Annotated in this window: 38 protein-coding genes; 23 read left to right on the top strand and 15 right to left on the bottom strand. The window is 38.4% G+C overall.

The genetic code is table 11. From position 1 onward, the window contains the following. Window positions 1–293 precede the first annotated feature (293 nt). The 3 genes from ACT8YW_RS08345 (at window position 294) to ACT8YW_RS08355 (ending at window position 3206) form a co-directional block, all read left to right on the top strand. Entirely contained in the window at window positions 294–1466 is a 1173-nt protein-coding gene (locus ACT8YW_RS08345) for a glycosyltransferase (protein WP_005839992.1), read from the top strand. 31 nt (window positions 1467–1497) lie between these two features. Then, window positions 1498–2211, top strand: coding sequence for a WecB/TagA/CpsF family glycosyltransferase (locus tag ACT8YW_RS08350; protein ID WP_032937833.1), 714 nt, complete (start codon window positions 1498–1500; stop codon window positions 2209–2211). Window positions 2212–2396: 185 nt separating this feature from the next. Beyond that, entirely contained in the window at window positions 2397–3206 is an 810-nt protein-coding gene (locus tag ACT8YW_RS08355) for a YjbH domain-containing protein (protein ID WP_182416880.1), read from the top strand. A 106-nt stretch (window positions 3207–3312) separates the two neighbouring features. Here ACT8YW_RS08355 and ACT8YW_RS08360 read toward each other — a convergent pair whose 3' ends face one another. Together ACT8YW_RS08360 and ACT8YW_RS08365 are read right to left on the bottom strand one after the other, a co-directional pair. Then, the gene (locus ACT8YW_RS08360) at window positions 3313–4473 is read right to left on the bottom strand and encodes an acyltransferase (protein ID WP_005839999.1); all 1161 of its coding nucleotides are present in this window, start codon (window positions 4471–4473) and stop codon (window positions 3313–3315) included. A 180-nt stretch (window positions 4474–4653) separates the two neighbouring features. Further along, window positions 4654–6759 (bottom strand): M3 family metallopeptidase, encoded by a 2106-nt coding sequence (locus ACT8YW_RS08365; RefSeq protein ID WP_005840001.1) that lies wholly within the window; start codon window positions 6757–6759, stop codon window positions 4654–4656. A gap of 321 nt (window positions 6760–7080) precedes the next feature. Between ACT8YW_RS08365 and ACT8YW_RS08370 the strand changes: the two genes are divergently transcribed. The 3 genes from ACT8YW_RS08370 to ACT8YW_RS08380 are packed head-to-tail and all read left to right on the top strand — an operon-like array spanning window position 7081 to window position 12431. Beyond that, the gene (locus ACT8YW_RS08370) at window positions 7081–9390 is read left to right on the top strand and encodes an ABC transporter permease (protein ID WP_005840003.1); all 2310 of its coding nucleotides are present in this window, start codon (window positions 7081–7083) and stop codon (window positions 9388–9390) included. 34 nt (window positions 9391–9424) lie between these two features. Beyond that, entirely contained in the window at window positions 9425–10099 is a 675-nt protein-coding gene (locus ACT8YW_RS08375) for an ABC transporter ATP-binding protein (protein WP_005840005.1), read from the top strand. A 19-nt stretch (window positions 10100–10118) separates the two neighbouring features. Further along, on the top strand, window positions 10119–12431 hold the full coding sequence (locus ACT8YW_RS08380) for an ABC transporter permease (RefSeq protein ID WP_005840008.1): 2313 nt from the start codon (window positions 10119–10121) through the stop codon (window positions 12429–12431). Window positions 12432–12491: 60 nt separating this feature from the next. Here ACT8YW_RS08380 and ACT8YW_RS08385 read toward each other — a convergent pair whose 3' ends face one another. From ACT8YW_RS08385 to ACT8YW_RS08395, 3 genes are all read right to left on the bottom strand, one after another. Beyond that, window positions 12492–12929 (bottom strand): hypothetical protein, encoded by a 438-nt coding sequence (locus ACT8YW_RS08385; RefSeq protein WP_005840010.1) that lies wholly within the window; start codon window positions 12927–12929, stop codon window positions 12492–12494. A 276-nt stretch (window positions 12930–13205) separates the two neighbouring features. Next, window positions 13206–15062: a gamma-glutamyl-gamma-aminobutyrate hydrolase family protein gene (locus ACT8YW_RS08390; RefSeq protein WP_005840012.1), complete on the bottom strand. Its 1857-nt coding sequence runs from the start codon at window positions 15060–15062 to the stop codon at window positions 13206–13208. 448 nt (window positions 15063–15510) lie between these two features. Beyond that, window positions 15511–15963, bottom strand: coding sequence for a helix-turn-helix domain-containing protein (locus ACT8YW_RS08395; RefSeq protein ID WP_032595873.1), 453 nt, complete (start codon window positions 15961–15963; stop codon window positions 15511–15513). A gap of 144 nt (window positions 15964–16107) precedes the next feature. On the opposite strand from ACT8YW_RS08395, the gene ACT8YW_RS08400 reads away from it, so the two are divergent. From ACT8YW_RS08400 to ACT8YW_RS08425, 6 genes are all read left to right on the top strand, one after another. After that, complete coding sequence (locus tag ACT8YW_RS08400; protein ID WP_007843190.1) at window positions 16108–16299, top strand: hypothetical protein; 192 nt, start codon at window positions 16108–16110, stop codon at window positions 16297–16299. 19 nt (window positions 16300–16318) lie between these two features. Next, window positions 16319–16633 (top strand): hypothetical protein, encoded by a 315-nt coding sequence (locus ACT8YW_RS08405; RefSeq protein WP_005815676.1) that lies wholly within the window; start codon window positions 16319–16321, stop codon window positions 16631–16633. Window positions 16634–16822: 189 nt separating this feature from the next. Then, window positions 16823–17026 (top strand): hypothetical protein, encoded by a 204-nt coding sequence (locus ACT8YW_RS08410; protein WP_025892289.1) that lies wholly within the window; start codon window positions 16823–16825, stop codon window positions 17024–17026. Beyond that, window positions 17023–20304 (top strand): DNA primase, encoded by a 3282-nt coding sequence (locus ACT8YW_RS08415; protein WP_118935628.1) that lies wholly within the window; start codon window positions 17023–17025, stop codon window positions 20302–20304. The genes ACT8YW_RS08410 and ACT8YW_RS08415 overlap by 4 nt, the downstream gene beginning before the upstream one ends. A 146-nt stretch (window positions 20305–20450) precedes the next feature. Beyond that, window positions 20451–21665 carry an AAA family ATPase gene (locus ACT8YW_RS08420; RefSeq protein WP_118935629.1) on the top strand — a complete coding sequence of 405 codons (1215 nt, stop codon included), beginning with the start codon at window positions 20451–20453 and terminating at the stop codon, window positions 21663–21665. After that, on the top strand, window positions 21662–22294 hold the full coding sequence (locus ACT8YW_RS08425; RefSeq protein ID WP_118935630.1) for an RloB family protein: 633 nt from the start codon (window positions 21662–21664) through the stop codon (window positions 22292–22294). The genes ACT8YW_RS08420 and ACT8YW_RS08425 overlap by 4 nt, the downstream gene beginning before the upstream one ends. Window positions 22295–22413: 119 nt before the next feature. Here the strand turns inward: ACT8YW_RS08425 and ACT8YW_RS08430 are convergent, their stop codons facing one another. Further along, on the bottom strand, window positions 22414–22818 hold the full coding sequence (locus tag ACT8YW_RS08430) for a 3'-5' exonuclease (RefSeq protein ID WP_118935631.1): 405 nt from the start codon (window positions 22816–22818) through the stop codon (window positions 22414–22416). 26 nt (window positions 22819–22844) lie between these two features. Here ACT8YW_RS08430 and ACT8YW_RS08435 point away from each other — a divergent pair, with 26 nt between their 5' ends. The 3 genes from ACT8YW_RS08435 to tnpC all read left to right on the top strand — a co-directional run bounded on the left by ACT8YW_RS08435 (window position 22845) and on the right by tnpC (window position 25220). Next, on the top strand, window positions 22845–23222 hold the full coding sequence (locus ACT8YW_RS08435; RefSeq protein WP_228683641.1) for a hypothetical protein: 378 nt from the start codon (window positions 22845–22847) through the stop codon (window positions 23220–23222). A gap of 7 nt (window positions 23223–23229) precedes the next feature. After that, complete coding sequence (gene tnpB / locus ACT8YW_RS08440) at window positions 23230–23577, top strand: IS66 family insertion sequence element accessory protein TnpB (RefSeq protein WP_444104621.1); 348 nt, start codon at window positions 23230–23232, stop codon at window positions 23575–23577. A gap of 77 nt (window positions 23578–23654) precedes the next feature. Beyond that, window positions 23655–25220 (top strand): IS66 family transposase, encoded by a 1566-nt coding sequence (tnpC, locus tag ACT8YW_RS08445; protein ID WP_118935632.1) that lies wholly within the window; start codon window positions 23655–23657, stop codon window positions 25218–25220. 70 nt (window positions 25221–25290) lie between these two features. On the opposite strand, the gene ACT8YW_RS08450 is transcribed toward tnpC, so the two are convergent. The 3 genes from ACT8YW_RS08450 to ACT8YW_RS08460 all read right to left on the bottom strand — a co-directional run bounded on the left by ACT8YW_RS08450 (window position 25291) and on the right by ACT8YW_RS08460 (window position 33454). After that, window positions 25291–26643 (bottom strand): UvrD-helicase domain-containing protein, encoded by a 1353-nt coding sequence (locus ACT8YW_RS08450; protein WP_217753841.1) that lies wholly within the window; start codon window positions 26641–26643, stop codon window positions 25291–25293. Beyond that, entirely contained in the window at window positions 26628–28670 is a 2043-nt protein-coding gene (locus ACT8YW_RS08455; protein WP_118935635.1) for an ATP-dependent nuclease, read from the bottom strand. Before ACT8YW_RS08455 ends, ACT8YW_RS08450 begins: the two co-directional genes overlap by 16 nt. A 191-nt stretch (window positions 28671–28861) precedes the next feature. Next, window positions 28862–33454: a sacsin N-terminal ATP-binding-like domain-containing protein gene (locus tag ACT8YW_RS08460; protein WP_118935636.1), complete on the bottom strand. Its 4593-nt coding sequence runs from the start codon at window positions 33452–33454 to the stop codon at window positions 28862–28864. Between the two features lie 577 nt (window positions 33455–34031). On the opposite strand from ACT8YW_RS08460, the gene ACT8YW_RS08465 reads away from it, so the two are divergent. Then, on the top strand, window positions 34032–34274 hold the full coding sequence (locus tag ACT8YW_RS08465) for a hypothetical protein (RefSeq protein WP_228683640.1): 243 nt from the start codon (window positions 34032–34034) through the stop codon (window positions 34272–34274). A 20-nt stretch (window positions 34275–34294) separates the two neighbouring features. Here ACT8YW_RS08465 and ACT8YW_RS08470 read toward each other — a convergent pair whose 3' ends face one another. The 4 genes from ACT8YW_RS08470 to ACT8YW_RS08485 form a co-directional block, all read right to left on the bottom strand. Further along, window positions 34295–35188, bottom strand: coding sequence for a helix-turn-helix transcriptional regulator (locus ACT8YW_RS08470; RefSeq protein ID WP_118935638.1), 894 nt, complete (start codon window positions 35186–35188; stop codon window positions 34295–34297). 115 nt (window positions 35189–35303) lie between these two features. After that, window positions 35304–35792, bottom strand: coding sequence for an SLOG family protein (locus tag ACT8YW_RS08475; protein WP_118935639.1), 489 nt, complete (start codon window positions 35790–35792; stop codon window positions 35304–35306). Between the two features lie 4 nt (window positions 35793–35796). Next, the gene (locus ACT8YW_RS08480; RefSeq protein ID WP_118935672.1) at window positions 35797–36357 is read right to left on the bottom strand and encodes a ribonucleotide-diphosphate reductase subunit alpha; all 561 of its coding nucleotides are present in this window, start codon (window positions 36355–36357) and stop codon (window positions 35797–35799) included. 121 nt (window positions 36358–36478) lie between these two features. After that, complete coding sequence (locus tag ACT8YW_RS08485; protein ID WP_444104622.1) at window positions 36479–36709, bottom strand: hypothetical protein; 231 nt, start codon at window positions 36707–36709, stop codon at window positions 36479–36481. A 411-nt stretch (window positions 36710–37120) separates the two neighbouring features. Here ACT8YW_RS08485 and ACT8YW_RS08490 point away from each other — a divergent pair, with 411 nt between their 5' ends. Next, complete coding sequence (locus ACT8YW_RS08490; RefSeq protein WP_005815655.1) at window positions 37121–37342, top strand: helix-turn-helix domain-containing protein; 222 nt, start codon at window positions 37121–37123, stop codon at window positions 37340–37342. On the opposite strand, the gene ACT8YW_RS08495 is transcribed toward ACT8YW_RS08490, so the two are convergent. Together ACT8YW_RS08495 and ACT8YW_RS08500 are read right to left on the bottom strand one after the other, a co-directional pair. Further along, window positions 37339–37722 carry a hypothetical protein gene (locus tag ACT8YW_RS08495; protein WP_118935640.1) on the bottom strand — a complete coding sequence of 128 codons (384 nt, stop codon included), beginning with the start codon at window positions 37720–37722 and terminating at the stop codon, window positions 37339–37341. The two genes, ACT8YW_RS08490 and ACT8YW_RS08495, sit on opposite strands and share 4 nt — an antisense overlap. 90 nt (window positions 37723–37812) lie before the next feature. Further along, window positions 37813–38181 carry a DUF2958 domain-containing protein gene (locus ACT8YW_RS08500; protein WP_118935641.1) on the bottom strand — a complete coding sequence of 123 codons (369 nt, stop codon included), beginning with the start codon at window positions 38179–38181 and terminating at the stop codon, window positions 37813–37815. 1115 nt (window positions 38182–39296) lie between these two features. Between ACT8YW_RS08500 and ACT8YW_RS08505 the strand changes: the two genes are divergently transcribed. The 6 genes from ACT8YW_RS08505 to ACT8YW_RS08530 form a co-directional block, all read left to right on the top strand. Continuing rightward, window positions 39297–39518: a helix-turn-helix transcriptional regulator gene (locus ACT8YW_RS08505; RefSeq protein ID WP_118935643.1), complete on the top strand. Its 222-nt coding sequence runs from the start codon at window positions 39297–39299 to the stop codon at window positions 39516–39518. Window positions 39519–39532: 14 nt separating this feature from the next. Then, window positions 39533–39691 (top strand): hypothetical protein, encoded by a 159-nt coding sequence (locus ACT8YW_RS08510; protein ID WP_182416881.1) that lies wholly within the window; start codon window positions 39533–39535, stop codon window positions 39689–39691. A gap of 2 nt (window positions 39692–39693) precedes the next feature. Then, the gene (locus tag ACT8YW_RS08515) at window positions 39694–40854 is read left to right on the top strand and encodes a DNA cytosine methyltransferase (RefSeq protein WP_118935644.1); all 1161 of its coding nucleotides are present in this window, start codon (window positions 39694–39696) and stop codon (window positions 40852–40854) included. Then, on the top strand, window positions 40847–42043 hold the full coding sequence (locus ACT8YW_RS08520) for a DNA cytosine methyltransferase (RefSeq protein ID WP_118935645.1): 1197 nt from the start codon (window positions 40847–40849) through the stop codon (window positions 42041–42043). The genes ACT8YW_RS08515 and ACT8YW_RS08520 overlap by 8 nt, the downstream gene beginning before the upstream one ends. Further along, the gene (locus ACT8YW_RS08525) at window positions 42024–43751 is read left to right on the top strand and encodes an McrB family protein (RefSeq protein WP_228683638.1); all 1728 of its coding nucleotides are present in this window, start codon (window positions 42024–42026) and stop codon (window positions 43749–43751) included. Before ACT8YW_RS08520 ends, ACT8YW_RS08525 begins: the two co-directional genes overlap by 20 nt. A gap of 12 nt (window positions 43752–43763) precedes the next feature. Beyond that, window positions 43764–44329: DUF2357 domain-containing protein (locus ACT8YW_RS08530; protein WP_444104623.1), on the top strand; the 566-nt coding region annotated here is incomplete at its 3' end.

The following is a 44329-nucleotide window of genomic DNA, read 5'->3' on the forward strand; positions in this document are numbered from 1 at the left end:
TTAGGGCACTGAAAAGTGCCCTTTCGAAGGGGTATGCCCTAAATTGAGTGCTTACCTCCTTTACCGGAATGCTTCAGAAGTTTATTCTGATAGAGTACATGCTTGTATCCCTACTTTGGCATTTGGAAATAAAGCAAGATTGTTTAGCAATAGTCCTAGGATAGCCTTGTTTGAAAATGCGAAAATTCCTGATGTAAGGGAAAGACTTGTCAGCATAGAAGGATTAAAAGAAATGCAGGACAAACAAATTGCATTTCTAGCTTCATTATTACAGTAATAAAGAGAATGGTAATATGAATATATTGTTTTTTTATCGTGTTTATCCTAATTATGGTGGTGTTGAGGTAGTGACAACTGTACTTGCCAATCGTTTTATAAAGGATGGACATGGTGTTATCATAGCTTCAATAGAACAACCGCATATTGAACTAGCTTGTCAATTACTACCAGATGTAAAGCTTGTCAAATTAGACTATCCTGTTTGTTCTATAAAAAATATGAGGAAGTTACATCGATTAATTATAAATGAAAAAATTGATATTATAATTAATCAGTGGGGACTTCCTTTTATGTCAACATTGCTGTGTAGAGTGGCTATAAAAAGAACATCATGTAAATTGATTTCGGTATTACATGGCGCTCCAAATACGTCTAAATTAATTATTAAGGCACGTGATAAATGTGAAACAGTTTATAACCCTTTTTTGAAATACATATATCATGCTATAATGTATCTAAAAGAAGAGTTGGTAAAAGCTAGCATTCGTTATAATTGTAGCCATTGTGAAAAATATGTTCTTCTTTCATCTCATTTTATCAAGCCGTTAAGTGATTATGCACATATAAAGAGAACTGAGAATATTATAGCAATAGGCAATCCTGTTACTATTCCTGTGTATTTTGAAGAATGGGAGTTAAAACAGAAGAAGAAGCAGCTGTTATATGTAGGAAGAATGGATTATGAAAATAAACGAGTAAATAGAATAGTGGAAGCTTGGAAAGTTCTTTATGAAAAATATGTTGATTGGGAACTTGTTTTGGTGGGAGAAGGCCCTTATAAAAGTACATTGGAAGAATATATTAGAAGATATGATATTCAACGTGTTTGTTTCAAAGGCTTTCAAGTATCTCCTCCCATACAACATTATAAGGAAGCTTCTATATTTTTATTGACTTCTGATTTAGAAGGGTTTGGATTAGTAGTTATTGAAAGTATGAGTTATGGAGTGGTCCCAGTTGTGTATGGAAGTTATGAAGCTATATATGACATCATAGACAATGGAAAGTCTGGCTTAATAACTCCGATACCTTATAATAGTCAAAAAACAATTGACTGCATCAGCTTGCTAATCGAGAATGAAAAATTAAGAAAAGAAATGGCAAAGGAAGCCATGTGTAAGGCGAAATGTTTTACAATTGATTCTGTTATTACAAGGTGGTATAATCTGTTTGAAGAAGTATTATAAACTTCCATAAAAATAAATTATCATTTAATTTATGCTCCCTCTATTGCTTAATAAAATCATACAAACAGATAAATTGCTGTTTTTACATTTGGTTACTCAGAAAAACAGAATTTACACCTTTCTCAACCCCGTATCTTATCTCATAGCTTTAGAAAACAAATCTTTATTTGAACAATTCGATGGTATTTTTGCCGATGGCTCTTTACTGGTTTCTGCCATAAGATTAGTATACGGAAAGCGAGTGACCAGACGTAGCTTTGATATGACCTCCCTTGCTCCCGAATTGTTGAATTATCTCATGGAAAGCCGTAAAACGCTCTATATCGTAGCCTCGGGTCAAGAACAAGTGGAGTGTTCTGTGAGGATATTTCAAGAGCAGTATCCGGAGTTACGCATTGCAGGGTTCAGGAACGGATATTTCTCTTCGGATGCTGAAATGAATAAGGAAGCTTCTCATATAGTCGAATTAAATCCGGATTTTCTGATAGTAGGTATGGGGGCCTTGATGCAGGAAAAGTTTCTGCTTAAGGTAAAAAAGATGGGTTACCAAGGCATCGGCTTTACGTGTGGTGGCTTTGTTCACCAAACGGCAATGAATAGGATGCACTATTATCCGAACTGGGTTGATAAGATGAATTTGCGTTTCGTTTATAGAATGTATAAAGAGAAACATACACGTACAAGATATCTGCAAGCTGCATTCTTGTTTCCGGTACGCTTTATCGGGGAAAGAATTTTCGGATGAAAGAGCAGACTTTGCTTATTGCCATGTAAATAATGGAGAATGGCAACAACAGGACGAAGATAGCAGTAGGAATAATTTTTCCGAGTATTTTTAATACATCTGTTTTCATGCTGCAAATATAAATTAAAATTCATAGAATAGTGAAATTAAGAACTCTAATATTTCTGGGGGGACTCTTTGGAGGAATGAATGTTATCAAAGGGCAGGCTTTTTATGGTACTACAGGACTACTTCATGCACCTACTGCCGTTATGCAGAAAGATAAAACCGTTATGCTGGGAGGAAATATGCTGGATGTAAATATACTTTCCCGATATTGGGTGAGAAGTGAATATCATCCCTATACCTATAACTATTATATAAATTGTACTTTGTTTCCTTGGCTGGAAGTAGCATATACTTGTACGTTGGTAAAGGGGATACATGATTCTTCTTATTGGCCTCAGCAAACTTGGGGCAGGTTTACCAATCAGGACAGATCGTTTCATTTCCGGTTGAGGGCATGGAAAGAAGGCTGGTGGAAGGCTTGGACGCCTCAGGTAGTGATTGGTGCGAATGATCCGGGAAGCCATTCTTCAAATGGAGGTGGAGACATAGATTGGGGGGGCGGTGGTAGCGGAAACCACAATTACTTGACACGTTATTATCTGGCGGCAACGAAACATGTTGAATTTAGTGGAATAGGTACAGTGGGGGTTCATGTAGCTTGGGTTATCGGTAAAGCTATGAGTGATGTGCATTATAGCCGTCCTGCTGCAGGGGTAAACTTTCATTTTGGCATGAAGGGCGAAGGTTTCTGGCAGAAAGCTCTGAATGGATTTAATCTGATGGCGGAAGTGTGTCCCGGACATGCGGAAGATCTGCATACAGCAACTTATACTGTGAATGTGGGTGGAACTTATTCAATATGGAAAGACCATATCAATCTTATTGCTGAACTGAATAACGGTAAATTTTTTAGCGGAGGTATATTCTTTAAATTACATCTTAAATAACTGACTTGATTTCTAGTGGATGAAGCATTATAAGAATAGCCGGAATCACTTGGAAAAAGTAGTTCCGGCTATTCTTATATAACGATATTTGTATGTCCTGTTTTTATTATCCTACAATGTATTTAGCATTCTTGCCGCTTATTTTACGAATGAATACCACAAGCAGCCACGATACGCCAAACGCCACGATTGCGGCAGCGGGAATTTGTAAAGGCACGGGAACACCGATATTGCGCATCAGGACTACACCCGGACCTGTGAAAAAATAATGTATCATATAGATGCCAAAACCACATACGGTCAAGTTTGCCAGCATACGCTGGATCAGTTCTGAGCGTACTTTTACTTTCTTGGCTATGAGGAAGAAGGGGATAGTCATCATAATCACATTCAAAGAATTATAGGTGAAGAACAGTTCTAACATTTCATCAGTGCATTGTGGTAATGCGGTCATGTGGCGGAAACCGAAGAATGTGACCATGTAACCTGCCAGAAACATGGGGATACAGACTGACAGTGTCTTACTCCATGACCAGTCGTGGTTGCGCAGATAGTGTCCCAATAGCAAGTACCCGTTGAATCCGGCAAAATAATAGAACATATTGAATGAGTTCCACGCACAGCCTCCCCAAATGTATGGGGATACGAACTGATAATAATAAGGTAACAAACCAGTTATTCCCCATGCGACAAGAAACCATAGTTTGGCTTTCTCCGAGGCCTTTTCTACCCATGCGGAGAAAATAGGAAGGTATAGATATAATCCGATAAGCAGATAGATATACCACATATGTACGTCTAATAAAGAGAAATTGAGAGGCATTTCTGCTATATAACCCAATGATACGTTGAGTGACTGACGGGCGGCTTCTTCACCGCTATAAGGGAAAAAGTCAAGGATTATTTCAGGATTAAGTCCCAACAATCCTGTAAACCAGGGAAATAAATTATAAATGACACTCCAGATAAGGAACGGCCAGAATACACGGCTGATTCTTTTTTTGTAGAAAGCGGATATTTCGCCACGTACGGGGAGCAGCAATGCTCCTGTAATCATGACAAACAGTGGGACACACGGACGGAGAAAGGCTCCGTAGGCGGCTCCCCAGAATTTGATTTCATCAATGTTGGCTGGCGGTTCGCCGGGGTAAAAGTTGAACGGGTCTGCACTATGGCAGCAAACTATGGTGAACATGGCTACCAAACGAACGACATCCAGCCATACCACATGTTTTCTTGTGGTGTTTATAGCAATAGGTTGATTCATAATTTAATTTTTGATTTGACAGGCACAAAGGTACGCTTTCTCTGAGGATTATTTCTTGCTTTGGAACAAAAAATAAAAAGAACTATCCGCAATCATACTACAAAATGAGAATCCTCCCACTGCAAGAGTCACAATCATTTGTCTTTTGCAGGGGGAGGAATTCTATTTAGGGTTAGAGGGTTATTTTAGTCCTCTGTTCTTCAACAAGGGATCAATACCAGGTTCTTTGCCACGGAAATTGACATACATGTCCATTGCATCGTCAATGCAGCCGGGAGTGAGGATATATTTGCGGAACTTTCCTGCTACTTCTTGATTAAAGATATCGCCTGTTTCCTTGTATGCCTCGTATGCGTCACAATCCAGCACTTCTGCCCAAATATAACTATAGTAACCGGCAGTATATCCACCACCCATGGTGTGGTTGAAATAAGTGGTGCGATAGCGTGACGGAATTTGTTTCAGCAATCCGCGCTTACCTAATGTTTCTGCTTCGAACTGCATAACGTCCATATCATCGGGAATTTCTTTTAATACATGATAATCCATATCCAGCAGGGAAGCAGCTAAATATTCAGCCGTAGCGAAGCCTTGTCCGTATTTGCCACTCTTGTCCATTTTTTCAACCAGTCCGGCAGGAATAACTTCATCTGTCTGATAATGTTTGGCATATACATTCAATACCTCCGGTTCAAAAGCCCAATGCTCATCTATCTGTGACGGCAGTTCTACAAAATCACGCGGAACACTAGCCACACCATAATAATGTACATCTTTGAAAAGATTATGTAAAGCGTGTCCGAATTCGTGGAACAAGGTATTCGCTTCGTCTGCACTGAGCAAAGCGGGTTGTCCGGCTGCCGGTTTGGTAAAGTTGCATACCACGGTTACTACAGGAGCCACTTTCTTGCCGTCCTTGTAGGTCTGTGAACGATAGCTTCCGCACCATGCGCCACCTTTCTTGCTGGCACGCGGAAAGAAGTCCATATAGAGTACACCTAGATGAGAACCGTCTTTGTCCTTACATTCGAATGCCTGTGCATCGGGATGAGGGAGGGGAAGATTGTCCAGCTGGGTGAAAGTGATACCGTACAGTTTGTTGGCAACATAGAACACACCGTCACGTACGTTTTCCAGTTTCAGATAAGGACGTACCTGATTTTCATCCAAGTCGAATTTGGCTTTCTTGGCTCGGTCTGCATAATAACGCCAGTCCCAACCTTCAGCTGTGAAGGTTTTTCCGTCTTTCTTTATTTCGGCATTGATATCTGCCAGTTCTTCTTTGGCTTTGGACAGAGTAGGTGTCCAAATCTGATCTAATAATTTATATACGGCATCCGGTGTTTTTGCCATACGTTCTTCCAGTGCAAAGGAAGCATAGTTTTCATATCCCATCAGCTTGGCTTTTTCCAGACGGGCCTTGAGCAGTTTGCGCACCACTTCCTTGTTGTCGTATTCATTTCCGTTATTTCCTCTGTTAATGTATCCTTTGAATATCTTTTCGCGCAGGTCTCGGTTATCGGCATATTGCAGAAAAGGCATGACGCTGGGATTATGCAGGGTGAAAATCCATTTGCCTTCCATGCCTGCTTCTTTAGCTGTTTCGGCAGCACTGGCAATCAGGTTTTGGGGTAATCCGGCTAAGTCTTCTTCTTTGTCCACGATCAATTGGAAAGCATTGGTTTCCTTCTGCATATTTTGGCCGAAGGTGAGCTGTAACATGGAAATCTCACTATTTAATTCACGCAGTTTTTTTTGACTTTCGGCATCCAGGTTGGCACCTCCACGTACAAAATCTTTATAGGTTTCTTCCAACAACTTCTTTTGCTCTTTGTCCAAATCGCCGGGATTTTCATAGACAGCTTTGATGCGTGCAAAAAGTTTTTCATTTAAGGCGATGTCATCACTGTGTTTTGATTGTAGTGGAGAGAGTTCACGGCTCAGTGCGTCCATTTCATCATTGGTATTGGCGCTTTTCAGTCCGTAGAATACGGTGCTGACTTTACGAAGTAACGCTCCGCTTTGATCCAGTGCTGCAATGGTATTCTGGAAAGTGGCGGGTTCGGGGTTGTTCACTATAGCGTCAATCTCTTTCTGTTGTTCTTCCATGCCCTGCAAAAAGGCGGGTTTGTAATGTTCCATCTTGATTTGGTCGAAAGGAGGAACCTGGAAGGGAGTTGTGTACTCTGAAAGGAATGGATTTTCGGTAGGGGCTGCCTGTTTCCCTTGCGAACCGCAACCGCTTAATATGGCAACCGCACAGGCTGCCAAAAGAATGTGTTTCATAATAATTTGTTTTATATAGGTGATAATGCAAAGATAGTAAAATAAGGCAAATTCCAATAAGTTTGAAGCGTAGAACTATTTGTTTGTTTTCATAGTCTGTCTAATTATCATACATCATTGTCTAATAATTAGACAGACTGTTTCTTTTTGTTATTTTGCAATGTGTTGTTAATCAGTTGTTTGTTTGCGTGGCACGGTTTTGGCATTTATATTATAGAGAACGAATTATAGAAACTTTAGTTTCTTATACACTTTATGGGAAGTAACGTTGTGAAACGGGACTTCTCTCTTTTAAAATAATAATAATTAAAAACACGAAATATGAAACAGATTTATTATGTCATTCAGGCTTTGATACATGGATGTGGAGCTAATATTATAAAAGTCGTTTCGTTAGGCTTGGGCCTGACTATGAGTATTCTGCTTTTCTCAAGAGTTGTGTATGAGCAGAGTTTTGATACTTGTTTTAAGGATCATGATAAATTATACCAATTGTGGAATATATGGACAGTAAATGGAGAGCCTTTTCCTCCGAGTGAGTTCATTATCGGTGCAGCTGCCGGAGGCATACTGGATGCAATGCCGGAAATTGTGGAATCGGCGGCAAGTACAGGCTCGTGGCCGGTTTCGGCACCTATTTATAACGGGAGTGTCCGCTTTGATGATTTTAAAGTTGCTGCTGATTCATTGTTTTTTCAGACAATGGGTATTGAGGTCTTGAGTGGTGATCCGGTACGTGAATTGCAGCAAAAAGATGTAATTTTCCTGAGTAAAGATTTGGCGGATAAAATGTTTGGCGGTGAGAACCCGATTGGTAAAATAATTAGTTTCAATAAGGAAATTGAGTTGACAGTCAAAGGAACGTATGCTGCTTTACCTGAGAATTGTACTATGCGACCGAAGGCTGTCATTTCCTTGCCTTCTATCTGGAGCCGCCGGATAGGAAATTATTCATGGAACGGTGGGGACAGCTGGAAAGAATATATCCGGTTGAAGCAGGATATTGATTTGGATGAATTGAACAAGCGTATTGATATGGTAGTACAGCAACATATTCCCAGAAGTGATAAGTTGGGAATCACTGTCATGGCAAAACCTGTTCGGGATACGTACCGTGGATATGATGAAGTGAAAAGAATGCGTAATATTATGCTTATTTTAGGTATATCTATTTTGTTTATCACGACATTGAATTATGTGTTGATTTCTATTTCTTCATTGAGCCGGCGTGCCAAAAGTATTGGTGTTCATAAATGCAGCGGAGCGGGAACGGGTACTGTTTTTGGTATGTTTATGTGGGAAACCGGTATTATTATTTTGCTTTCATTGTTTTTGATGGTTTTTTTAATGTTTAATTTCCGGGAATTTGTGGAAGATACTACAGCTGCTAAACTGGAGTCTCTTTTTGCGGTGGAACGTATTTGGGTGCCTTTTGGAGTGACTGCTGTCTTATTCCTCATTGGTGGTGTGCTGCCGGGACGAATTTTTTCAAAGATACCGGTCACACAGGTTTTCCGGCGTTATACAGAGGGTAAGAAAGGATGGAAACGTCCGTTATTGTTTATCCAATTTGCAGGAGTGGCTTTTATATGTGGATTGATGTGTGTAGTGATGCTCCAGTATCATTATGTTATTAATAAAGATCCGGGTTATAATCCTGAGCGGGTAGTGATTGGCGTTAATAATGCACCGGATGCTAAAGCCCGGCTTGCTGCCCGTCACTTTTATGAGGGGCTTCCATACGTGGAAGCATTGACTTCGGCAACTAGCTATCCGTCTAATGGATATAGCGGGCAGATGATACCGGATGAGAAAGGAACGAGTCTTTTTTCCAGCCGTTATGATTTTACTCAGGAGAATTATGTAGCTTTTATGGGAATGGTCATACAGCAAGGGCGTGTGCCTCGTGAATCCGGTGAGGTGGCAGTGAATGAGGAATTTGTACGGAGAATGCATTGGGGAAAAGATGTTTTAGGTAAGAGTATACAGACAGAAGAAGGCCGTGTCAAAATAGTAGGTGTGATTAAAGATTTTAATATTGGCGGATTCTACTCAGAGCTGAAACCGTTTGTCTTGCATCATCATCCCAAAGATTTGGCTGATCTTGTTTATCTCCGTCTGAAGGAACCCTTTGGTGAGAATCTTCAGAAACTGAAGCGTGATGCTGCCGAAGCTTTTCCTAATCAAACAGTCGGCTTTGAAAGCTTGGAACAAAAAATGGCGGATAGTTATAATTCCGTTCGTGTATTTCGTAATGCGACTTTATTGGCGGCAATTGCCATTTTGTTTATTACTTTGATGGGACTGATAGGCTATATTAATGATGAATTACAGCGACGTTCGAAAGAAATTGCTATTCGTAAAGTGAATGGAGCTGAGTCATTTGCGATATTGGAAATGTTGGTGCAAGATGTTCTTTGGATTTCTTTCCCGGCTGTAGTCGCAGGTACACTAGGGGCATGGTATGTAGGTGGTTTATGGATGGAACAGTTTGCTGTGACTGTAGGTTCGCTTGTTCCTTATTATGTATGTGTAGCTATCGTGGTCTTGATATTGATTGTCAGTTGTGTCATTTCCAAAACATGGCGCATTGCCAATGAGAATCCAGTAAAGAGTATTAAATCAGAATAAAGATCAATAGAACAAACAATTAAAATTTATTATTATGATACAGATTGAAAATTTAAGTAAGGTATTTCGTACTTCAGAAGTAGAAACAATTGCGTTGAATCATGTAAACATAGAGGTGAAAGAAGGAGAGTTTGTAGCTATTATGGGACCATCAGGTTGTGGAAAATCCACCTTATTGAATATCCTTGGTCTGCTGGACAATCCTACTGAAGGCAGTTACAAGTTGCTGGGCAACGAAGTAGCCAATCTGAAAGAAAAAGAACGCACCCGCCTGCGTAAAGGTGTAATAGGTTTTGTATTTCAAAGTTTTAATCTGATAGACGAACTGAATGTTTTTGAAAATGTGGAATTACCGTTGACTTATCTTGGAATCAAGGCCAGTGAACGTAAGGAGCGTGTTCTGGAAATTTTAAAGCGAATGAACTTGAGTCATCGTGCCAAGCATTTCCCGCAACAGCTTTCCGGCGGTCAACAACAGCGTGTGGCTATTGCCCGTGCTGTGGTTACTAACCCTAAATTGATCCTCGCCGATGAGCCTACCGGTAATTTGGACTCAAAGAACGGTGCTGAAGTAATGAATCTATTGACCGAACTTAACAAGGAGGGGACTAGTATTGTCATGGTAACTCACTCTCAGCATGATGCCGGATTTGCTCATCGTGTCATTCATTTGTTTGACGGTAGTGTAGTGGCGAACATTAAAGAATAATAATGAAAGGGTGGTTGTAATGAAACAAATCTATTATGCAATACAATCGACATTACACGGCCGTGGAAGCAATGTGACAAAAGTCATATCGCTTTCATTAGGCTTGACTATTGGTGTTCTGCTTTTTTCACAAATAGCATTTGAACTCAATTATGAAAAATGTTACCCTGATGCCGACCGATTGGTGTTGGTACGTGGAGGAGGAGAGAATGTAAAGACTGGAGAGAAAGGAGAAGGATATGATGATAGCTTGTTTGCTCCGATGGCAGAAGCATTCCGCAGTGATTTGTCACAATGGATTGAAAATGCTACAGTCATTTTCAATTTTGAGACATTAAATGTATTCAAGGATGGTCATAAGCTGAAAGACGTAAACTACGCTTATGTAGATACTTGCTATTTCCGTACTTTCGGCATCAAAGTATTGAAAGGGAATCCTGAGGAATTGCAAAGGGCAGGGAGCATATTCGTTTCTGAAACTTTTGTTCGTGATGTCTTTGGTGGACAGGATCCTGTGGGACAAAAATTATCTTTGGATAAACAGCATGAACTGACAGTCCGTGGTGTTTATCAGGATACTCCGGAAAATACGGCCTATCATTTTGATTTTGTAGCTCCCATTTATGCCGGAGGTGGTTATATAGGGGGTGGAACATGGGGGCGTAATGACATTTATTATACTATTCTCCGTTTGCGCGATGGGGTGGACAGGGAAGAAATCAATCGTCAGATATACAAGGCTATGCAAAAATATTATCCTGATTCTGCTGATGATGAATGGAGAAATTTTTATGATGCACAGCCATTGCCCGAAATTCATCTGGATGACTCAAATACCCGCACTCGCCTTTACATTTATGGTTTTTTGGGCTTTGCCATATTTTTTGTGGCAATCATGAACTATGTATTAGTAGCTATTGCTACCATGAGCCGCAGGGCAAAAAGTATAGGTGTGCATAAGTGTAGTGGTGCCAGTGCAATCAATATTTTCAGTATGTTCCTTTTTGAGACGGGGATTGTGGTATTGATGTCCGTTATAGTGGCCCTCTTTATTATTTTCAATACCAAAGATCTGATAGAAGATTTACTTTCGGTGCAGTTATCCTCACTCTTTACATTGGAAACTTTATGGGTTCCGATGCTCATTGTTTTTGTACTGTTCATAGTAGCCGGAGTGCTGCCGGGAAGATTGTTTTCACGCATTCCTGTCACTCAAGTTTTTCGTCGTTACACAGATGGGAAAAAGGGGTGGAAGCGTTCTCTTTTATTTGTACAATTTATGGGGGTATCTTTTGTGATGGGGATTTTGTTAGTATCTTTGATGCAGTATCATCATCTGATTAATAGTGATATGGGTATCCGTACTCCAGGATTGGTGGAGGCGGAAACATGGATGTCACCCGAAGAAGCAGAGAATATGGTTAACGATCTTCGTCGTCAACCCATGGTGGAAAATGCCACCCGTTCTATGCATGGTGTTCTGGGAGAATATTGGACTCGTGGGCTGATTGATAATAGTGGCAAGCGAATAGAAACCTTGATGTATAATCCTTGTGATAAGAATTATGCTGAAACCATGGGGATTACTATTATTGAAGGGAAAGATATGCAGAATGAGGGAGATGTATTGGTCAACGAAGAAGTAGTGCGGCTGATGAAATGGACAGATGGGGCAGTAGGCAAACGGTTGAATGATTTTGATAAAGCCGGAACCATTGTTGGTGTATTCCGTAATGTGCGCAATACGTCTTTTCTTTATAAGCAGTTTCCCGTGGCTTTGGTTTATAGTCATAATACCAGTCACACTTTTGATGTACGTTTAAAACAGCCATACGATGAGAGTTTGAAAAAGCTGAACGAATACATGGAGCAGGTGCATTCCACTAAGGCATTGGAATTTATTCCGATAGATACCATGCTGAAGGAAATCTATCGCAATGTATATCGTTTTCGTAATTCTGTATGGATTACTTCTACTTTTATTTTGCTTATTGTTGTTATGGGGTTGATAGGTTACGTGAATGATGAAACACAACGTCGCAGTAAGGAAATAGCTATCCGTAAGGTGAATGGTGCTGAAGCTTCGACTATTCTTCGGTTGCTGTCCCGTGATATATTATATGTTGCTGTCCCATCGGTCTTGATGGGAATTGTAGTATCGTACTTTACAGGAAAGGCTTGGTTGGATCAATTTGCCGAAACGATAGATATGAATGCGTTGTATTTTGTCGGAACAGCATTGGTGATTATCGCTCTGATAGTGGTGTGTGTCGTTGTTAGAGCTTGGCGTATTGCTAATGAGAATCCGGTAAAGAGTATTAAAGTTGAGTAGTGTATTTGGAAAAAGGAGAGCGGGATGATATGTGTTGGGTATCATCCCGCTTTTTTCTTTTTACCTGATTCCTGTGAAATTTACATTGACACCATCCAATGTGCCTTTTAAGAAGTTTCCGGCCAACCATATATTTTCAAAATATGAAATGTCACTGGGACCGTAAACCATACGGATACATGTCTGTGCGCTGTTATCCCATCTCCATTCAAAATTGTATCTGTCTTCGGTTACATAGCCGTTTCGATGTTCTATTTGTATGATGTCTGTGCCTGTTCTATTTTCGTAAAAGTCTAGTCGTTGTGTGTAGTATTCACCGTCTTGTTCCCAAGTTTCCTGCCAGGTCCGGCTGCATAGTTCCCGAGTGGTTCTGTAATATATTTCGCTGTAATCATCATCATCGTACCAACTTTCTATGGATACTTCACAGGAGGTTAGGTTAACCATTATTATCAGTACAACTACCATTCCGAAGTATTTCAGTATTTTTGTTCTCATATCCGTTAATTTTAAAATTTGTTTTTCTTATGTCACAAAGATAAGTGGAGGGAATGATACAATAAACGGAATATTCCTATTTGTAAAGGAGAGTTTCCCTATTTGTAATAGGAAAATTCCTATGGTGAGGAGAGGGGAATAAGGTCTGTCTTATTTCTTTTACTATTAAACTGTAAGTTACAAAAAGAGGCTGTCCATTGGTGAGACAGCCCTGATAATTTCCGAAAAATGATAATAGGATATTTCTATATATTTTTAATTATCCTTGTTTGGGTATTATCTGCGTTTTTTTGAAGAAAGAAGTGGTGCTTCCTGTACTTGCTTCATTACTCTCAAGAGATTACCTCCCCAAATCTTCCTTAAGTCTTCTTCTGTATATCCTTTTTCAATCATTTTTATGGTCAGATTAATTAAGTCATTATCTCCTTTACATCCTTGCAGACCACCACCGCCATCAAAGTCTGTACCTATTCCTACATGGTCTATGCCGGCTACTTTAATCATGTGGTCCAAATGTTCGGCAGCATCACAAACGGATGCGGCTTTTGGGTTTTTATTGATATAGGCATCAAGGAGACATAACTGTGCCACTCCGCCATTTTTCGCTAAGGCACGGAGTTGTTCGTCTGTCAGATTACGGTCATGGTCGCATAAAGCCTTTGACGAGGAATGAGAGGCGATGATAGGTTGTGTACTATATTTTATCACATCCCAGAAAGTACCTTCACTGGCATGTGATATGTCTATCATAATACCTAACCGGTTCATTTCCTTCACTACCTCACGACCAAACTGTGTCAATCCTTGAGTCGCATCTTCCGTATGAGTGGACGAATGGCAAATATCGTTATCATAAGAATGGCAGAGAGTTATATAATTAACTCCCATCTGTTTGTATTTTTTTATATTCTTTAGGTCCTTGCCGATGGCGTAACCATTCTCGATCCCTATAAAGAAAGCTTTCTTGCCTTCATTCTTTAAACGTACCAAATCCTCTTCCGTAAGGGCGATGCCGCAAAAATCTTTGTATTTTGCTACTTCGTCATAAATGGATTGAATCAATAGGGTGGTGCTTTCTACGGCTTTTTGTGAAGATACGTCATCTCGTTTCCCCTGCCATATAAATGCGGCTAGGAACTGTGCGTCCAATTTGCCTTCCTCCATTTTGGGGATGCTGACCATGTTGTCTTTTCTCAAGCCTACGCTGTAACCGTTTTTAAACCAAAGAGGAGTATCTGTATGAGTGTCAATGGATAGAATGCGGCTGTGAATTTTTTTAGCTAGGTTGAATGTATCAGCCTTGTTCACCAGGAATTTAAATAATTTATGCATGGTGGTATCTCCGGCAGCTGTAAATATTTCCGGATGAAATTGCACACCTATCATTTGCCGTATGGGATAAGCTTCTATAGCTTCCGCTATGCTGTCGGGTGCCCAAGCCGTGATTTTGAATCCCGGTGCCAATTCCCGGATAGCCTGATGATGGAATGTATTGACTTGCAGCACTTCTTGTCCTGTAATTTCTGCCAACTTGCTTTCCTTTATGATGGATATCGGATGGGTGGGGGTAGTGCCGGATTCTTTTTGGCGATGGTTGACACTTGAAGGATGTTGCGTGGGCAGATCTTGATATAAAGTTCCACCGAAAGCTACATTCATTAATTGTAGCCCCCTGCAAATTCCTAATATGGGAATATTCCGATCTGCGGCCATTTTCAGCACCATCAAGTCGAAGGTATCCCGGGCGGGGCTTACTTCTTCCAGTTTTTCATAAAGAAGGTCGCCATAATACATTGGTTGGATGTCTTCTCCACCTGTAAAGACAATTCCGTCCAGTCGGGATACAATTTGACGCAGTATTTCTACATTATCCGTTACAGGTATCATGTAAGGAATTCCTCCAGAGAGAATGACTGACTGTACATATGCCGTGTTTACGGCTGTCCGTTTCGGACTTATATCTGTGGAAATTCCAATCAAGGGAAACCTTTTTATTCCGGGAATCAATTCGGAATCCACTTTTTGATTCAACCGGACGAGTGCTTCGGACAAAGGATCCTTTTGACTTTTTTGTGCTTGTACATGGCAACATCCCAAAGCTAACAGTAATACTAAGAGGCATTTGTTTTTCATATGAATATAGATTTTGTCTTGCAGGCAAATGTATAAACTATGTTTTTATTGAAAAAATAAAATGCCATAAAAATAGAGTAGGAGGTACTTATTCCAAGCACCTCCCACCTTTATATTCAGAAAATATTCAATTTACTTCATATCTTCCACAGCAGCCTGCGCCACTTTCATATACGATTATTCTCCAATAGGTTACATTGTCGGTGTATGTGAAGTGTATGCGCTTTGGTATGACTTTTTTCTAAAGCTGCTACTTTCTTAGCATTATTATTCTATCGCAGCTTGCGCCTCTCCAATACATATCTGTATTTCAATAAGATGCAATATTTGTGTATGTAATCTGTATGCATCTTGATACAATGATTGGAATAGTTGCAATATATATTAAGGATGAATGATTTGACCTCTCTGTAACGAGATGACGCATTCATTTAAATTTCAGTATTGTTTATTTCCTATCTTTCAATAGCTCAATAATCACGTCCTTATCCTTCAGGTTTGAATCAAGTCGTAAAATCTGTGAGTTCAGACTCTCTATCTGCTCTTTCAGAAGCTTGATTGTTTCCCTCAGGTTCTCTGTTTCTTTCTTTTCGCTGGATAGCTGCACGGCCAGTTCTGCATCACCTATCAGGTTATTTGCATTTCCATCCAATGAAACGGCTGCAAGGTGTGCCGAGATATGATGCTGTTTCGGACAGAAAAGGGAAAAGAAATTGAAGTCCAATGCTTCGCTGACTTTAATAAGCCTGCTCGTTTCCATTGTCTCCCTTTCCAGTATGCGGTTTATGTGCTGCTGCGGTACACCTATTTTGCGCCCAAGCTCAGATTTGCTTAATCCAAGCTCGTTTCGTCTTTTGTCGATAGCCTGACCTACATGCACGTGTTTTATGTCATTATCCATGCGATTCCTTCAATAAATACATCTTAAACAATAAATCATCAAACAAATATTTGGTTATATAAACCATTTTATGTTACTTTGTGGTGTAACCTATTCATTTGGTGAATACAAAGTTAAACATTAAATATTAAACATCCAACAATTATGTCTGAAAACTTAGAAAAAATCCGTCCGGCACTTGTTGCCCTTGAAGTAGGTGAATCCGTTTCATTCCCCATCTCACGTTTGAAAAGCGTCCGTACCCAGGCTTCAGAGCTTGGTGCCATCTACAACCGTCAGTTCAAGACCAGGACTGACAGGGAAAACCATACCATTACGGTCAAACGAACAGTATAGAAAACCCAATCAGGTTTATATGAAGATATTACAGTTTCTGGACCATCTTATACCATACGAAACATTCCTGAATGATCTGTCCTCCAGAATTGTCAGGCAATTGAAAGCCGACAAGGATGATCCTGAATTCATAAGCCAGAGGAAGGCATACGAGCTTTTTGGCCGCAGGAATGTAGAAAGGTGGAAACGTCAGGGAAAGGTGGTCTCCTATAAAAGACCCGGTAAGGTGGAATACCGCACGGCAGACCTCAGGCTCCTGCAGCGAACCACCCAGGACTATTTTGATGAAAGTCAGCCGAAACAGGCAGAAAAACCGGTCAAGAAAGATAAGTGATAAACATATTATGGCTAATACTCTAATATTGATAAACTTTATTTGTTTATTTTAGCCGTGATACTCTATGAAATATAAAGAAAGCAATTATAGTAGGTACAGGAATGTGCGTCAGTAACCTTTGTTCACCAGCTTAACAATAAAGCCGGACAGATATTTGTATCGCACATTCATAATGATTTTATAATAATGAAAGAAATCAGACCAGCGTGCGATCCAAACGGTGTCTATTCAGTCAAGCGCACCTGTGCTGAACTCGGTATCAGCAACAAGACACTCAAAAAATACAGAGATAACGGATATATCCAACCGCTTAATCCTAATAATGTCAGCCGTCCGAAATACTCCGGCCAGTCAATAATCGATTGTTGGAACCTGCTCAGTACGTTATGATAAGCGAAACAACCATACGGAAAGTAAGGGAACTTGCCATTGAAGACGTACTCAGTCCTTATGTCAGGCTGTCCAGAAAAGGCTCAACCCTGATGGGACTTTGTCCTTTTCATACTGAGAAGACCGGTTCCTTTGCCGTTACTCCCAGCAAAAATCTCTTCCACTGTTTTAGTTGTAACCGTGGCGGTGATTCCATTACGTTTATAATGGAAAAGGAAAACCTTTCCTTCAGTGCCGCCGTGGAATTTATTGCCAGGAACCATAATATTCCGGTAGAATACATCAGAGAAGAGCGCAGTGAGGAACAGATGGCTGAAGCCAGGCACCGAGAGTCACTTCTGACAGTTCTCGATACAGTACAGTCTTTCTTCCTGCAAAATTTAAGAGCAACAGACAAGGAAGAGAGCCTTGATGCCAGAGCCTACGCATACGGCCGGTGGCATGCGGAGTTCTGTGCCTTTGCCGGAATAGGCTATGCACCGAAGGACGGTCAGGCCTTTATGGATTTTTGCAGAAACAAGGCTTTGAACGAAGAACTGCTGTACGAACTCGGTATGTTCAAGCGTGGCGAGGACGGAAACACATACGCCATGTTCCGACAGCGTATCATGATTCCCGTGAGAAACAGATGGGGACGCATCATTGCCTATACGGCCAGATACATCGGAGACAATAGGAAAGTTCCCAAGTATATCAACTCGGCAACAAGCATGATTTACTCCAAGGGAGAAACAGTATTCGGTATTGACCGTGCCGCCAGACTGCGTGATGCCGACTATTATATCATTGTGGAAGGTGCTCCTGATGTACTGAGAATGCAGTCGATTGGATACGACAATACAGTAGCGTCACTTGGAACAGCCTGGAGTGACAGCCAGTTCGAGCAGCTGAAGAAGTATGTATCCTCACTCTGTTTCATTCCAGATTCAGATATTGCGGAAGGCAAGCCATACGGACCGGGATTTGAGGCGGTGATGACCAACGGGGCTGCAGCCATAAGAAAAGGATTCCATGTAACAGTCAGGGAACTTCCTTTTGCAGAAATACCATCCGAGGCAGAAGGAGAAATCCAATATGCCAAGAATGATGCCGACAGCTATATCCGCAGCAGGGAGGATTATACTTCACTTCCCGAAAAGCATTTCATTATCTGGCTGGCACAGAAACGTTTTCTGGTAGCCGGTTCTATGGTAGAGGAAAGAAAGTGTGTTGCGGAAATAGCAGACCTGTTGCGCTATATAAAAGACCAGCTTGTGTATGACCAGTGCATAGAACAACTCTCCAGACTGCACGGCAAGGTAAAGCTATGGCGTGATGCCGTTACCCAGGCACGTGGGGAAGCCAGGAGAAGGAACGACAAGCCGACGGCCATGAACGAGATGCAGCGTGAAGTTGAACTGCTTCGCCAGTTCGGACTGTTCGTCAGGGAAAACTGTTACTACTCCATCGGTGAAGATGATGATGAACCGTCAAGAATCTCCAACTTCATCATGGAACCACTGTTCCATATCGAGGATGAGATAAACGGAACAAGAATCTTCCGCATGAGGAATATGTACAATGTATGCAGGGTTATAGAATTGAAGGAGTCTGAGCTCTGCTCGCTTAGCAACTTCCAGCAGAAGGTCGGCTCACTGGGCAACTACGTATGGCTGGCCAAGATAGACAAGCTCAACCGTGTAAAGGAATACCTGTATTCAAAGACCGATACGGCAGAACGTATCAGAAAGCTCGGCTGGAATGCAGCTGAAGGATTCTTTGCTTTCGGTAATGGAATATTTTTTACCAACACATTCAATGCCGTTGATGATTTGGGTATTGTCCGTGGAATCAACGGCAAGGCCTTCTATATACCGGCCACTTCAAAAATCTATCTCAACAATCCGGAGATATTCCAGTTTGAAAGACTCATGGTGCATGAGAACCGTAACGGGATAAGACTGTACGATTACGTAAAAAGACTGATGGAAGTATTCGGTGAGAATGCAAGCGTAGCCTTCTGTTACCTGGTTGCCACCCTCTTCCGTGACATCATATTCAGACGTACCCGCCACTTTCCCATCCTGAACCTTTTCGGTGAGAAAGGAACCGGTAAGACAACCCTGGCTACTTCCCTCCAGTCCTTCTTCCTGCACGGAGTTGATCCGCCAAACCTTGGAGTAACCTCTGTACCGGCCATGAACGACCGTGTGTCACAGGCCGTCAATACACTTGCCGTGCTTGATGAATACAAGAACGACCTCGACATACGCAAGATAGCCTATCTGAAAGGGCTCTGGGGCGGTGGCGGCCAGACCAAGAAGAATACGAATACAGACGGGATGGCAGCACAGACCATTGTCACAACAGGTGTAGCCCTTTGCGGCCAGGACAAGCCGACACAGGATATGGCACTCTATACCCGTGTCATCTTCCTTGCCTTTTCAAAGACATCATTCAACCAGAATGAGAAAAGAGCCTATGAAGACCTTGTATCAGTCTGCAACATGGGACTTACCCACCTCACCCTGGAGATATTGGGACACCGGGAACTGTTTGAGAAGAACTTTCCGGAAATATATTCCATTACCAAGCGTGAGCTGGCTTCGAAACTGGAGAATGAAACCATCCATGACCGTATATTCGGAAACTGGGTTATTCCATTGGCCACCTTCAGAACACTGGAGACAGTCATTGACGTACCTTTCAGCTATGCGGAGCTTTTTGAAACAGCAGTTAAAGGAATACGCAATCAGAATGAACTGGCTCAGGAAAGTTCGGAAATAGCGGACTTCTGGAGTATGCTTCAGGGATTCCAGACTTCAGGTAAATGTATTGAGAAGGCACATTACCGTATAAGGTATATGAAATCCTTCCGTCCGTTGTCGGTAAAGGAAGATATAGAATTTAAGGAGGCACGTCCTATTCTCTATCTGAACACGGCAGCCGTGGCGTCACTGTTCAACAGCAGGAATGCTGGTTCTACCTCCAACCGGTCTAACTGGTCCACCATCATGTCCTACCTGAAATCCCATGCTTCATATTTGGGATTGAAACAGGACAGATTCACCATACTTCTGCCCAGCGGGCTTCCTGACTATACCATTGACATTGTGAATGGCGAGCAGGTTAAGAAGGTAAAGGTAAACCGACCGAAGGCTTTATGTTTTGATTATCTCCAGCTGAAGGAGACTTTCGGACTGGATCTTGAAACTGAAGTTGTAGCTGAAGTGCAGGACATGCAGGAAGAAATGACTTCCGGATACAAACAATATCCTGAGCAGAAAGGCTTATTTTAATTGAGAATTTACAATAATAAATTATCATCAGAAAAATCCAACCCTTTTAAATGTATTCGTCAAGGAATTATTTACAGTTATCTTTTGGAATTTCAAAACTTAACTCTTATTTTTGTAGAAATCTTGCAAAAAAAGGAGTTAAGTTTATGATTTTAGAGTTTTGTGTCAGTAATTACCTGTCAATAAAGGATGAGTTAAAAATATCCTTTGTTGCAACTGCTCTTAAAGATGTTCTTACCGAGTCAAATGATATGATAACTGTACCCGATACCGGATTATCTGTATTACGGAGTGCAGTGATTTATGGTGCAAACGCTTCAGGAAAATCAAATGTTCTGAAAGCTATTGCTTTTTACAGGCGTTTTATCACGGACTCTTTCAAAAACAGTCAGGCCGGAGAAGCAATTGATGTAGAGAACTTCCGGTTGAATACCACTTCAATGAATGAGCCGACTACAATGGAAGCAACCTTTATTGTTGAAGGTTACACTTACCGTTATGGTTTTGAGGTTGACAGCAAAGCTGTACGTGCCGAATGGCTGTACCAGCGCACAAATAAAAAGAGAGCCAAAGAAGTTGAAATATTCTACAGGACAGAAGAAGAAACCGCTGTTCATCAGAAAAGTTCTTTATTGATAGAGCTTGTAAACAAGAAAATGGTGCGTGACAATGCTTTACTGCTGTCTACCGGGGCACAATTCAATGAGCCGATAGCAGTCAGTATCCTGCAATGGCTGAATGATATGCAAGTGATATTTGGCAATGATGAGGAAAGACTGTGGAAACAGGCTATAAAGTCTATGGATGATGAGAACCTCCGTTTGCGTATTACTAACTTTGCAAAATATGCAGATCTTGGGATAGACAGTATCGTAAAAACAGATAACCGTATCGTTAGTACTCACCGGCAATATGATGATGAGGGAAAAGAAACCAATAGTGTAGCTTTTTCATTCAGCAGTAATGAATCGGAAGGTACAATAAAATATTTTTCTTTGTCATATCCCATCATTGATGCTTTGGATAATGGAAAACTTCTTGTTATTGATGAACTTAACTCAAAGCTTCATCCTCTGTTGGTTCGTAAAATCATCGGCCTTTTCAATTCGGCAAAAACAAACCCGAAGGGTGCACAACTACTTTTTACAACTCATGATACCTTCCTGTTAAGCGCCGGTATGTTTCGCCGTGACCAGATATGGTTTACACAGAAAAACAGTTTCGGTTCTACTGAAGCATATTCACTGGTTGAATATAAGGTACGCAGCAATACTCCATTTGAAAGGGATTATCTGTTGGGTAAATATGGTGCAACTCCCATTATCGGTGAAATGGAGAGGGTCTTTAATATGGAGGAATGAGTATGGGAAGACAAACAAAAAAGGACCATCGTTCAGGCAGTCTGACCAGAAAGCAGGGAACGAGAAATGTAAAACAGTCTTTTCTCATAGTATGTGAAGGGGTACGTACAGAACCAGACTACTTTAAAGCTTTCCGTATGACAACTGCTACAGTCAAAGCTATAGGTCAGGCAATGAATACCATAAGTCTTGTCAATAAGGCAATCAGTATACGTGATACTGAACAAAAGAAGAAACATTATTATGACCAGTGTTGGGTTGTTTTTGACAAGGATGATTTTCCTGCAAAGGACTTCAATCAGGCAATAACCTTGGCTCAAAAGAACGGTTTTCGTGTTGCTTACAGTAACCAGGCATTTGAGTATTGGTTCTTGTTACATTTTAATCTCTATCGAGGTCCTCTTCATCGCCAGAATTATGCAGATATGTTGTCAAAACTTATAGGAATGCCATATTCAAAAAGTGAAGGATTTGGCGCTGTCATGTATAATAGGCTTTATCACCTGCAATCACAGGCAATAAAGAACGCAAATGTAGTACTTAACGAGGTTTCAAATGGAAATCCTGCCATGGAAGAATCTTCGACCACGGTACAATTATTGGTTGAAGAATTGAATAAATATATCTGAAATTGTGTTAATATACAAATTATAAGATTTTAAACTGAATATAAATATTTCTACTCACCAATAACAGAAATTATATTATATAATTTATACTTGTTCCTTGGAGAATTACTTGAAGATATTCAATCATTAATATCTTCAAGTAAATCCTTAGATGTAACCTTTTTTATTATTATAGGAAGTTTTGATAAATCCATTTCTTGCTGTTCGGTAATATTGGGTACAGAAATGAACAGTTTTTTTTCTGCTCGACTAATACCTACATAAAAAACTCTATGGTGGTTTTTATGTTCTAAATCAGGCTTTAACAGGAAACTGATATCTTCTTCTTTTTCAAGAACTAATAATACATTTTCAAACTCGTCACCTTTTGCCTTGTGTACAGTTTTGTTGTTCACTGTATTATCTGAAATGCTAACATAACAAGCTAAATCCCAATAATAATGTTCTTTGTAAAATTTTAGATTATTCTTATTTGGAGGTAAGTATTCGGTAAACCACGTATTTTCGTCTCGAACTTCCATCATTAACTTTACGTCCAAAAAGCAAAGTTATGATGACACAAGAAGAAGTGGTAGAGATAATGAACTACTGCCAAGAGCACAATGTGACTTATAAGTCAAGACTGGAGGAACTCAATATCCCTGTATGGCGGTTTTATGACAGCAAATCCCGTTATGCCGCCGAGCAATCATCTGGTAAAACGGCTCAAGGTGAGTTTATCGAGCTTCCGCACAGCGGATCTTTTGTTCCTGTTCCTTCATTTGCCGGTACAACCGGACGGAAACAGAAAAGCACCCCGGCCACGCCAAGCGGATTAAAAGAGATAGAAATACGTACCCCGACCGGTAGTTCCATACGCATTTGCGGTGGACTAAATGAAAAGGAACTGTATTCAATCATCCAGGCCTGCAGCCATGTTCAGCCTTAATGACAGTATGCGCTATCTGTTGTATAACCGCCCGACTGATATGCGCAAAAGCTTTCATACTCTCAGCGGTATCATCACCGACGCCATGGGGCAGGATCCCTGCAGCGGCAATGTGTATATCTTCATAAACCGTGCCCGTGATCGTATAAAGCTCCTGCATTGGGAGCCTGGCGGAATGGTGTTGTATTCCAAACTTCTGGAAGCCGGTACCTTAGGCAAGCCTGATTCTGCCAACGACAATGAGGTCTGTACAAATATAGAATGGCGGGAACTTGTCATGATTGTGGAAGGTATCATGGAAGCCCGCGACTCCCGTCGCACGAGACTTGAAAACCTGCAGAAACTTCGAAAATAGTGCCGTTTTCTTACTCTGTTTGCTTTTGTATGTCATTGGATTTTAGTATATTTACATTGTGAAACAATGAGATACAGATGCTTACGGAAGAACAGGAAAAAGCCTTATTGGAAGAGATTGATAAGCTCCGCCAGGATAAAGCGGCGCTTATCAGCAGGGTTGCTTCGCTGGAGCAGTCGCTGTACTGGCTCCGGAAAAAAGTCTTCGGCCGGATGAGCGAAAAAAATCTTCCGCTTGATCCCAACCAGTTGTTGCTGTTCTCAAAAGAAGAAATGTCCTCCATGGAAATATCCCGGATGGAGGATGAAGTCCGCAAAAGCGATGAAGAAATCACCAGAACCATAAAAGTCAAGGAGAAGCCGGCCCGCAAGCCCTTGGATACATCTTCTCTTCCGGTAGAGTTTGTTGATCTTTACCCCGAAGGGACAACGGACGATGAAGGCAGGCTTAAGGATGATTTCATTGAAATCGGAAAGGAAGAGAGTTCACGCCTGGAACGTGTTCCGGCAAAATTATATATCCTGAAGACCATCCGTCACAAAGTGATAAGTAAATCCGATATGGAGAAATACCCTGAGGAAAGGCAGATTCTGATTCACCCGCTACCTCTTGTTCCGGTCAGCAAATGTATGGCAGGCTCTTCGGTTCTGACAGACATTATCATCGGCAAGTTCATGTATCATCTCCCGTTCTACCGTCTGATACAGCAGTATCGCGAATCTGGAATCAGCATAAGCGAATCTACCATGTGCGGATGGTATGAAATGGCGGTGGAGAAACTCAGGCCGCTGTACAACCTGCTCAAACAGAAGATACTCTCCAGTGAATATATACAAGTGGACGAGAGTGTCATTCCTGTGCTGGACAATGAGAAACATAAGGCGAAAAATGGATATGAGTGGTGCGTGCGCGACGGCATCACGGGGGACGTCATGTTCCATTATGACCGTGGCAGCCGTTCGGGCATGGTAGCCCGTGAACTGCTGGGATGCTACCGTGGCATTGTGCAATGTGACGGCTATGCAGCTTACGAACAGTTTGAGCGGATGAAAGGAATCACCCTGGTCGGCTGTTGGGCGCATGCCAGAAGGAAGTACGTGGATGCCCTGGAAGAGAACAGGATCCTGGCCGCACAGGCAATACACTACATCGGCAAGTTGTACAAGGTAGAATCTGAAGCCGATGAAGCCGGACTCACAGCTGAAGAGCGTAAGGAAAAACGTATCAGTGAGGCCTATCCGCTGATACTCGAATTTGAAAAGTGGCTGCAGGATGCTTATCTTAGAGTGCTTCCTAAAAGCCGTATGGGTAAAGCCATCGAATATACGTACACGCTCCTTCCAAGACTTTCCAGATACGTAAACGACGGAAGAATAGAAATTGATGACAACCGCATAGAAAATGCCATAAGACCTTTGGCTTTGGGAAGAAAGAACTATCTGTTCTGCGGCAACGACGCATCCGCATACAGGGCTGCCATCGTGTACTCACTGATTGCCACCTGCAAATCAGCAGAAATAGACCCTAGAATCTGGATGGAAGATGTCCTGAGCAAAATTCCATATTACGAGAGGGATGAGAAGAATATGGAAGAACTTCTACCACGTAATTGGGCAAAATCCAATCAAACTTGTTCCGAATAGATACTATTAGTTCCGAATCGACTACGAATAGTACCGATTCGGAACTAATTCACAAAATTTGCAACGTGGTTTACCGAATGCTTACATTTGGAGAAGCAATCTGAATATTTAATTCTGTTTTTACAAATCTTAAAAAGCTTATTAAGTTATCATTTGAATATAAAGGATAGGCTTCAATCAGTTTCTTTAACATATAAGAAATTTTTTTACTGTCTTCTTCAATAAGCTTAAGACAATGATATGCTTCACCGTAATTTCCATCTCTGGTAAACTCTATTCCCTGTATAAGAGACTTAATGATGATTTTTCTTATAAGATTAGAATCAAAATCAGATTTTAAAAGATTCTCGCTTGGGGTATCTTCCTTTTGTGCTTTAAATGAATTAGCGATATGATTCGGATAAGAGAGAGTATGGATATCTGAGTTATTCAATAATTTCTTTTTGCAATAATTATAACAATCAAATTTGTCTCCTACAAGTAACATTGGGATAGTGTCATCAATATTCAGTATTTTGTCTTGTGTTAAATCTTTTCTAACGCAATTAAGTAAATCTATAATCTGATTACTACTTCTTCTATTACCTTTAATAACGTACCTATTCATCCCTTCAAGATGGAAATTGTCAAATTGTTGAATACTTGCTCCAATAAAGTCATATATTGATTGGCATCTGTCGCCAATGACTCCGATAATTATTCCGCTGTTACCTAAAATTTTAAATATTGCGATTTGAATTGGTGTAGAGTCTTGAAACTCATCTACGAAAAAATATGGATATGCAGATTTAATAAGAAATTTAATATTGGGGATTTTTGTTAGTAATTGATATGAAAAATACATAATGTCATCATATGTGATTACACCTTTTTCCCATAATATGTACTTATATGTATTATATATATAGTTAGGAAGGTAATATTTATCATTTGCTTTTATTGGAAATTTAGGTTTAAAATCTATACTGTCTTCTTTGAATTGCCAACGCGCTTGTGATATAGCTTCCGTTATTCTTTTGTTGGATACATAAACATAACCTGTTCTTTCCTTGACTGCTTGAGCTAATTGATTTCCAATAAAAAAATCATCCCCAGTCAACTTTAATTTTGAGTGATTTAACCCAAAATCTTTCGCAATAAAGTGAATATAAGGTTTCACTATATGAGTATAAAGGAAACTATGTATTGTGGCAACTTCCAATCTGTCAGAAGAACGACATACCCTTGACCTTATGGTGTTAGCACCCACATTTGTATATGTTATACAGGCTATCTTTCTTTTAATGCCTAAACGTTTGGAGTTTGATATTACATTTTTTATATGATTACATAACCAATGAGTCTTACCGGCCCCTGGACCAGCAGCGATTTTAAAACATTCATCGCAATCAATTAAATCATTAGATGTTATTGTATTATCCATTCTATAGCTTCGTTTATATATGGTGGTATATTCAAATATAAAGGTTTCTCAGATTCTAGATTATCTTCCAATTTTAATCTTAATTCAAAAGCATTCTCTCCTTTCCCCAAAGAGGATAAGTACCTTGTTGCTAATAATGATTTATATTTGATATCAACATGCCAATCTATTTTTTCCAATGCAGGAAGTAACCGTTCTTTGATTGTTTTATTCTTGCACTTATTAATTATAACTTTGGCAGTATCGTTAAATTTTCCTATATTGATTAGTTGTTGAAGTTCATTAATATTTGCAAGTGAATCAATAATTAGAATATCACTTGTAGTATTATAAAACATTAGATCATATTCTAATGTCTTGCCATAAATTGTATTATTTCTAAATATGCGAATATTGGGATGATCTTTATACTTTTTAATTGCTTCATCCGCATTAATCTTGTATTCCGTTTCTTCATCCACGTCGTACTCATATGGCCAACAAGTAGAAAATACTTTTGAACCTTTTGTTTTTCTTACAGGATCACGATCTGTAATTACAGCAACCTTTTTGCATATAGAATATTTATTATTCGAATCAAACAGTTTTAGAAAATGTTCAAAATATCTTCCACGCTCATTTATTACAACAATATGATGATCTGCAAAGTTAAATCCTTTGTATTTGGCTAATACAGGGAGTAAGAGTTCTTCTGCAATACCTTCAACAAAAACTATTTTGCTTGCAAAAAACATATCAGCATTTGTAGCATCTAGAAACCTTTGAACAAAGTGTTTGGATCCTTTTCCTTCTTCTGTATCATCAAAACATCTCCCTGGATAGGCAATTCTTATCTTTCCACTCTCTTTGTACATGCAAATCAAATCATCCAGTTTGACTGCTGACGTTATTTGCGTTGAATGTGTTGTAATAAACACTTGCTTGATGTTATGATTATCCCGATTCTGTCTGAGAAATTTAAGGAATTTATACTGCATGGAAGGATGAAGATGAGCTTCAGGTTCTTCTATTGCTAAAATAGGGAAAAGAATAGTATTGATTTTCATAAAATCTTCATCAGATTCTGCTTGCATTTTGGCTAATAATAAAGAAATATATAATAGGTTGTTATATCCAAGACCATTATGAGTCGCTGGAATTTCTATACCAATTTTATCTTTTACTATTAATTTGAGTATGGCAAGCAAATCACTTTCGGTAAGATTTCCACTGAAATCAGGGTAAGTCTTGTCAAAATTTGCACCTGTCGAATCTGAATAGTTGAGCATTACTTTTTTACCTTCAGAAAGTCTTTTCATCATGCTATCCATTAATGGCTCAGCTTTTTGTACAAACTCATCATGTAAAACTTTTATTTCATCATTTGTTTCTTTTTCACTTTTGTCTTTATCTTTCCTAATATCGTAATCAATAAAAAATTCTAACACATCACGTAATAACTTGTCATGTCCTGTAAACATATCACGACCTACATCCCTAATTGCATCAAGGAATTGAAAATCAAAACGGTTCTTAATCTTTGATATTGATATGCTCCTGTCATCAGTATTTCCTCCCCATAGTTCATATCTGTAAAGACGGATAAAATCACGTTTAATGATATTCCATATAGTATTTACATCCTGAATATCTGATACTTGCAATAAATATGATTCTAAATATTCATCTGGCAGATAAAAACAATAATTCATTTGTGCCATTAAAGGCTCTTCCAATTTTATTGTAGAACCTTCCCATATATTCAGTTCCTCATTCTCTATATCATCATTTTCACTTTGTGAAAGAACAACATTTATTTCAACTGAAGGAGCTTGTGATTTAAGTTTTTCAATTGTTGTATTTTTATTGAAATCATCAACAGAAAGCCTTCTGTATATATCATTAGATGTAACTAAACTTAATGCTTTTAATATATTGGTTTTGCCTGCATTGTTATGTCCAATTATGACATTAATACCATCGTGGAAATCTACAGTAGTATTATCAAAATTTCTGAATCCTTTAATTGTAATGTTTGAAATATACATTGAGTAAAAAATCTAATTGTGAATAATATAATCTCAAAAATAATGATTATTATTGTTTTAATATTTAATAGACGATAAAAATATACTCAAAATAAGTTTTTAAATTTGATGGAAGAATTAGTATTGGAGGAGTAAATTCCCTCCAATACGTATAGCTTTTAATTTAATCTAAATTGGTGCTGACACAAATATTAATAATCCCATTTAATAGTTATCTGGTATGAGTTTGGTTGAGCCTCCAATTTATTACCTTTCCTAGTTGAACTGAAAGGACTTTCAATGATAGTGACTCTTCCATCATGATAAACGGCCAAGTCGTATATATCACTATTCTTCATGGCAAACTCATATTCATGGCAAGACATAATAATAGAGTCTCCATTCATGGATTTAACTTCAAGATACCTAATGTCCGTTGGTTGTGAATCTTTTTTTCTATAGGTAATATCATAGTGAAGGTTATCATTGCCACTTTCCATATTTAGTATCTTTGATTTACCTATTACATCAACAAATTGCGGAGAAGCTTTCATTGCATCGAATGTAGCCAATTCTGCTTTCTTTCCAGCATTAAATTTGGCACGGTCAGATATATAACCTTTGCCTTTTTTACTTCGTGAAACTTGGTCTTCCTTTTGATTAAAATCTTTTAATATACTATGGCAGCCTGTAAAATCAATTTTAATCAACTCCTTATCATATATTGATACTGTTTCATTATTTTCATGAGTCAAAACTTGCTTTTCAAACAATTTCTCTAATCCATGAAATTTTCCTATCAGCATTTCTGTTTGGTTTAGAATACTTTCAGATATATGATATTTAGAAAGTATAATTTCATATTCAGGAAAAATCGTTTTAGGAACTGGCTCGAATGATTCTTCTTCCGAGAGTTTAAATTTCTCATTTATAAGTTTTTTTATAAGTATGTCTAGTTCTGTAAGTGTTAACAGTTTATTCTTTATTTCTTCGGCTTTCTCTTCATAAAATGGTTCATTGAATTTTTGGCACATATCTATATAATTCTCAATATATAAGTATGCGTTATCGGAGTTGTTGTTTATCTTTTCAGCAGAGATGTGATAAGCATATGCATTATAGCGTTCTGTCAGTTTGTTACGAACACTTGCAAAATATTCCATATAGAAATCTTTTAAACCATTCGTCCCTAGTACAGAACAATCATCAATATCCAAACTTAGAAGTAGTTGGTGTAATTCAAATGGTTTCATATCGTCAATTGATGTGAAATTTTCAGGAAGACTGATTCTAGGAAATATATCCTTGATGTATTTTTTTGTGTCAATTGAATAATCTGAAAGATTACTTAGCTCCAATTCAACCCCTTTTATTTTACTGCATGACTTCCAGAAATTTTGCTCTGATTCACTTATTCCAATACTTTTAAGAGTAAGACTCCATGTCTCAGGAGTAATATCTTTATTACTGATATATTCTATGTATTTTATATCATGAGTTATAATATTACGGAAGTAATTGGCCATTGTACTACTATTAACCTTTAGTGCCATACAAACTGCTTCATTCAGGTTTTCACAAAAGACAGGATCGTTAATAGCATTGATACAGTTTGGATGTGATGAGCAAATAATGTACTGTACTCCCATACGTCCATTTCCAGATGTAGTTAGTAAGTCTCCTTCTTTCATGGTATTTATAGTTTCATCTATTTTATATGATGAAGTAAAAAATATGTGCAAATTATTACTCAATTGTTTTAAAGCATTTACAGTTTGTCTTATCAGAGATGTATCTTTTAAATCATCGCCAATTCTGTATGCCAGGAAATATTTAATGCGTTTAGATAAGTATATTTTCAAGTCATGTGTAAGTACCGTGTTTTCTTGGTAATTATCAAATGTAATATCAATGTTTTTAGATAGATTTACACCGAAAATTTGCGCAACTGAATCTTCACCAACACGGCTTCCAATTTCCAATTTGGGTAGATTCGACAATATTGTTTGAGGTAATTGGTCATTATCCCAATAATATATTTGTTCGACAGGTAGCCATTCAAGTTTTCCGTTCTTCCTTGCCAATAATCTTTTAAGATGTTTTGAACTAAGTTCTTTTAGTGTATTGTAATCGGCATGTTTACTTCTTATAGCTTCTCTAAGCTCCCTATATCTTTTCTGAATACCAAAACTATCTACTTTCTGTGATAGTAATATGTATAGTTGTTCAAGCGAAAGATTTGTAATATTTGTCTGTGCTCCCAAAGAAACAAGTAATGAATAGATTTTAGCTATACTCTCAGGATTTTGATTAACTGTCAAATCTTCATAATTAAATTCTAGTCCGAATATTGTAGAATTTATTACAGAATATGTTAGAGGAGCAAATTGTTTATATGAACGCATTTGATAAGCCGTGAAACTATATTGTACAGTCTCAGGTTTTATAGTACGATAAAACAAATTTATACTTGTATTTAAAATATTCTCAACTGATTTTTCATCTGAAACTAAAAGACATAATGCTTCTTTTAGTGAAAATTGGGAAAGAAAATCTTCTTCTGGAACATAAGCATAATTATATAACTTCGTGATTTTGTTATTGCTATCAAAATTATCACAGTAACGATTATCTATTTGTATTTTATTATTCCCATCCCTTGCTGCTTCAAGATATGAATAGTTATTACCATAGTAAATGTGCTTTTTCGGTACCCGACATGAGATACCTATTACTTTATATAGAAATTCAACTGCATCATTTTCATTCTCTGCACCTAAAATTTCTTTCCATTCTGAAGCTGTCCACATCAGCCACCATTCATCTGCAATTTTCTCACTCAAAGTTGCTGGAAAAGTTGAATCTTTCAATATCATTTCACAAACAGGTTTTTTCTCTCCTAATCTATTGATTAAATGAAATTCAGAAGAGAAACTAGAACGGTCTGTGGCCTGATTTTTAAAACACCATGTTAAAATTTCGCGCATGCTTTCTTTCGTAATATTCTCTATAGACCAACTTTCTATTTTTTTACGTATGGCAGTGTAATCTCCATTAGAAACAAATGATATATTTTGTAATTTTTCTGTAACAGAACGTATCTGTGTATTCCAAATATCTTGAAGTCTGGATATAAGTTTAGAGCTGACAGCCTTTATTTTTAGGCATTCCGGGAGTATTGTGTCACCGGCCATACTTAATACATAAGCCGGATTACTGTCAATGGCTGTTATAATACTATTATTGCCATCTACCAATATATTTAATTTATTGCGGCAGCTACCATAACTTACAATTGCATCAATATATTTGGCACGTTCATCTATATCCATATATTGTTTGCCAATATCATTCAAGTCCTCATATAGTTCGTCCAAGGTTCGTTTCACTTTCTTTAAGAATTGTTCTGACAAATGTCCTTCATTTGAAAAGTAAGTTTCATTTTGGTTAGCTATATGATAAATTAATCTGTTGTTTTGATTAATGCAATAGTTCATTTCTTCTAACCATTTGGACATTTTTTCTCCTAACCATATTGCGGTTTCTATATTAGAATAGCGATAATTAACTGTAGGCAGTATGTTGATATTATGGATTTGTTTTTCTATTGAATCTGAAAGTGATGAAAGTTTTGCTGATTCAATATCTGCTTTAGGTATATTTAATAAGTTGAATGCATCCCACATTTTCCCTTCTGGCAGCAGGTTGTTATTGGTTAAAAAAGCAGCCAGATTTATACCCATTCTTCCCAATGCTTGTAATACCTGGTTATTCTTCTCTGATTGTACCAAATGATTTCGTGATGCATTTAATTCGAAAGTCCCATGATATATAGCAGGAACGTTCAATCGGACATTAGTTGGAAAATATGAATGTAAAACTCTGCATATTTTTATATCACCCAAAGGATAGGCGACCGCAACTTCATATGTGCGATCTTCGGATTTATAACTGCTAACTACAAAATCTGATGTACTACCATTATCATCAATAGATATGGTTTGTATATTATTACCTTTATCTATTGGATGTTTACGTTGTATAGTTCTAGTTTTTCCTTTACAATTTATATGGATTTGATCTATATTTCTTAGAAACAATAAAACGGAAGATGGTAATTTGTTTAATTTTTGCTCCACATCATTTATTATTGTTCTATCCTTACAACATACTTCTATATCTGTTGTACAACAACCATTTGTGGTAAACGTATCTTTTTTAGTTATCTTGTCTGATTGAATTTCAGGGATAGATAATATTGGTAATGGGCATCCTTCTCTTTCCATTTCAAAAGATTGTGCATCCTTTTCTGATAAAGCACCTTCTTTAATGCCATTCTCCTTAAGAATATTCCATTCTTTATTCGCAATCTTTTCACTGAAACTGCATTGTACACCATTTGAATGAATAATTATTTCATCACTCCAATTAAGCAATGACCGAAATCCAAGTCCCTTATTACCAATTGGCTTAATAGCAGAATCCTTGTATGCAATATCTGTCTTTGTAGATATAAAGGAACGCATAATAGACAACATACCACCTTTTGTAAATGGTCTTTTCCCCCAATTCTTTATATGAAGATGATTGTCTTCTGTTAAAAGTAATTCTACTTGTGGTGAACCTTCATCATCTGCATTTTGTATCATTTCGTATAATTCACGTCCAGAATATTCCTGTTTCATGTCAAGCTCTATTTTCTTGTCTTGCCTGATTCGAGAACTAGTAAATTCTAATTGAGAGGTATATTCACGTTTATTAATAGTAAGTACCTCACTTTGTATATCAATAAAATCGTATTCCATTATCTTTGTTTTATGGTTAAATATCAATCAAATAACAAAGATACATATCTATTAATATAATACAATTGAAATATTAAGCTTTCGTTAATATAAGATCCCGGTATATATGAAATTCATTCATCAGTGATTAGTGAAATATATGTGATTATACATTCTATTATTGAATTAGTTGTTTCATGGTCCAATAAGTAGAGTATAGGTTTTATTTTCAACCATTTAGATTTGTCAATAACCCAATTCATAGTATTGGAGATTCATTCAGTACTGGTTCGCAAGAATATTGATGATTGATTACCTGATTATTTGTTTTATATGATAAATAGATATCGGGTAATAAATTAACTATTAAATAGTTCACATAATGAGTTTCTGAAGATTAATAAAATATTCAATATGAATTTGTGATACAGAAGTTATAGTTAATGTAGGGAATATATAGGAATATTGTGAAACTAGAATTAGTAAGTAAACATTTAGAAGTTTTATACGGTTAAATTTCTGATTATCAGAATATTTTCGTATATTAGTATAGTGATAATGATTATAAACAAAGGTAAAACAAATAAATCCTATGATTATGGCAAGAACATTTACTATTACCAGTTATGGCAAGACTAAGGAATATCCAGAGAGCCAGCGTAAGAAAATGATTAAGGAGTTTGAGACGGCTATGCTTTGCTGTGATGGCAGTGAGGCTGAACGTTATAGGAATATATATGGTGACCTGGTTGCCGGTGAGAAGGAGTGTATGGACACAGAACGTCCATTGAGTCTAGAGCTTGAAGCAATGATTGAGCGAATGCTTACTACTCAAAAGTAATATTCTACAATTGCAGATTTTTATGTTGCATACCTGTTTTTGATACGCCCAATCTTCTGAAGTAATTTCATTCTCAAATTTTCCGGAAAAGTAATCTCCACCTTATCACCAAGAGCCAGGATTTCATCCACCAGTTCGTCAGTCACAAGAAGCATGTAGTCAAAAGACGTGAAAGTCCCCATATCATTCCTTTCCACCTGCGAATGGTGGAAAGGATGCTTTCTCAGATAATCTGCAAATGGACCATAAGCCCGTAGTGTAACCTCTTCCGGCTGCTGTCCGGTTGGAGCTACAACACCAATGGAGTCTGAAAGACGGTTGGCAAGCGAAAATCTGCAGTCAGTCTGAAACCTGTTTCCGCTGAGATAGATTCTTGTCAGTGCATCAAGAGGAACAGCACAGAACTCTGATCCGTTCCTGTACCCGAGCAAATACCAGCGGTTATGGAACAGTTTCAAACCTTCCGGTCTCAAACGGCCTTCCACTTCATTGCCCTTGTCATTCGTGTAGAATATGTACAGTTCATGCCCTTCGCTGATACATTCCGATATATCCGGCAGGTATTCAATACCACTTGACATGTCAGGCAGCACAACACGATGGAACAGGCACGGACTGCTTTTCAAGGCTACATCAATGATACGGCTGTTGAACAGCCAGTTCCGGCAGCTGTCACCGAGTATTTCATCCAGATTCTGAATATAGTATGTATAGTCCTTTCTGTTGCACGCAATGACTATGTCGAAGTTCTCCTCAATCATCTTTCTGTGATGATGGAATGTGCGCAGACTCAGCGGCTTTCCATTGTACAGGAAATGGTGTTTCCATATCTCACAAAGCCTTTCAAAAGTAACCTTTCTTTCCTGATAGACTGTATGCAGCAGCCAAATGTAGCGGTTGTATATATTATTCATAAAATCACCTCTTATAACTCGTTTAACTATCTAAATATAAGTATTATAAATTAGATATGCAAGAAATTTGCATATCTGTTTTGTACAATATTTTCAGTATAATCCGGACTGGTTTTCAGTACAGATTTACTATGTCCAAACCTTTCCTTACAGCCTCCCTGCTGGTGTAGAATGTCCCACCATAAGACTTGCCGTCATAAAAGGCTATCACGCCACATGAATGCTCCAGCATGAAGTCATTGCGCCTTAGAAGACACCCGTGAAAATAGTGTTCACTCAATACGATAACCTGGTCAGCCCTGGAAATTATATTCTGATAACGTTCCTTTTCCATTGACGGCCACCGGCAGCTCTGTCTTCTGAAAGGAACAACGGCAATGAGCCGTATATCCGGATACTTTCCCTTCAGTGACAATACAGTTTCAGCAGCCATCAGGTCAAATCCCATGGCCATGCCTGAATAGAAGCAGGTTATACCCGATTTGCAAGCGACGGATACGGCTTCAACAAGCCGTGCCCTTATTTCATCCTGTCTTTCTACGGGAACAGTTCTGTGTCCCGTGAAAGCCAGTGACTTTGATTTGTCTGATAATATTCCGTTCATAGTTCTATACTTTATAATGGGTTCTTGCAAGGAAGATGCCTTCAATGACATTCGCTCCGAAACTCTCCAACTGATTCGCATACATACCGAAACTGATTCCGCGTGTTATTACATCATCGAAGACTATGACTGCCTTACCTCTGAACCACTCTTCATCAAACTCGATGATGCTCACCTTTCTGATTTCCTTTTCAGCCTTACGGTTTTCATGAACAGCCAGTCTTTCTCCGCATACCCTTACATGGTCATATCCGTTTATCGCTCCGGTGAGTTCACATACCCTTTTGCAGAAGTCCATATACCGGATTTCATTCTTTCTTACCGATGATGCCGGAACCGGAATGAATACCAACTGTGAGCATCTGCTGCCGTGTTCCTCAATCATTCTTGCTGCCGTCATCTGTGCCACCGCTTCATGAGACCTTCCGTCCTTGAAGTCATAAACCAACTGTCTGTCGGCGATTTCCTTCTCGCCCACATTCTGAATACGTTTGGGAAAATATTTGCAGAACCATGTCTGTGGCTTTTCCAACTGCTTTCTGATGCTTTCGTCCATCTGTACCATACGCTCTGATTTTTTCCCTTCTGTCTGCAAGTTTTTTCAGCTTGCCCGAAGGATATTTTTTGCAGTTCTCAGAAGCGCAGGCATTCAATAAGGCAAACTTCAAGGGAAGCTGAAAATACGCTCAACCCCGTTTGAGGAAGATTTTCAGCCCTGTGTTTGACGTTTGCAATGCCGGAGATACCTTTGCAAAAAAATATCTGCAGAGGCATGCTGAACAAACCTGTGGCTGTAATGGTACATTAGGATAACCATGAATCCCTTTCACATCAGATGTTTTCAGATAATAAAATGCACCCGTTTCAGGGGTGACAGTATTGACAGAGAGTATCTGCCAGTGTATCAGATACTTCATATAGAAATCATACGTTGACAAACGTTGACAAGTGTAGCCACAATTTTCTGTCCGCTAAAAATCCATAGCCAAACGTTGACACATTATAATACTCTATTCTTTATAAGAAAAATCAGAAAGAATATAATGTATTGTATTACAGTATTTTCCAAGACTGATTTTATGCCGGATTTTCATTGGATTTGCTGTCAACGCTGTCAACCATCAAATATATGCCTTCCTGATTTCCGTAAAACAGATTCGTTATCAACCGCCTTAGCCTTGCTGTATTGAATATGACAGGTAACACATAATCCATACAAATCCCACAATCTCCGGAATAATCCCATATTTGACGTATTGACAGCTAATAATCAACTGTTTACCTTTACGGCATCCAATAAAAGAAAAGATTAACCAGCATGAGAAATAATGAAAGTTGTTCCGGAAAAGACATATTCAGTAAAGGAGGCAGCACGCTACCTGGGTGTTCACCGCTGCACCATCTATGCCTATATCCGTTATATGGAAAAGCCGCTGGCTTTCCTGAAGATACCTGACAAGGCAAAAAGGGTGTTCAGAGGAACTGACCTGATAGCCTACAAGGAAACCGGTCTGCCCAAACGTGGCCGCAAGCGTAAGAAACACCGTTAGTTCAGTCTGTCCCATGGAATGGTATCCAGGACATTATATCTGACATTCATGGATGCAAGTTCAAGAGCCAGCAGCCTTGCCCTTAGCCTGACATCCTCCATGTCGGACACGGCCTGAAGGAACTCCGACGGCTCCATCGCTCCTGACTGAATCATCCATTCCCTTGCACATTGTTCAGGAACAACGGCACTGACGAAAGAGAATATTTCTTTTGCAATGCAGCCGGCTGTACCGTCACCGGCTTCAATGGTAAAGCAGAACGGTACACCGCTCGAAGTCTTCCGTTTGAAATTGAGAAACCGGATTCCATCAATGTTTTCCATAGAAACGCTCCACCCATGCCGGACAGAGATATTAAAAATATTACGACAATTTTCCATTTACCATACAATTATAGTTTTGTTTTCATTTACCTGCTATAATAAGCAGCCGGTCTTGTCCGTGACGGATAGGACCGGCCACTTCTGTTTTCATACAGCCTGTTCAAACCTTGCAAGAAAGTTCTGAAGCCTGCTGTCCTGAATCTGTTTCAGCGGAACCGACTTAAAGTTCTGCTGCTGTCTTACCTGAAGCTTGCCAAGTCCCTGAGCACTCAGGTCAAGCTCCACATCCGAAAGCTCATTGAGGGAAATATACCCGTATTCATCCTCCATGAGTCCGACTACGATACCGAATAGAATCACATCATTATCCTCCCTGTTTCCTTCAAGGATAAACCACCTTACAGCACCAAGGGCAAAAACCGCACGGTAAACAGCTTCTTTTCCCTTGCCGTCCTGGGAATAGAGCGGATAACCCTCCAGAGCTTCCGCCAGTTGTGTTGTCATCAATCTGCACATATCAGTAAAAAATTAAAAGATTGTTTGATACTCATTCTACTTACACGCATAACATTTGAATTTTGAAGTTCCAGTTCTTTTCCCTCCAGTAAAGCTCATTGAGCTTCATGGCCGGGAAAAACCGTTTTATGTGCATCCGTGACTGCGGACCAAAGGGAGAAAAAGACAAGTGTGAAGTCAGAGAATGCAGACGGAATACCCAAATTTTTGAGGCATGAGAAAATTTGCGGAAGGCTGCCGTCAAGTCCTCCGACTGAAAGCGCAAGCGTCACTTGGCGTTTCTCCAGTCCGCAGTACATTTGCACATAAAAAACGGTTCCGGCTATGATGCTCCAATGTTTTCCTGATATTCAATATTCTGAGATTTCCGAAGAACACAGTATCCGTTTTCAGACGAGCCATCGTTAACCGGTTGCCAATGTCAGAGCCTTTGAAGTGAAGAGTAGCGCAACCTTAAAGGCTCTGTCTTTGGCAACTGCCCTGATTTATCTGCATGATTGTATGAACCTGTCGGCTGAAACTTGCCTGGTACTGTAGATACGAAGCAAGTCAGCCGGTAAGTTTCCGTAGTATAAGGCAAGTTGTTCCGGCATCGCATGAAATACGAACAGTCGGAACAGCTTGCCTGTATTTTATGACGAATATTCAATGATATAGGACGTTCCGTCAGTGCAAGTTTTAGCCTGCATCATCGGAACGGTCTGCTTGTTTTCGTTTTTCAGACATATTATCGATAACCAGTTGTCAATGTCAGAGCCTTTGAAGTGAAGAGCAGCGTAACCTTAAAGGCTCTGTCTTTGGCAACTGTCCTGATTTATCTGCATGATTGTATGAACCTGTCGGCTGAAACTTGCCTGGTATTGTAGATACGAAGCAAGTCAGCCGGTAAGTGGACCAGCATTTAGTTTGTAAAACAGATTAGTTGATCATATTCAAATATGACAACTATTTTTAGAGATAGTCAGAAACTGTAAACTTATAATGATAAATAGTTCTATAAAATGACATATATATCATGTTGTAGAAAAATAAATCATAATAAAACATGATATTTCAATCCTTACTATTCATTTTTAAGAGTAAACTATTAACTTTGTACTAAAATATGCGATATTATGAGTAAAGATATAAATCGACTAAAAGTTGTTTTAGCTGAAAAGAAACGTACCAACAAATGGTTAGCAGAACAATTGGGCAAGGATCCTGCCACTATTTCTAAATGGTGCACTAATACCTTGCAGCCAAATGTTGAGACTTTAGTGGAAATAGCAAAACATCTAAATGTTGACATACAAGAGTTATTTTGGCCCATTGAAGAAAATAGCAATAATCAATAGAATTAGTTCTAATAATGGAAGATAATAAGAGAAATATTCTAAATGGGCAGACAAATAAAATACAGGATGTTATTGATTGGTTAACCATCAACTTTAATCTATTCGATATTGTTGATGGAGTTAATCCTATGGAAATTGTAAAAGAAAATTTTAAAAAACTGTTTTCAAAGTAAATATGGCAAATATAGATATACAGAATACTTCTTCAAATATAGATACAAAAGGCATTTCATGGGTTGAAAGAATTTTTTCTCATCCAGAAAGGACTATAAGACTTGCAACTTCTTTCAGTGGAATAGGTGCTATTGAATATGCGTTTAAAAGATTGGGACTCAAATCTAAAATTATATTTGCAGGAGATATTGACAAAAATTGTAAAAAATCATATTTTGCCAATTATGAGATAGAAGAAGAACAATGGCATACAGATATAAGAGATTTTGATGCTAGTCCATATAAAGGTAAGGTTGATATATTTGTTGGAGGCGCTCCATGTCAAGCGTTTTCTATTGTAGGTGAACAGCGTGGTTTTGAAGATACTCGTGGTACATTGTTTCGAGAATTTGCTCGAATAGTAAAAGAATGTCAGCCTAAAGTTTTTATCTTTGAGAATGTTCAAGGCTTATTTAAACATGACAATGGTCGTACTTGGCAAGTTATCTATAATACATTTTGTGATTATTGTGGTTATGATGTACATTATCAACTTTTAAATGCTCGTGATTACGGTATACCTCAAACACGTGAAAGATTATATTGTGTCGGTTTTAAGAAAGAAACAAAATTTAAGTATCCCGCTCCAATACCTTTACCATATAGGATGTATGATTTTCTTGAAGATTATTCTGAATGTGATTTCTTTAATAAAGATAAAAATGTTAAGTTTTTAGCTGGTAATAAGGAGCGTAGTAAATTACTTTCTGAAGGGAAAGTAAAAGAAGAATTTAATGATTTTATCTTCAAGGTTGATCAAATTGCAGACAAATATTATTTGTCAGAAAAGGTGGCTAAATATGTATTATGTCCGGGTACTAAAACATTTAAAACCCCTATCAAAACAGATTTAGACATTGCCCGTCCTTTATTGCAGTCAATGCATAAAATGCACCGTGCAGGTGTTGATAATTATGTTACTTATAATAAAGAAAAAGGAATTGATGGACTCAGAAAGCTTACACCTAGAGAATGTTTAAGACTGATGGGATTTAAAGATGATTTTAAAATCGTAGTTAGTGATACTTCTATGTATATGGAAGCTGGTAATAGTATTGTTGTTGATGTCCTCATAGCTTTATTGAAGCAAATGGATATAACTAAATATGGAGTAAATGAATAATAAATACGCTGAAATTCAAAATACAAAGGCCAATATTGATTCAAGTCCGATAAGTTGGCAAAATCGACAGTTCTCGTATCCTGCGAGGACTATTAGGCTTGCAACATCCTTCAGTGGGATTGGCGCAATAGAACATGCATTCCACCGTCTTGGACTAAATTGTGAAATACAGTTTGCCGGTGATATTGACGAAAACTGCAAAAAAGCTTATTTCGCAAATTATTCCATAAGAGAAGAACAATGGCATACAGATGTACATAATTTTGATGCTAGACCTTTTAAAGGTAAAGTTGATTTATTTGTTGGGGGAGCACCATGCCAGGCTTTTTCTTTACGTGGAAAACACGGTGGATTCTCAGATACACGTGGAACCCTTTTTAGAGAGTTTGCAAGAATTGTCATTGAATGTCAGCCTAAAGTTTTTATTTTTGAGAATGTAAAAGGCATGTTGAGTCATGATAAGGGCCGTACATGGGAGACTATTAAGGAGACGTTTGAAAATGACTGTGACTATGATGTGTATTATCAAATATTGAACGGTAAGGATTATGGTGTTCCACATAGTCGTGATCGTATTTATTGTATAGGCTTTAAAAAGGAAACTGACTTTAAATACCCGGCTCCAATCCCTCTTACCAAGACATTATATGATTATCTTCAAAGTTCATTTGACAAAAAGTATTTTCTTAAAAGAAAAGGTGTAAATTTCATTACACGTACTATAAATCGTCAAAAAAGTTATACCCAAGTAAATGGCAATATCATGCTTTGTCAAAAGCGAAACCAACAATTTAATTGGCATGGCGATTTTGTATTTCATCCTAAATTGAAAGAGGATTCACTTACCCCAGATTCCGATGAGAATCTTTATTGTGTAAGTGATTTTGAAGAGAACTATTTCAATATATCCAACATAGAAAGATATGCTATACAATTAGATGGAGAATGTGGAAATGTTGTTAGAGCTAATATTGATGAAGTTGACAATCAATATGGTAGATTCAGAAAACTTACGCCAAGAGAATGTTTAAGATTAATGGGATTCGACGATTCTTTTAAAATAGTATGTTCTGATACTGAAACATATAAACAGTCTGGTAATAGTATAATAGTAGATGTTTTAATGGCTTTATTAAAACAAATGGATATAACTAAATACGGTGAGGATTATGGCAGATGTAATATGTAGATGGCGTAATGCCACCCCAAAAACAGTTTGTGAGTTTGTAAAGATATTACCCCATAAAATGATGAGTTCGGAAGATTTTAGGTCGAAAATGGAACCTGAGTTCTTTCGAACAGCTTACCAACTGGCTTGTCAATTGGGGTTATATTACGAAGATAAAGGTATTTATATACCTAGATTTGAGAATAATATATCAGAAGATGAAGCTCACAAGTATTTAGAGCATTGGATTCATTGTTATTATGCGCCTAACCCCTTTACCAAAAGTTTAAAAGAGTTAGAAACGCCTGTGTTCTTAGTAAAAGAACTGGTTAATTTTTTAGAGGCAAACAATGGTACAGCTGATTTAAATCTTGCCATGACAGCCATATTTAAAGACCATATGGGAAACATGGATATCATATCCAACGCTCTAAATAATTATTCTAAAGTTATAAATGTAGATAAAGAAGGGATTGCAACCTTAAAACCTCAATATAAAGAAGTTATGAATAATATGCCAAATAGACAAGATAAAGAAGCATTCTTTAAGAATTTTGATTCTTCTGATAAAGTAAATATTGAAATTGCAGCTTCAATCTACCGCCCATATATTACTGCAATCAAGTCAAAGCCTTTTCTCCTCCTTGCCGGTATCTCTGGCACTGGAAAGAGTCGAATTGTACGTGAATTGGCCCGGGCTTGTTGGGATTCGAGTTCTGAAGAATACAAAGCGCAAAAACCTAGTAACTTTGAGATGGTACAGGTGAAACCGAATTGGCATGACAGCAGTGAATTGATCGGTTATGTGAGCCGAATTAATGGAGAAAGATATGTTGTAGGTCCATTCTTGAAGTTTATGGTGAAGGCATTATTGAATCCTGATGTGCCTCATTTCTTATGTTTGGATGAGATGAACCTGGCCCCTGTGGAACAGTATTTTGCTGAATACCTAAGTGTTATTGAGTCACGCAAGATTAATGAGAAAGGAGAAGTAGTCACTGACCCTATCATTGACTATGAAAATACAGAAGCTTATAAAAATTTGATAGACCAATTGTTCATTGGAAATGAAAGTGAACGTCAGGAATATCTTACAGAGAAAAACGGAAAACGTTTATCGTTACCGGCCAACTTGATTGTAGTGGGTACGGTAAACATGGACGAGACGACTTTCTCATTCTCCCGGAAAGTGCTTGACAGAGCAATGACTATCGAAATGAATGATGTTGATTTGTACGGTGGATTGAAGCAACGTTATGAATCTATTGGCAAATTATCAAATAATGATTTAGTAGGAACTGCTGTTGAAGGTGTAGATGTTTATACTTTGAATCAAAAGGTGTGTGATAAGACATTGAATTATCTAAAAGCTATTAATGATGTGCTTGAAGGAACTCCATTCAAAATAGCTTACCGTACCCGTAATGAGTTTTTGCTGTATGTGGTGAACAATCTGCCTTATAATAAGGATGCTGAGAACAACGAGCTGCCTCAAGACTATGTGATAGCCCGTGCACTGGATGAAATTACGAGCATGAAGATTCTCTCACGTATTGAAGGAGATGATAGTAAGGTGAGTGATGGCTTTTTGACTAATCTATCTGATATTATTGAAGAGAACTTGAGTAATATTTCCAGCGAAAGACCTCTTGAAGTTTCCATTTCTCTTTCAAAAATAAAAGAGATGAGAAATAGGCTTTCTTCCGGATATACCAGTTTTTGGAGTTAATATTCTAAAGTTATGGAGTTACTTACAATTACGCATACTGATTTTACCATGAGTATTGAATGTAATAAGTTCGATGCTATTTGGAATAAAGCTAGGAATAATATAGGTGAGCAAGGGCTGCTCTCCAGTTATTCCTGGTCTGATGGCGTATTGTCAGTCGTTCGCCATACAGAAGGCGAGGACATTTTTATAGAAAAAGAACAGAAAACTCATGCTGTTTTTTTTGATAATGCCGACTATCCTATATGGGTTGAGTTTAAGGATTACGTAAAAGATGCAAAGTTCGGATCTTTGTTACAGGGAGATAACGAACGTTTTACGTATCGTAAACATATATTGGCTGGTTTCCTAAATTATAAGAATGAAATAGGACGTAGTGAGATACGTCTTGTTTACAAGACAAAGGAAAAAATCAAGCACTTCATATTTTCATTTGAGGTATTGAGTACGAAACTCAATTACCATGAACATTGGCGCAGTATTCTTGAAGATATTGAACGTGAATATCGTATGCTTTCGCTCGATTATATGAAGAGTACTTACCATGGCTTTTCCCCACAACAGAACGGAGATTCACC

Source organism: Bacteroides sp., assembly GCF_052357945.1.
In the GTDB taxonomy this organism is placed as follows: Bacteria; Bacteroidota; Bacteroidia; order Bacteroidales; family Bacteroidaceae; genus Bacteroides.

What these genes read in the sequence shown, in the direction of transcription:
- ACT8YW_RS08345 (WP_005839992.1), top strand. Translation starts at nt 294, where the DNA reads ATGAATATATTGTTTTTTTATCGTGTTTATCCTAATTATGGTGGTGTT.
- ACT8YW_RS08350 (WP_032937833.1), top strand. Translation starts at nt 1,498, where the DNA reads ATGCTCCCTCTATTGCTTAATAAAATCATACAAACAGATAAATTGCTG.
- ACT8YW_RS08355 (WP_182416880.1), top strand. Translation starts at nt 2,397, where the DNA reads ATGAATGTTATCAAAGGGCAGGCTTTTTATGGTACTACAGGACTACTT.
- ACT8YW_RS08360 (WP_005839999.1), bottom strand. Translation starts at nt 4,473, where the DNA reads ATGAATCAACCTATTGCTATAAACACCACAAGAAAACATGTGGTATGG.
- ACT8YW_RS08365 (WP_005840001.1), bottom strand. Translation starts at nt 6,759, where the DNA reads ATGAAACACATTCTTTTGGCAGCCTGTGCGGTTGCCATATTAAGCGGT.
- ACT8YW_RS08370 (WP_005840003.1), top strand. Translation starts at nt 7,081, where the DNA reads ATGAAACAGATTTATTATGTCATTCAGGCTTTGATACATGGATGTGGA.
- ACT8YW_RS08375 (WP_005840005.1), top strand. Translation starts at nt 9,425, where the DNA reads ATGATACAGATTGAAAATTTAAGTAAGGTATTTCGTACTTCAGAAGTA.
- ACT8YW_RS08380 (WP_005840008.1), top strand. Translation starts at nt 10,119, where the DNA reads ATGAAACAAATCTATTATGCAATACAATCGACATTACACGGCCGTGGA.
- ACT8YW_RS08385 (WP_005840010.1), bottom strand. Translation starts at nt 12,929, where the DNA reads ATGAGAACAAAAATACTGAAATACTTCGGAATGGTAGTTGTACTGATA.
- ACT8YW_RS08390 (WP_005840012.1), bottom strand. Translation starts at nt 15,062, where the DNA reads ATGAAAAACAAATGCCTCTTAGTATTACTGTTAGCTTTGGGATGTTGC.
- ACT8YW_RS08395 (WP_032595873.1), bottom strand. Translation starts at nt 15,963, where the DNA reads ATGGATAATGACATAAAACACGTGCATGTAGGTCAGGCTATCGACAAA.
- ACT8YW_RS08400 (WP_007843190.1), top strand. Translation starts at nt 16,108, where the DNA reads ATGTCTGAAAACTTAGAAAAAATCCGTCCGGCACTTGTTGCCCTTGAA.
- ACT8YW_RS08405 (WP_005815676.1), top strand. Translation starts at nt 16,319, where the DNA reads ATGAAGATATTACAGTTTCTGGACCATCTTATACCATACGAAACATTC.
- ACT8YW_RS08410 (WP_025892289.1), top strand. Translation starts at nt 16,823, where the DNA reads ATGAAAGAAATCAGACCAGCGTGCGATCCAAACGGTGTCTATTCAGTC.
- ACT8YW_RS08415 (WP_118935628.1), top strand. Translation starts at nt 17,023, where the DNA reads ATGATAAGCGAAACAACCATACGGAAAGTAAGGGAACTTGCCATTGAA.
- ACT8YW_RS08420 (WP_118935629.1), top strand. Translation starts at nt 20,451, where the DNA reads ATGATTTTAGAGTTTTGTGTCAGTAATTACCTGTCAATAAAGGATGAG.
- ACT8YW_RS08425 (WP_118935630.1), top strand. Translation starts at nt 21,662, where the DNA reads ATGAGTATGGGAAGACAAACAAAAAAGGACCATCGTTCAGGCAGTCTG.
- ACT8YW_RS08430 (WP_118935631.1), bottom strand. Translation starts at nt 22,818, where the DNA reads ATGATGGAAGTTCGAGACGAAAATACGTGGTTTACCGAATACTTACCT.
- ACT8YW_RS08435 (WP_228683641.1), top strand. Translation starts at nt 22,845, where the DNA reads ATGATGACACAAGAAGAAGTGGTAGAGATAATGAACTACTGCCAAGAG.
- tnpB (WP_444104621.1), top strand. Translation starts at nt 23,230, where the DNA reads ATGCGCTATCTGTTGTATAACCGCCCGACTGATATGCGCAAAAGCTTT.
- tnpC (WP_118935632.1), top strand. Translation starts at nt 23,655, where the DNA reads ATGCTTACGGAAGAACAGGAAAAAGCCTTATTGGAAGAGATTGATAAG.
- ACT8YW_RS08450 (WP_217753841.1), bottom strand. Translation starts at nt 26,643, where the DNA reads ATGGATAATACAATAACATCTAATGATTTAATTGATTGCGATGAATGT.
- ACT8YW_RS08455 (WP_118935635.1), bottom strand. Translation starts at nt 28,670, where the DNA reads ATGTATATTTCAAACATTACAATTAAAGGATTCAGAAATTTTGATAAT.
- ACT8YW_RS08460 (WP_118935636.1), bottom strand. Translation starts at nt 33,454, where the DNA reads ATGGAATACGATTTTATTGATATACAAAGTGAGGTACTTACTATTAAT.
- ACT8YW_RS08465 (WP_228683640.1), top strand. Translation starts at nt 34,032, where the DNA reads ATGGCAAGAACATTTACTATTACCAGTTATGGCAAGACTAAGGAATAT.
- ACT8YW_RS08470 (WP_118935638.1), bottom strand. Translation starts at nt 35,188, where the DNA reads ATGAATAATATATACAACCGCTACATTTGGCTGCTGCATACAGTCTAT.
- ACT8YW_RS08475 (WP_118935639.1), bottom strand. Translation starts at nt 35,792, where the DNA reads ATGAACGGAATATTATCAGACAAATCAAAGTCACTGGCTTTCACGGGA.
- ACT8YW_RS08480 (WP_118935672.1), bottom strand. Translation starts at nt 36,357, where the DNA reads ATGGTACAGATGGACGAAAGCATCAGAAAGCAGTTGGAAAAGCCACAG.
- ACT8YW_RS08485 (WP_444104622.1), bottom strand. Translation starts at nt 36,709, where the DNA reads ATGAAGTATCTGATACACTGGCAGATACTCTCTGTCAATACTGTCACC.
- ACT8YW_RS08490 (WP_005815655.1), top strand. Translation starts at nt 37,121, where the DNA reads ATGAAAGTTGTTCCGGAAAAGACATATTCAGTAAAGGAGGCAGCACGC.
- ACT8YW_RS08495 (WP_118935640.1), bottom strand. Translation starts at nt 37,722, where the DNA reads ATGGAAAATTGTCGTAATATTTTTAATATCTCTGTCCGGCATGGGTGG.
- ACT8YW_RS08500 (WP_118935641.1), bottom strand. Translation starts at nt 38,181, where the DNA reads ATGTGCAGATTGATGACAACACAACTGGCGGAAGCTCTGGAGGGTTAT.
- ACT8YW_RS08505 (WP_118935643.1), top strand. Translation starts at nt 39,297, where the DNA reads ATGAGTAAAGATATAAATCGACTAAAAGTTGTTTTAGCTGAAAAGAAA.
- ACT8YW_RS08510 (WP_182416881.1), top strand. Translation starts at nt 39,533, where the DNA reads ATGGAAGATAATAAGAGAAATATTCTAAATGGGCAGACAAATAAAATA.
- ACT8YW_RS08515 (WP_118935644.1), top strand. Translation starts at nt 39,694, where the DNA reads ATGGCAAATATAGATATACAGAATACTTCTTCAAATATAGATACAAAA.
- ACT8YW_RS08520 (WP_118935645.1), top strand. Translation starts at nt 40,847, where the DNA reads ATGAATAATAAATACGCTGAAATTCAAAATACAAAGGCCAATATTGAT.
- ACT8YW_RS08525 (WP_228683638.1), top strand. Translation starts at nt 42,024, where the DNA reads ATGGCAGATGTAATATGTAGATGGCGTAATGCCACCCCAAAAACAGTT.